Origin of the sequence: Streptomyces sp. NPDC050704, assembly GCF_040654355.1 — a bacterium.
In the GTDB taxonomy this organism is placed as follows: domain Bacteria; phylum Actinomycetota; class Actinomycetes; order Streptomycetales; family Streptomycetaceae; genus Streptomyces.
On record NZ_JBFAHW010000062.1, the window covers coordinates 1 to 57,126 of the forward strand.

General features: G+C 70.4%; 52 protein-coding genes, 1 tRNA gene, 2 pseudogenes and 1 riboswitch (1 of these 56 only partly in view). Of the genes and pseudogenes, 18 read left to right on the forward strand and 37 right to left on the reverse strand.

From position 1 onward, the window contains the following. From AB0I18_RS31065 to AB0I18_RS31105, 9 genes and pseudogenes are all read left to right on the forward strand, one after another. Positions 1–159, forward strand: a pseudogene (locus AB0I18_RS31065) (sugar ABC transporter ATP-binding protein); the annotation flags it as partial. A gap of 274 nt (positions 160–433) precedes the next feature. Further along, positions 434–1,291, forward strand: coding sequence for a sugar phosphate isomerase/epimerase (locus AB0I18_RS31070; RefSeq protein WP_363108953.1), 858 nt, complete (start codon positions 434–436; stop codon positions 1,289–1,291). Between the two features lie 128 nt (positions 1,292–1,419). After that, the gene (iolC, locus tag AB0I18_RS31075; protein WP_363108954.1) at positions 1,420–2,388 is read left to right on the forward strand and encodes a 5-dehydro-2-deoxygluconokinase; all 969 of its coding nucleotides are present in this window, start codon (positions 1,420–1,422) and stop codon (positions 2,386–2,388) included. A 4-nt stretch (positions 2,389–2,392) separates the two neighbouring features. Beyond that, complete coding sequence (locus AB0I18_RS31080) at positions 2,393–3,265, forward strand: aldolase (RefSeq protein WP_363108955.1); 873 nt, start codon at positions 2,393–2,395, stop codon at positions 3,263–3,265. A gap of 80 nt (positions 3,266–3,345) precedes the next feature. Then, positions 3,346–3,471: pseudogene (locus AB0I18_RS31085) on the forward strand (5-deoxy-glucuronate isomerase); the annotation flags it as partial. Beyond that, on the forward strand, positions 3,471–5,348 hold the full coding sequence (gene iolD / locus AB0I18_RS31090) for a 3D-(3,5/4)-trihydroxycyclohexane-1,2-dione acylhydrolase (decyclizing) (protein WP_363108956.1): 1,878 nt from the start codon (positions 3,471–3,473) through the stop codon (positions 5,346–5,348). The pseudogene AB0I18_RS31085 and the gene iolD, both read left to right, overlap by 1 nt. 29 nt (positions 5,349–5,377) lie before the next feature. After that, positions 5,378–6,874 (forward strand): CoA-acylating methylmalonate-semialdehyde dehydrogenase, encoded by a 1,497-nt coding sequence (locus AB0I18_RS31095; protein ID WP_363108957.1) that lies wholly within the window; start codon positions 5,378–5,380, stop codon positions 6,872–6,874. A gap of 103 nt (positions 6,875–6,977) precedes the next feature. Then, positions 6,978–8,174 carry a Gfo/Idh/MocA family oxidoreductase gene (locus tag AB0I18_RS31100; RefSeq protein ID WP_363108958.1) on the forward strand — a complete coding sequence of 399 codons (1,197 nt, stop codon included), beginning with the start codon at positions 6,978–6,980 and terminating at the stop codon, positions 8,172–8,174. 27 nt (positions 8,175–8,201) lie between these two features. Continuing rightward, positions 8,202–9,200 carry a sugar phosphate isomerase/epimerase gene (locus AB0I18_RS31105; protein WP_363108959.1) on the forward strand — a complete coding sequence of 333 codons (999 nt, stop codon included), beginning with the start codon at positions 8,202–8,204 and terminating at the stop codon, positions 9,198–9,200. 95 nt (positions 9,201–9,295) lie between these two features. On the opposite strand, the gene AB0I18_RS31110 is transcribed toward AB0I18_RS31105, so the two are convergent. Beyond that, positions 9,296–9,369: transfer RNA gene (locus tag AB0I18_RS31110), tRNA-Pro, on the reverse strand. 139 nt (positions 9,370–9,508) lie between these two features. Between AB0I18_RS31110 and AB0I18_RS31115 the strand changes: the two genes are divergently transcribed. Beyond that, positions 9,509–10,213 (forward strand): transketolase, encoded by a 705-nt coding sequence (locus tag AB0I18_RS31115; protein ID WP_363108960.1) that lies wholly within the window; start codon positions 9,509–9,511, stop codon positions 10,211–10,213. A gap of 41 nt (positions 10,214–10,254) precedes the next feature. Continuing rightward, a complete protein-coding gene (locus AB0I18_RS31120; RefSeq protein ID WP_363108961.1) occupies positions 10,255–11,166 on the forward strand; it encodes a transketolase in 912 nt (303 codons plus the stop codon). A gap of 248 nt (positions 11,167–11,414) precedes the next feature. On the opposite strand, the gene AB0I18_RS31125 is transcribed toward AB0I18_RS31120, so the two are convergent. From AB0I18_RS31125 to tdh, 6 genes are all read right to left on the reverse strand, one after another. Next, the gene (locus AB0I18_RS31125) at positions 11,415–11,774 is read right to left on the reverse strand and encodes an MmcQ/YjbR family DNA-binding protein (RefSeq protein WP_363108962.1); all 360 of its coding nucleotides are present in this window, start codon (positions 11,772–11,774) and stop codon (positions 11,415–11,417) included. Between the two features lie 30 nt (positions 11,775–11,804). Further along, positions 11,805–12,389 (reverse strand): GNAT family N-acetyltransferase, encoded by a 585-nt coding sequence (locus AB0I18_RS31130; RefSeq protein WP_363108963.1) that lies wholly within the window; start codon positions 12,387–12,389, stop codon positions 11,805–11,807. After that, a complete protein-coding gene (locus AB0I18_RS31135; RefSeq protein ID WP_363108964.1) occupies positions 12,386–12,982 on the reverse strand; it encodes an XRE family transcriptional regulator in 597 nt (198 codons plus the stop codon). Before AB0I18_RS31135 ends, AB0I18_RS31130 begins: the two co-directional genes overlap by 4 nt. 83 nt (positions 12,983–13,065) lie before the next feature. Continuing rightward, the gene (locus AB0I18_RS31140) at positions 13,066–13,971 is read right to left on the reverse strand and encodes a LysR family transcriptional regulator (protein WP_363108965.1); all 906 of its coding nucleotides are present in this window, start codon (positions 13,969–13,971) and stop codon (positions 13,066–13,068) included. Positions 13,972–14,032: 61 nt separating this feature from the next. Next, on the reverse strand, positions 14,033–15,226 hold the full coding sequence (locus tag AB0I18_RS31145) for a glycine C-acetyltransferase (RefSeq protein ID WP_363109007.1): 1,194 nt from the start codon (positions 15,224–15,226) through the stop codon (positions 14,033–14,035). 65 nt (positions 15,227–15,291) lie between these two features. Further along, positions 15,292–16,320 (reverse strand): L-threonine 3-dehydrogenase, encoded by a 1,029-nt coding sequence (gene tdh, locus AB0I18_RS31150; protein ID WP_363108966.1) that lies wholly within the window; start codon positions 16,318–16,320, stop codon positions 15,292–15,294. Positions 16,321–16,657: 337 nt separating this feature from the next. On the opposite strand from tdh, the gene AB0I18_RS31155 reads away from it, so the two are divergent. After that, on the forward strand, positions 16,658–18,541 hold the full coding sequence (locus tag AB0I18_RS31155; RefSeq protein ID WP_363108967.1) for a DUF2264 domain-containing protein: 1,884 nt from the start codon (positions 16,658–16,660) through the stop codon (positions 18,539–18,541). Positions 18,542–18,571: 30 nt separating this feature from the next. Here the strand turns inward: AB0I18_RS31155 and AB0I18_RS31160 are convergent, their stop codons facing one another. The 6 genes from AB0I18_RS31160 to AB0I18_RS31185 form a co-directional block, all read right to left on the reverse strand. Next, positions 18,572–19,165, reverse strand: a complete 594-nt coding sequence (locus tag AB0I18_RS31160) for a GAF domain-containing protein (RefSeq protein ID WP_363108968.1) — start codon at positions 19,163–19,165, stop codon at positions 18,572–18,574. Continuing rightward, complete coding sequence (locus AB0I18_RS31165) at positions 19,162–19,761, reverse strand: ATP/GTP-binding protein (protein ID WP_363108969.1); 600 nt, start codon at positions 19,759–19,761, stop codon at positions 19,162–19,164. Before AB0I18_RS31165 ends, AB0I18_RS31160 begins: the two co-directional genes overlap by 4 nt. Further along, positions 19,739–20,110 carry a DUF742 domain-containing protein gene (locus AB0I18_RS31170; RefSeq protein ID WP_363109008.1) on the reverse strand — a complete coding sequence of 124 codons (372 nt, stop codon included), beginning with the start codon at positions 20,108–20,110 and terminating at the stop codon, positions 19,739–19,741. Before AB0I18_RS31170 ends, AB0I18_RS31165 begins: the two co-directional genes overlap by 23 nt. 2 nt (positions 20,111–20,112) lie before the next feature. Then, complete coding sequence (locus AB0I18_RS31175) at positions 20,113–20,547, reverse strand: roadblock/LC7 domain-containing protein (protein ID WP_363108970.1); 435 nt, start codon at positions 20,545–20,547, stop codon at positions 20,113–20,115. A 71-nt stretch (positions 20,548–20,618) separates the two neighbouring features. Beyond that, entirely contained in the window at positions 20,619–22,802 is a 2,184-nt protein-coding gene (locus AB0I18_RS31180; RefSeq protein ID WP_363108971.1) for an ATP-binding protein, read from the reverse strand. 363 nt (positions 22,803–23,165) lie between these two features. Then, positions 23,166–24,374: an MBL fold metallo-hydrolase gene (locus AB0I18_RS31185; protein WP_363108972.1), complete on the reverse strand. Its 1,209-nt coding sequence runs from the start codon at positions 24,372–24,374 to the stop codon at positions 23,166–23,168. 250 nt (positions 24,375–24,624) lie between these two features. On the opposite strand from AB0I18_RS31185, the gene AB0I18_RS31190 reads away from it, so the two are divergent. After that, positions 24,625–25,803, forward strand: coding sequence for a Glu/Leu/Phe/Val dehydrogenase dimerization domain-containing protein (locus tag AB0I18_RS31190; protein ID WP_363108973.1), 1,179 nt, complete (start codon positions 24,625–24,627; stop codon positions 25,801–25,803). A 68-nt stretch (positions 25,804–25,871) separates the two neighbouring features. Continuing rightward, positions 25,872–26,492, forward strand: coding sequence for a TetR family transcriptional regulator C-terminal domain-containing protein (locus AB0I18_RS31195; protein WP_363108974.1), 621 nt, complete (start codon positions 25,872–25,874; stop codon positions 26,490–26,492). Positions 26,493–26,628: 136 nt separating this feature from the next. Here the strand turns inward: AB0I18_RS31195 and AB0I18_RS31200 are convergent, their stop codons facing one another. From AB0I18_RS31200 to AB0I18_RS31215, 4 genes are all read right to left on the reverse strand, one after another. Next, a complete protein-coding gene (locus tag AB0I18_RS31200) occupies positions 26,629–27,414 on the reverse strand; it encodes an SGNH/GDSL hydrolase family protein (RefSeq protein ID WP_363108975.1) in 786 nt (261 codons plus the stop codon). Between the two features lie 144 nt (positions 27,415–27,558). Beyond that, positions 27,559–28,275 carry a DUF6250 domain-containing protein gene (locus AB0I18_RS31205; RefSeq protein WP_363108976.1) on the reverse strand — a complete coding sequence of 239 codons (717 nt, stop codon included), beginning with the start codon at positions 28,273–28,275 and terminating at the stop codon, positions 27,559–27,561. A gap of 253 nt (positions 28,276–28,528) precedes the next feature. After that, entirely contained in the window at positions 28,529–29,473 is a 945-nt protein-coding gene (locus AB0I18_RS31210; RefSeq protein ID WP_363108977.1) for a LysM peptidoglycan-binding domain-containing M23 family metallopeptidase, read from the reverse strand. A gap of 3 nt (positions 29,474–29,476) precedes the next feature. Further along, positions 29,477–29,642, reverse strand: a riboswitch (cyclic di-AMP (ydaO/yuaA leader). Between the two features lie 295 nt (positions 29,643–29,937). Further along, positions 29,938–32,019: an alpha-galactosidase gene (locus tag AB0I18_RS31215; protein WP_363108978.1), complete on the reverse strand. Its 2,082-nt coding sequence runs from the start codon at positions 32,017–32,019 to the stop codon at positions 29,938–29,940. 168 nt (positions 32,020–32,187) lie between these two features. Between AB0I18_RS31215 and AB0I18_RS31220 the strand changes: the two genes are divergently transcribed. Next, on the forward strand, positions 32,188–32,985 hold the full coding sequence (locus AB0I18_RS31220; protein WP_363108979.1) for a tyrosine-protein phosphatase: 798 nt from the start codon (positions 32,188–32,190) through the stop codon (positions 32,983–32,985). 23 nt (positions 32,986–33,008) lie between these two features. Here the strand turns inward: AB0I18_RS31220 and AB0I18_RS31225 are convergent, their stop codons facing one another. The 20 genes from AB0I18_RS31225 to AB0I18_RS31320 form a co-directional block, all read right to left on the reverse strand. Next, a complete protein-coding gene (locus tag AB0I18_RS31225) occupies positions 33,009–33,134 on the reverse strand; it encodes a DUF6126 family protein (protein WP_363108980.1) in 126 nt (41 codons plus the stop codon). Beyond that, a complete protein-coding gene (locus AB0I18_RS31230) occupies positions 33,131–33,778 on the reverse strand; it encodes an XRE family transcriptional regulator (RefSeq protein ID WP_363108981.1) in 648 nt (215 codons plus the stop codon). The genes AB0I18_RS31225 and AB0I18_RS31230 overlap by 4 nt, the downstream gene beginning before the upstream one ends. A 110-nt stretch (positions 33,779–33,888) precedes the next feature. After that, positions 33,889–35,328 carry an aspartate aminotransferase family protein gene (locus AB0I18_RS31235; RefSeq protein ID WP_363108982.1) on the reverse strand — a complete coding sequence of 480 codons (1,440 nt, stop codon included), beginning with the start codon at positions 35,326–35,328 and terminating at the stop codon, positions 33,889–33,891. Next, a complete protein-coding gene (dxs, locus tag AB0I18_RS31240; RefSeq protein WP_363108983.1) occupies positions 35,325–37,313 on the reverse strand; it encodes a 1-deoxy-D-xylulose-5-phosphate synthase in 1,989 nt (662 codons plus the stop codon). Before dxs ends, AB0I18_RS31235 begins: the two co-directional genes overlap by 4 nt. A 30-nt stretch (positions 37,314–37,343) precedes the next feature. Continuing rightward, positions 37,344–38,525, reverse strand: coding sequence for a flavodoxin-dependent (E)-4-hydroxy-3-methylbut-2-enyl-diphosphate synthase (gene ispG / locus AB0I18_RS31245; protein WP_363108984.1), 1,182 nt, complete (start codon positions 38,523–38,525; stop codon positions 37,344–37,346). 4 nt (positions 38,526–38,529) lie between these two features. Further along, positions 38,530–39,552, reverse strand: a complete 1,023-nt coding sequence (hpnH, locus tag AB0I18_RS31250) for an adenosyl-hopene transferase HpnH (RefSeq protein ID WP_363108985.1) — start codon at positions 39,550–39,552, stop codon at positions 38,530–38,532. A gap of 5 nt (positions 39,553–39,557) precedes the next feature. After that, positions 39,558–40,199: a 1-hydroxy-2-methyl-2-butenyl 4-diphosphate reductase gene (locus tag AB0I18_RS31255; RefSeq protein ID WP_363108986.1), complete on the reverse strand. Its 642-nt coding sequence runs from the start codon at positions 40,197–40,199 to the stop codon at positions 39,558–39,560. Continuing rightward, the gene (shc, locus tag AB0I18_RS31260; RefSeq protein WP_363108987.1) at positions 40,199–42,223 is read right to left on the reverse strand and encodes a squalene--hopene cyclase; all 2,025 of its coding nucleotides are present in this window, start codon (positions 42,221–42,223) and stop codon (positions 40,199–40,201) included. Before shc ends, AB0I18_RS31255 begins: the two co-directional genes overlap by 1 nt. A 113-nt stretch (positions 42,224–42,336) precedes the next feature. Beyond that, a complete protein-coding gene (locus tag AB0I18_RS31265; RefSeq protein WP_363108988.1) occupies positions 42,337–43,404 on the reverse strand; it encodes a polyprenyl synthetase family protein in 1,068 nt (355 codons plus the stop codon). 59 nt (positions 43,405–43,463) lie between these two features. Next, entirely contained in the window at positions 43,464–44,900 is a 1,437-nt protein-coding gene (hpnE, locus tag AB0I18_RS31270; protein WP_363108989.1) for a hydroxysqualene dehydroxylase HpnE, read from the reverse strand. Beyond that, entirely contained in the window at positions 44,897–45,037 is a 141-nt protein-coding gene (locus AB0I18_RS31275; RefSeq protein WP_363108990.1) for a DUF6380 family protein, read from the reverse strand. Before AB0I18_RS31275 ends, hpnE begins: the two co-directional genes overlap by 4 nt. Continuing rightward, the gene (gene hpnD, locus AB0I18_RS31280; protein ID WP_363108991.1) at positions 45,037–45,987 is read right to left on the reverse strand and encodes a presqualene diphosphate synthase HpnD; all 951 of its coding nucleotides are present in this window, start codon (positions 45,985–45,987) and stop codon (positions 45,037–45,039) included. The genes AB0I18_RS31275 and hpnD overlap by 1 nt, the downstream gene beginning before the upstream one ends. Beyond that, the gene (gene hpnC / locus AB0I18_RS31285) at positions 45,984–46,886 is read right to left on the reverse strand and encodes a squalene synthase HpnC (protein WP_363108992.1); all 903 of its coding nucleotides are present in this window, start codon (positions 46,884–46,886) and stop codon (positions 45,984–45,986) included. Before hpnC ends, hpnD begins: the two co-directional genes overlap by 4 nt. Before the next feature lie 359 nt (positions 46,887–47,245). Beyond that, entirely contained in the window at positions 47,246–48,025 is a 780-nt protein-coding gene (locus AB0I18_RS31290) for an ABC transporter ATP-binding protein (RefSeq protein ID WP_363108993.1), read from the reverse strand. Beyond that, the gene (locus tag AB0I18_RS31295; protein WP_363108994.1) at positions 48,018–48,947 is read right to left on the reverse strand and encodes an ABC transporter permease; all 930 of its coding nucleotides are present in this window, start codon (positions 48,945–48,947) and stop codon (positions 48,018–48,020) included. The genes AB0I18_RS31290 and AB0I18_RS31295 overlap by 8 nt, the downstream gene beginning before the upstream one ends. A gap of 98 nt (positions 48,948–49,045) precedes the next feature. Continuing rightward, positions 49,046–49,930, reverse strand: coding sequence for a glycosyltransferase (locus AB0I18_RS31300; protein WP_363108995.1), 885 nt, complete (start codon positions 49,928–49,930; stop codon positions 49,046–49,048). Next, a complete protein-coding gene (locus AB0I18_RS31305) occupies positions 49,927–50,706 on the reverse strand; it encodes a CDP-alcohol phosphatidyltransferase family protein (protein ID WP_363108996.1) in 780 nt (259 codons plus the stop codon). The genes AB0I18_RS31300 and AB0I18_RS31305 overlap by 4 nt, the downstream gene beginning before the upstream one ends. Beyond that, on the reverse strand, positions 50,684–51,745 hold the full coding sequence (locus AB0I18_RS31310) for an iron-containing alcohol dehydrogenase family protein (RefSeq protein WP_363108997.1): 1,062 nt from the start codon (positions 51,743–51,745) through the stop codon (positions 50,684–50,686). Before AB0I18_RS31310 ends, AB0I18_RS31305 begins: the two co-directional genes overlap by 23 nt. After that, a complete protein-coding gene (locus tag AB0I18_RS31315) occupies positions 51,733–52,485 on the reverse strand; it encodes a phosphocholine cytidylyltransferase family protein (protein ID WP_210887711.1) in 753 nt (250 codons plus the stop codon). The genes AB0I18_RS31310 and AB0I18_RS31315 overlap by 13 nt, the downstream gene beginning before the upstream one ends. Continuing rightward, on the reverse strand, positions 52,482–54,281 hold the full coding sequence (locus AB0I18_RS31320) for a DUF5941 domain-containing protein (RefSeq protein ID WP_363109009.1): 1,800 nt from the start codon (positions 54,279–54,281) through the stop codon (positions 52,482–52,484). The genes AB0I18_RS31315 and AB0I18_RS31320 overlap by 4 nt, the downstream gene beginning before the upstream one ends. Before the next feature lie 292 nt (positions 54,282–54,573). Here AB0I18_RS31320 and galE point away from each other — a divergent pair, with 292 nt between their 5' ends. The 3 genes from galE to idi form a co-directional block, all read left to right on the forward strand. Then, the gene (gene galE, locus AB0I18_RS31325) at positions 54,574–55,545 is read left to right on the forward strand and encodes a UDP-glucose 4-epimerase GalE (RefSeq protein ID WP_363108998.1); all 972 of its coding nucleotides are present in this window, start codon (positions 54,574–54,576) and stop codon (positions 55,543–55,545) included. A 175-nt stretch (positions 55,546–55,720) separates the two neighbouring features. Beyond that, complete coding sequence (locus AB0I18_RS31330; RefSeq protein WP_363108999.1) at positions 55,721–56,659, forward strand: cation diffusion facilitator family transporter; 939 nt, start codon at positions 55,721–55,723, stop codon at positions 56,657–56,659. 350 nt (positions 56,660–57,009) lie between these two features. After that, on the forward strand, positions 57,010–57,126 hold the start of the coding sequence (gene idi, locus AB0I18_RS31335; RefSeq protein WP_363109000.1) for an isopentenyl-diphosphate Delta-isomerase. 477 nt of this gene lie beyond the right edge of the window; 117 of the gene's 594 nt are visible here — the first part of the coding sequence; it begins with the start codon at positions 57,010–57,012; its stop codon lies off the right edge, out of view.

Here is a 57,126-nt window from a genome sequence, read left to right on the forward strand (position 1 = left end):
GTCAGCCTCGAAGAACTCACCAACCACATGGCCGGCGGCGCCGAACTCGCCGCCCTCAAACACGAACTCGCCCAAGTCAGCGGCGTCGACGTGGAGAAACTCCCCGACAAGGAAGACCTCACCGCACCCGTGTTGGCCTCCCCCGACGGGAAGCCCTGACAACGGCGCATCGTCAGAAACGAGATCTCGTTCGGTCGCGTGCCATGCAACCCCGCACGAATATGGGCCGCCGCCCATCTTGATGGATCGGCGTCCGTGACGACAGACCGGACAGCCCGGCCCTCATCGAACCGCACCAACTGCCGGTTGGGGACATGCCGTGACGGCCGTCCCGATCCACAAGGATGGCCGGCTCGCCATGCCGAGGACCGCTGGACCGAGGCCGTCTTGGTCCAACGCTCCACCGTCTCTCACTCATCCGAAGGCATTCCCTATGAAGATCGCCCTCGACCCGTACATGATCCGCAACGTACCGCTGCTCGAACTACCCGGCGTGGTGGCCGAGTTGGGGTACGAATGGATCGAGCTGTCCCCGCGCGAGGACTTCGTCCCCTTCTTCCGCCACCCGCGCGTCGATGACGCCACCGTGCGGAAGTTCCGCACGGCGCTCGACGCGGCGGGCGTCCGCGTCTCATCGATGCTGCCCCTGTTCCGCTGGTCGGGACCCGACGAGGACGACCGGCAGGCCGCCGTGCGCTACTGGACACGATCCATCCAGATCGCCGCCGACCTCGGCGTGGACAGCATGATCTCCGAGTTCAACGGCCGCCCGGAGCAACCCGGGCGCAGCGAGGCCCAGTTCTGGAAGACGCTCGACGACCTCCTGCCGCTCTTCGAGCGTGAGGGCATTCGCCTGACCCTGGAGCCCCACCCGGACGACTTCATCGAGAACGGCTACGACGCGGTCAACCTGATCCGCGGCATCAACCACCCCAACGTCACGTTCCTGTACTGCGCCCCGCACACCTTCCACATCGGCAACGACGCCCCCGGCATCATCGAGTACGCGGGCGACCTGCTCACCCACGTCCACCTCGCCGACGCCTTCGACCACACCGCGTCCTCCGGCAACCGCTACATCCTCAACCCGCCCGGCACCCCGGCCCGCATCCACCAGCACCTCGACATCGGCCAGGGCGAGGTCGACTTCGACGAACTCTTCCGCGCCCTGCGGGCCAACGGCTTCGACGGCACCCTCACCGCGTGCGTCTTCGCCTGGGAGGAACGAGCCAGGGAATCGTCCGTCTTCATGCGGAAGAAGATCGACGAATACCTGGCCATCGGGTCCTGACAGGCCGCCCTCCAATCCCCCTATTGACATGACATTTCAGCGAAGGCATCGTTCTCCACCGAAGGTGCTTTTAAAGCGCTTTAAGTATGCCGTCCCCGGAGTCTCCGGAGCGAAGGGAAACCGCAGTTATGCCGTTGGAAGTGCTGACCATGGGCCGTGTGGGAGTGGACGTGTATCCGCTCCAGACGGGCGTGGGACTGGCGGAGGTCACGTCGTTCGGCAAGTACCTGGGCGGCAGCCCGACCAATGTCGCCGTCGCCGCCGCCCGCTACGGGCGCTCCTCGGCCGTGATCACCAAGACCGGCCGCGATCCGTTCGGGGACTTCGTCCGCACGGCCCTGGACGGCTATGGCGTCGGCACCCGCTTCGTCGGTACGTCGGACATCGCGCCGACCCCGGTGACCTTCTGCGAGATCTTCCCGCCGGACGACTTCCCGCTCTATTTCTACCGACTCCCCAAGGCCCCCGACCTGGACATCCGCCCCGACGAGCTCGACCTCGCGGCCATCCGCGACGCCCGGATCTTCTGGTTCACCGGGACCGGGCTGAGCGAGGAGCCGAGCCGCTCGGCCACCCTCGCCGCCCTGGCCCACCGGGCGAAGGCCGGGACGACGGTCTTCGACCTCGACTGGCGGCCCATGTTCTGGAAGGACCCCGCAGAGGCCCGTACGTACTACGCCGAGGCCCTGCGCCACACCACCGTCGCGGTCGGCAACCTCGACGAGTGCGAGGTCGCCACCGGTGAGCGCGAGCCGTACGCCGCCGCCAAGGCGCTGCTCGCCGCCGGTGTCGAACTGGCGGTGGTGAAGCTGGGCCCCAAAGGCGTGCTCGCCATGGACCGGGACGGCTCGGCCGTCGAGATCCCGCCGGTCCCGGTGGACGTGGTCAACGGTCTCGGTGCCGGTGACGCCTTCGGCGGTGCGCTCTGCCACGGCCTGCTGTCGGGCTGGGACACCCGCCGCACGGTCGCCTTCGGCAACGCCGCGGGCGCCATCGTCGCGGGCCGCCTGTCCTGCGCCGACGCGATGCCGACCGCGGCCGAGGTCGAGGCGAAGCTGCACGCGGCCACTCCCGCCCCCACCGAACGAAAGGCGTGACGACGTGCTGTCCGACAACGTGAGCCGGATTGTGGACGCCCGGGTCAACGACCCCGGCGCCATCGCGGCAGCGGCCGCGCGCCGCGTGAAGGCCACTTCGCCGCTCGGCGAGCACGGCAAGGCGATGATCATCGCGGCGGACCACCCCGCGCGAGGCGCCAACGGCGTCGGCGGCGACCCCACCGCCATGGCCGACCGCTTCGAACTGCTCGACCGGTTGTGTGCCGCCCTGGACCGGCCCGGCGTGACCGGAGTGATGGGCACCGCGGACATCCTGGAGGACCTGCTGCTGCTCGGTGTCCTGGACGGCAAGAGCGTCTTCGGCTCCATGAACCGTGCCGGGCTCGCGGGCTCCGCCTTCGAGATCGACGACCGCTTCACCGGCTACGACGCCGAGACGATCGCCGCGATGGGCTTCGACGGCGGCAAGACCCTCACCCGCATCGCGCTGGAGGACCCGGCGACCCCGTCCGTCCTGGAGAACACCGCCCGCGCGGTCAACGAACTCAATGACCGTCAACTCATCGCGATGGTCGAACCGTTCATCTCCGTATGGCGGGACGGCAGGATCCGCAACGACCTCTCTCCCGAGGCCGTCATGAAGTCGATCACCATCGCCTCGGGCCTGGGCCGCCGTACCGCCTACACCTGGCTGAAGCTGCCCGTCGTCGAGGACATGGAGCGCGTCCTGGCCTCCTCGACGATGCCGGCGCTGCTGCTGGGCGGCGAGGTCACCGACCCCGAGGCGGCCTTCACCTCCTGGGCCAAGACCCTCAAGCTCCCCACCGCACGGGGTCTGGTGGTGGGCCGCTCCCTGCTCTACCCCTCGGACGGCGACGTCGCCGGCGCGGTGGACCGGGCGGTGAGCCTGCTGTGACGGACACGGACAAGTACCACCTCCCCAAGGGGACTTCGGCCGACGACGGCCCGTACGACCTCCTGATCACACCCAAGTCGGCGGGCCCCGGACCGGACCGCGCCTGGCTGATCTGTGACAACCCGGCGCACGGGTCGGTGCGTACGACCTGGGACTCCCGGGCGACCGACCCCCGGCTGCCGTTCGGGGCCAAGGAGACCGAGTGATGGAAACGATCAGGCTCACCACCGCACAGGCCCTGGTCCGCTTCCTGGCGAATCAGTACAGCGAGCGCGACGGCCAGGAGCAGCGGCTGATCCCCGGGGTCTGGGGCATCTTCGGGCACGGCAACGTGGCCGGCATCGGGCAGGCGCTCCTCCAGGCCGCCGTCACTCAGGAGGCCGACCTCCCTTACTACCTGGCCCGTAACGAGCAGGGCATGGTGCACGCGTCGGTGGCGTACGCGAAAATGCGCGACCGGCTGGCGGCCTTCGCCTGCACGGCGTCGACCGGTCCCGGATCCACCAACATGATCACCGGAGCGGCACTCGCCACCACCAACCGCATCCCGGTCCTGCTGCTGCCCAGCGACATGTTCGCCACCCGCGCCGCCGACCCGGTGTTGCAGCAGTTGGAGGACGCCCGCGGCGGGGACGTCACCGTCAACGACGCCTTCCGCGCCGTGTCGAAGTACTTCGACCGCGTCTCCCGGCCCGAGCAGCTCGTCCCGGCCGCGCTGGCCGCGATGCGGGTGCTCACCGACCCGGTCGAGACGGGCGCCGTCACGCTCTCGTTGCCGCAGGACGTGCAGGCGGAAGCGTACGACTGGCCGGCCGCCTTCTTCCGGCGGCGCGTGTGGCACGTGGGCCGCCCGGTGCCGGAGCCCGCCGCCGTCGAGCGGGCCGCGCGCCTGCTGCGCACAGCGCGGAAGCCGCTGATCGTCGCGGGCGGCGGCGTCGTCTACTCGGGTGCCGAGACCCGGCTGCGGGCCTTCGCCGAGGCCACCGGCATCCCGGTCGCCGACACGCACGCCGGCAAGGGCGCGGTGCCCTGGGACCACCCCTGCGCGGTCGGCGGCATCGGTTCCACCGGCTCGTACGCGGCGAACGAACTGGCCGAGGAGGCCGACGTCGTGCTCGGCATCGGCACCCGGTACTCCGACTTCACCACCGCCAGTCACACCGTCTTCGGCAACCCGGACGTCACGTTCGTCAACCTCAACGTGGCCCGCCTGGACGCCGTGAAGCACTCGGCCGAGCCGCTCGTCGCGGACGCCCGACTCGGCGTCCAGGCGCTCGCGGGAGCACTGGTGGACTGGGAGGTCGACCCGGAGTACCGCAACCGCACCCGCCAACTCATCGCCCGGACACGGGAGATCGAGGAGGAGTGCTTCAACCGGGGCCACGGACCGCTGCCCGCCCAGACCGAGATCCTCGGCGCCCTCAACGATGTCCTCGACGATCGCGCCGTAGTCATCAACGCGGCCGGTTCCATGCCCGGAGACCTGCAACAACTGTGGCGAGCCCGGGATCCGAAGGCCTACCACGTCGAGTACGCGTACTCCTGCATGGGCTACGAGGTCGCCGCCGGAGTCGGTGCCAAGATGGCCGACCCGTCGCGCGAGGTCGTCGTCCTCGTCGGCGACGGCTCCTATCTGATGATGGCTCAGGAGATCGTGACCATGGTCTCCGAGGGCCTGAAGGTCATCATCGTCCTCGTCCAGAACCACGGCTTCGCCTCCATCGGCGCCCTGTCCGAGTCACTCGGCTCGCAGCGGTTCGGCACCAAGTACCGCTTCCGCAACGGTGATTCGGGGCTGCTCGACGGCGACCCACTCCCCGTCGACCTCGCCGCCAACGCCTCCTCGCTCGGCGCGGACGTCCTGCACGCCACCTCCGTCGACGGATTCCGTACGGCGATGGAGAAGGCCAAGGCCGCGAGCCGCACCACCGTCGTGCACGTCGAGACCGACCTCTACGGGCCCAACCCGCCCGCGCACGGCTGGTGGGACGTCCCCGTCAGCCAGACCTCCGACCTCGACTCCACCCGTGACGCGTACGACACGTACGCCGCCCGCAAGAAGGCGCAGCGCCACTACCTGTAAGTCCCGTCCCCGCAAAGGAAACCCGCACCGTGACAACCATCGAGCACTGGATCAACGGCTCCCCCGCCGCCGGGACCAGCCTGGAGACGGCACCCGTGTTCAACCCGGCCACCGGCCAGGAGCAGGCCCGGGTCGCCCTGGCCTCGGCCGCCGACGTGGACACGGCCGTCATGGCCGCCACCGCCGCCTTCGAGACCTGGTCCGAGTCGTCGCTCACCCGGCGCACCCAGGTGATGTTCGCCTTCCGGCAACTCCTCGTCGAGCACGAGGGGGAGCTGGGCCGGATCATCTCCGCGGAACACGGCAAGACCGTCGACGACGCACGCGGCGAGATCACCCGCGGCCGGGAGGTGGTGGAGTTCGCCTGCGGGCTCGGCGACGTACTGAAGGGGTCCTTCTCCGATCAGGTCTCGCGCGGCGTCGACGTACACAACTTCCGCCAGCCGCTGGGTGTCGTCGCGGGGATCACGCCCTTCAACTTCCCCGCCATGGTGCCTCTTTGGATGCACCCGATCGCCATCGCCACCGGCAACACCTTCCTTCTCAAGCCCAGCGAACGCGACCCCTCCGCCGCCAACTTCGTCGCCGAGCTGTACCGGAAGGCCGGGTTGCCCGACGGCGTGTTCAACGTCGTGCACGGCGGCAAGGAGGCCGTCGACGCGATCCTCACCCACCCCGGCATCGAGGCGGTCTCCTTCGTCGGCTCCACGCCGATCGCCAAGTACGTGCATGAGACCGCCACCGCGCACGGCAAGCGCGTCCAGGCGCTCGGCGGTGCCAAGAACCACGCCGTCGTCCTGCCCGACGCCGACCTGGAGTTCGCCGCCGGCCACATCACCGCCGGCGCCTACGGCTCGGCCGGCGAGCGCTGCATGGCCGTGTCCGTCGCGGTCGCCGTCGGCGCCGCGGCCGACGCCCTCGTCGAGGTGCTGGAACGCAAGGCCCGCGAGGTGCGGGTCGGCCCCGGCGACGCGCCCGGTGTGGACATGGGACCGCTGGTCACCAGGGCCGCCCGGGAGCGCGTCGAGAACGCCGTCGGCACCGCCGCCGCGCAGGGCGCCACAGTCGTCGTCGACGGCCGCGGACTGAAGATCGACGGACACGGGGACGGCTTCTTCACCGGCCCGTCCCTCCTCGACCACGTCACGGCCGAGATGGACGCCTACCGGGAGGAGCTGTTCGGCCCGGTCCTCGCCGTCGTCCGTGTCGACACCCTCGACCAGGCCATCGACCTCATCAACGCCAACCCCTACGGCAACGGCACCGCCCTGTTCACCGGCTCCGGGGAGGCCGCCCGGCGATTCCAGCGCCAGGTCAAGGTCGGCATGATCGGCGTCAACGTGCCGGTGCCCGTGCCGATGTCGTACTACTCCTTCGGCGGCTGGAAGGACTCCCTCATCGGCGACTCCCCCATCCACGGCCACGACGGCATCCGCTTCTACACCCGCCCCAAGGTCGTCACCACGCGCTGGCCGCAGCCCACACAGCAGGTCGCCGCCGGCTTCGACTTCCCCACCTCCAGCTGACATCCGCGTCCCCGCGGCAACACGACTCCCCACATCACCCCCGGGTCCCGCTGATCCTTCGGGTGACCGGTTCGAACCACGATCAAGAAAGCAGGGCACCCCGATGACCACGTCCGCCGAATCCCTCTCCGTCGCTGTGATCGGAGCCGGTATGGCCGGCCGCAGTCACGCCGCCGGTTACCGCAACGTCAACACGGTCTTCGGCGCCGGCCTGCCGCCGGTCCGCCTGGCCGCGATCGCCGACGCCAACGTCGGACTCGGCGAGGACGCCGCCCGCCGCTACGGTTTCGAGAAAGCGCTCCCGAACTGGGAGGCCGTCGTCGAGGACCCGACGATCGACGCCGTCAGCATCGTCGTCGGGAACGCCCTGCACCGGCCGATCGCGGAGGCGCTGGTCGCCGCCGGCAAGCACGTGCTGTGCGAGAAGCCGCTGGCCGGGTCGTTGGAGGACGCCCGCGCGATGGCCGAGTTGGAGCGCACCGCCGATGTCGTCACCGCCGTCGGGTACACCTTCCGGCGCTCCCCCGGCATCGCGGCGATCCGCGAGCACGTCCGGCGCGGTGAGCTGGGCGATCTCTCACTGTTCGGCGGCCGGTACTGGTGCGACTACGCGACCGACCCGAACGGCCCGCTGACCTGGCGGTTCAAGGGCGGCCCCGGCTCCGGCGCGCTCGGAGACGTCGGCTCGCACATCATCGACGTGGCCGAGTACGTCGCCGGCCCCATCACCGCGGTCTCCGGTGCCACGCTGTCGACGCAGATCCCCAAGCGTCCCCTGCCGCTGGGCGCGGTCGTCGGACACAAGGCGGCCCCCGTCTCCGACGAGATGGGCGAGGTCGAGAACGAGGACACCGCGTCCTTCACCGCCCGCTTCGAGTCCGGTCTCGTCGGGACCTTCTCGGTGACGCGCACCGGCTTCGGCCTGCCCAACGGGCTCGCCTTCGACGTCCTGGGCCTCGGCGGCCGGGCCGCGTTCGACCAGCACCGGCCCGCCGAGTACCTCTTCGACGACGCCCAGCCCGAAGCCCGTACCCGCGGCGCCCGGCAGATCATCGCCGGCCCGCACATGCCGTACTTCGCGGGCGGGGTCCCGATGGAGGCGCCGGGTGTCGGCGCCAGCAACGCCGACAACTTCACGTACCAGGCCCGCGCCTTCCTCGACCAGATCGCGGGCGTCACCGATCCGCAGCCGGTCTGCGCCACGTTCGCCGACGCGCTGCGGACCATGGAAATCATCCAGGCCGTCGTCGGCTCCTCCCGCACCGACGGCGCCGCCGTCACGGTTCCGCCCGCCGCCTGACCCCTCCCGCACAGAAGGAACGGACACATGGCTCTCAAGCTCGGCGCCTACACCGCCTGTCTGCACGACCGCACCCTCACCGAAGCCCTCGACATCCTCAAGGAGAACGGTCTGACCTCCGTCGAGGTCAACACCGGCGGCTTCATCCCCTCCCCGCACTGCCCGGTCGACCTCCTGCTGTCCTCGTCCACCGCACGCGAGGAATACCTGGCGGCCTTCACCGAGCGCGGGATGGAACTGACCGGGCTGAACTGCAACGGCAACCCCCTCAACCCGCTCCCCGGGGTCGGCCCGAAGCACGCCGACGACCTGCGCCGCACCATCCGGCTCGCGGGCCTGCTCGGGGTGAAGCACGTCGTGACCATGTCCGGCACGCCAGGCTCCGACCCCGACGCCAGGTACCCCTCCTGGGTCGTGAACCCGTGGGACGGCGTCTACATGGATGTCCTGGACTACCAGTGGGGCGTGGCCGTCGAGTTCTGGAGGGAGATCGACGCGCTGGCCCGGGAGAACGACGTCCGGGTCGCCATCGAGATGCACCCGCACAACCTGGTGTTCTCCCCGGTCACCCTCAAGCGGCTCGTCGACGAGGGCGGCACCACCAACATCGGCGCCGAGATGGACCCCTCCCACCTGATGTGGCAGGGCATGGACATCGTCGCCTCCATCAAGTGGCTGGGCCCGCTGGTCTTCCACGCCGCCGCGAAGGACGCGACGCTCTGCCCCGGCGCCGACATCCGCGGCGTACTGGACACGTCATTCACCCGTGTGCCCGCCGACGCGCCCGGCAAAGTGCCCACCGGCTACGGATTCTGGTGCAACGCCTGGCCCGAGAACCCGGCGTGGAAGTTCGTCGCCGTCGGCATCGGAAACGACGTCCCCTACTGGACCGAGTTCCTGCGCGCCCTCGCCGAGATCGACCCGGACATGGCCGTGAACATCGAGCACGAGGACGCCGCCTACTCCCAGACCGAAGGACTCGCCCTGGCCGCCAAGAACCTGCACAGCGCCGCGGCCGCACTGTGACCCACCGCGCTGCAGCGCCCTGTGCCCGAAGACCGGAAACGACCCACACGAAAAGGGCCCCCGCAGACTCTCGCCTGCGAAGACCCTTCACACAGTCGGGACGACAGGATTTGAACCTGCGACCCCTTGACCCCCAGTCAAGTGCGCTACCAAGCTGCGCCACGTCCCGATGCCCGTTGTGACCTGGGGTTTCCCCCGGCTGAACGTGCAACGAAACAATACCGCACTCGGGTCGGTGGTCGCGCACTCCTTTTGTCCGCAGACCGCCGCTTGACCTCAAGCATGATTGAGGTTGCACGATCGCCAGTATGACGACGACAACGGCGAAACGCCTGTACGGGTATGCGGACCTGCCCGGCCTGATGGGTCTGATGAGCGGCGACGAGAAGCACGGACCGGCGGCGACATCCACGCTGGACGCACTTTGGGTTCTCTACGACCGGGTGCTGCGCGTCACGCCGGATCGGGCGGACGATCCGGAGCGGGACCGGTTCCTGTTGTCCAAGGGACACGGGCCGATGGCGTACTACGCGGTGCTCGCCGCGAAGGGCTTCGTACCGGTGGACTGGCTGCCGGGTTTCGGCTCGTACGACTCGCCGCTCGGCCACCATCCGGACCGTGTGCTCGTCCCGGGCGCGGAGATCGGCAGCGGCTCGCTCGGGCACGGGCTGCCGATCGCGGTCGGGACGGCGCTGGGCCTGCGGGCCCAGGGGATGCACGACCCGCGCGTGTGGGTGCTGGTCGGGGACGCCGAGCTGGACGAGGGCAGCAACCACGAGGCGATCGCGTACGCCGGCCCGACCGGGCTCGACCGGCTGCACACCGTCGTGATCGACAACTCGTCCGCCAGTCACGCCCTGCCGGGCGGGATCTCCGCGCGATTCGAGGCCGCGGGCTGGTCCGCCGAAACCGTCGACGGGCGGGACCACGAGGCCTTGTACGCCGCGTTCACCGCACCTCACCCGGGGCGCCCGCGCGTGGTCGTCGCACGGGTCGAACCGAAGTCCGCCTGAAGCGCGCCACAGTCCGTCTCACTCCTGAAGGGTTTCCCCACATGGACACCATGCGTGACCGATTCGCCCCTGTCGTCTCGCGACTGCTCGATGAGGATCCGCGGGTCGCGGTCGTCCTCGCCGAGATCGGACGGGACGGTTTCGAGGAGGCTCAGCACCGGCACCCGGACCGGGTGATCAACGTCGGCATCCGCGAGCAGTTACTGATCGGGGCCGGCGCGGGTCTGGCACTGACCGGGCTGCGGCCCGTGGTGCACACCTTCGCCAGTTTCCTGGTCGAGCGGCCCTTCGAGCAGGTCAAGCTGGACCTCGGGCACCAGGACGTGGGCGCGGTGCTGGTCAGCGCCGCCGCGTCCTTCGACTGGCCCTCGGGCGGCTACACCCACATGGCACCCGGCGATGTCGCCCTGCTCGACACACTCGACGGCTGGACCGTGCACGTCCCGGGCCATCCCGACGAGGCGGAGACACTGCTGCGGCACGCCGTCGCGGCGGGTGACGACAAGGTGTACGTGCGACTGTCCGTCCAGTCGAACGCGGAGCCCCTGGCGGTCGACGGCGCACGGTTCCGCACCGTCCGGGAAGGGCGGGCCGGTGTCGTCGTGGCGGTCGGGCCGATGCTCGACGCCGTGCTCGACGCCACCGAAGAGCTCGACATCACCGTGCTGTACGCGACGACCGTGCGCCCCTTCGACTCGGGCGCGCTGCGCCGCGCCACGGAGACGGCCGGCACCGATGTCGTGCTCGTCGAGCCGTACCTGGCCGGCACGTCGACCTCCGCCGCGAACGACGCACTCGCGGACCTGCCGCACCGCGTGCTCGGCCTCGGCGTCGGGCGTCGCGAACTGCGCCGCTACGGCGAGATCGAGGAGCACATGGCCGCACACGGGCTGGACGCCGGGGCGCTGCGGAAGCGGATCACTGGGTTCCTCGGGACGCGGGTGAGGGGCTGAGGGGGTGGGGTGGGGCGAGAAAGTGCGGTGGTCAGCAGCGCCACGCCGCCAGACCGGCGTCGGCGGGCTGGGCGGGCCGACGGTCTCGCGGTCTGGCAGCCCGTCGGGCCGGGAAAGCACAGGCACACTGCTCGACGCGGATCCGCTCGCGAAACAGCGCGGTGCCGCGCGTCCCCGCTGCACTACACCAGTTCCGCTCGCCCGCTATCGCTCAGCCACCACCCCACCGACGCCGACGGCACCGTTCCTCAGTCAACAGCCGGAAGCCCCAACTCCGGGTAGGACTCCAGCAGTCGGGTCGGAGCCGCCTGTCGCCAGGAGTCCGCGAGGATGTCGTGCAACTCGTCCGTGCCCTCCAGCGCCGCAAGCCGTACCCGAACCCACGCGAAACCCGCCTCATGGTCGGCGATCCAGAACTTCCCGGGCTCCGCCAGGACCAGTTCGTCGCGCTCGACCTTCGGGCAGCGCACGGCGATGGAGGTCTCGTCCTCGGGCAGCGTGGCGAACATCTTCCCCGCGACCCGGAAGGTGGGCATGCTCCAGGCCATCTTCTCCGTCGTGTCCGGCAGAGAGAGGGCGGTTCGGCGTACGTCTTCGGCTTCGACCATGGAACGCACCGTAGCCAATCGCACTGACAATCACCTGCTGAGAGTGGTTTGCGAAGCCTGGTCCGACGCCTCGACCGACGCCTCCGTCGACACCTCATACCGCCCTACGTACTTGTAGAAGATCGTCGTCGGATGCAGCACTCCCGATGGCGTCCTCGCGTAGTCGGGAATGACGCCCGCCCGAGTCCAACCCGCCGACCGGTAGAGGGACTCGGCAGGGCTGTCCGTCTCGGTGTCCAGGTTGAGCAGGGTCGCACCCGCCTCGGCGGCCGCGCGCTCGGCCGTGGCGAGCAGCGCACGCCCGACTCCCTGTCCACGCACCTCCTGATGCACCATCAGCTTCACCACCTCGGCACGGTGACGACTGTTGGGCTTGTCCGGAAAGGCCAGGCTGACGGTGCCCACGACCCGCCCCTCGGCGTACGCGGCCCACACCGCCAGGATGCCTTCCGACACCGCGGCCGCCCGCCCCCGCCACCAGTCGACGGCCGCACCGTGGTCCAGCGGTGCGAGGAATCCGATCGACGCGCCCCCGTTGACGGTGTCGGTCAGAAGGTCGGCCAACTCACCGAGGGAGTCGAGAAGTTGATCAGGCGTCAGGCGTACGACGGTCATGGCAGGACCACCGCCAGCACGTAGCGCGCGTCCTCCGGTCCAGGGCTCCGGAACCTGGTCGGCCCCCACACCCGCAACCGCAGACAGTCCCCCGCGTCGAGCCGGTGCTCGGTGTCCTGGGCCGTGACCTCCAGCCGTCCGTCGAGCACCCAGATGTGCTGTTCGAGGCCGGGCACGGGAGGCCGGTCGTACGCGATGTCGGCGCCGGCCGCCAGCCGCCCCTCGACGAGTTCGCCGCGCAGCCCGGCGTGCGGCGGGGACACCGACCGGCGTACGAAACCGGAGGCCCGGTCCTCCCAGACAGGTTGTTCGGCGGCCCGTACCACCTGGGCGGGTTCCGCCTCGACCTCGCTGAGCAGCTGCGACATGGTACGGCCGTAGACGGCGCACAGGCGGTTCAGGAGCGAGGCCGTGGGGCTGATCTCCGCGCGTTCGGCCCGCGACAGGGTCGACCGGCTCACCCCGCTGTGCTCCGCCAACTCCCCCAGGGACCAGCCGCGTTCGGCCCGCAGCTCGGCCAGCCGGACACCCAGCCGGGCATCGACGGGATCCAGTTCCCTCTCGCCCGCGTCGACCGTTCCTTCGCTTCTCATATTCGGGATGCTATCCCACATGTGAAACGAATGAGGCTCGGGCACTCCACCGGCCGAGCCGGGCCGACCCGGGCTTGGAGGCGTCACCCCATCGGCGCGACCTCCCCCAGCGCCTCCAGCACCGGCCGGATCAGCGGATGCCCCTCAGCCCCGCGTCGTACCGCCGCGAAGACCCGGCGGGTGGGCGCGGCGCCGTCGACGGGGCGGACGACCACACCCGCGAGATCCATGCCGCGCAGGGCCGAGCGCGGCACCAGAGCGACCCCCGCGTCGGCCGAGGCGAGTGCGACGACCGCGCGGAAGTCGTCCGAGGAGTGCTCCAGACGAGGTTGGAAGCCGGCCTGCTCGCAGGCCAGGACCACCACGTCGTGGCAGGGGTTTCCGGGGTACGGGCCGATCCACGGGTCCTTGGCCAGCTCGGCGAGCGGCACCTCCGTGCGGTCGGCCAGGCGATGGGTCACCGGGACGACCGCGTCGAACGGTTCGGCGTACAGCGGGATGTGGGTGAGGCGGGGGTCGTCCGCGTCCGGGGCGCCCCGGTACTCGACGGCGACCGCCACGTCGACCTGCCGGTCGAGCACCATGGGCAGGCTGGCGTCGCCCTCGGCGTCCTGGACGCGGATGCGGATGCCGGGCGCCGTCCGCGCGAGCCGGGCCAGGGCGGGCGCGACGACCAGGCCGATGCCGGTCGCGAAGGCGGCGACGGTGACCGTGCCGGCCGAGCCCGAGCTGTACGCGGCCAGCTCGGCCTCCGCCCGCTCCAGCTGGGCGAGGACCGCGTTGGTGTGGCCGAGCAGGATCTCGCCCGCGGGAGTCAGCCGTACGCCCCGGGCGCCCCGCTCGACCAGGCGGTGGCCCGTTTCCTGCTCCAGGGCCGCCAGCTGCTGGGAGACCGCGGAGGGGGTGAGGTAGAGCGCGGCGGCAGCGGCCGTCACCGTACGGTGGTCGGCCACCGCACGGAGGATGTGGAGCCGTCGCGCTTCGATCATGTGACCGATTCTCTCAAACGTTCACTTTTGCCCTGCTCGCAAAGGTCCGCCTTCGACCCACTCAGGCCGCCAGCTCCGCCCGGGCCGCCACGAACGCGTCCACGGCGCGGTTCACGTCCTCCGTCGAGTGCGCGGCGGACAGCTGTACGCGGATACGGGCCCGGCCCTGCGGGACCACCGGGTACGAGAAGCCGATCACGTACACACCGCGCTCCAGGAGCAGCTCCGCCAGGCGTCCGGCGACGGTCGCGTCGCCGATCATGACCGGCGCGATGGCGTGGTCGCCGGGGAGGATGTCGAAGCCCTCCTCCGTCATCCGGGAGCGGAACAGCGCGGTGTTCGCGGCGAGCCGCTCGCGCAGGTCGCCCGCCGACTCCAGCAGGTCGAGGACCTTGAGCGAGGCCGCGGCGATCACCGGGGCGAGGGTGTTCGAGAAGAGGTACGGGCGCGAGCGCTGGCGGAGCAGGGCCACGATCTCGGCGCGGGCGGCGACGTATCCGCCGGAGGCGCCGCCGAGGGCCTTGCCGAGGGTGCCCGTGATGATGTCGACGCGGTCCATGACGCCGTGCAGTTCGGGGGTGCCCCGGCCGCCGGGCCCGACGAAGCCGACGGCGTGCGAGTCGTCGACCATGACCATCGCGTCGTGGCGGTCGGCGAGGTCGCAGATCTCCTTCAACGGCGCCACATAGCCGTCCATCGAGAAGACGCCGTCCGTGACGACCAGCCGGCGACGCGCCCCCGCGGCTTCCTTCAACTGCCGCTCCAGATCGGCGAGATCACGGTTGGCGTAGCGCAGGCGGCGGGCCTTCGACAGCCGGATGCCGTCGATGATCGACGCGTGGTTGAGGGCGTCGGAGATCACCGCGTCCTCCTCACCGAGGAGGGTCTCGAAGACTCCGCCGTTGGCGTCGAAGCAGGACGAGTAGAGGATCGTGTCCTCCTGGCCCAGGAAGGCGGACAGGCGCTGTTCCAGCTCCTTGTGCACCTCCTGCGTACCGCAGATGAAGCGCACGGACGCCATGCCGTAGCCCCAGCGGTCGAGGGCGTCGTGGGCGGCGGCGATCACCTCGGGGTGGTCGGCGAGGCCGAGGTAGTTGTTGGCGCAGAAGTTGAGGACCTCACCGGGGCGGCCGCCGGCGGTGACGTTCACGGTCGCGGACTGCGGGGTGCCGATGACCCGCTCGGGCTTGTGCAGTCCGGCGGCACGGATCTCGTCGAGGGTGGTGCGCAGGTCGTCGCGTACGGAGTCGAACATCATCAGTTCCTTAGGGAGTCCGGAGAGTTCGGGGGGGGCCGGAGGGTCCGGAGAGTCCGGGTTCCTTACGAAGCCCAGTCGAGGATGACCTTGCCGCCTCGGCCGCTCGCCGCGTCGGCGAAGGCGGACTCGAAGTCGCGGTGGTCGTAGCGGCCGGTGATCACGGGGGCGAGGTCGAGGCCGCCTTCGAGGAGGACCGACATCGCGTACCAGGTCTCGAACATCTCGCGGCCGTAGACGCCCTTGATGGTGATCATGGAGGTGACGATCCGGGACCAGTCGACGGCGAACTCGTCGGACGGCAGCCCGAGCATGGCGATCCTGCCGCCGTGGGTCATGTTGGCGAGCATGTCGCGCATCGCGACGGGGCTGCCCGACATCTCCAGGCCGACGTCGAAGCCCTCGCGCAGTCCGAGGGCCCGCTGTCCGTCCGCGATGGTCGATTCGGCGACGTTGAGCGCGAGGCTGACGCCGACCTTGCGGGCCAGTTCCAGGCGGTCCTCGCTGACATCGGTGACGACGACGTGCCGGGCGCCGGCGTGTCTGGCGACCGCGGCGGCCATCAGGCCGATCGGGCCCGCACCCGTGATCAGTACGTCCTCGCCGACCAGGGGGAAGGACAGCGCGGTGTGCACGGCGTTGCCGAACGGGTCGAAGATCGCGGCAACGTCGAGGTCGACGGGGACGCGGTGCACCCACACGTTGGACGCGGGCAGCGCGACGTACTCGGCGAACGCGCCGTCACGGCCGACGCCGAGGCCCACCGTGGCACGGCACAGATGGCGCCGCCCGGCCTGGCAGTTGCGGCACTTCCCGCACACCAGGTGGCCCTCACCGCTGACCCGGTCGCCCACGGCGATGTCCCCGATGTCACGGCCCGTCTCGACGACCTCGCCGACGAACTCGTGGCCGACCACGAGCGGAGTCCTGATCGCCTGCCGCGCCCAGCCGTCCCAGTTGCGGATGTGCAGGTCGGTGCCGCAGATCCCGGTCCTGAGAACCTTGATCAGTACGTCGCCGGGGCCGACGGCCGGCTCCGGGACGTCCATGAGCCGCAGACCCGGCTCGGCCTTCTCCTTGACCAGTGCCTTCAACGCGGCTCCTGAATACGAGGGCCCGGAGCGAAGGCATGCCGAAGGAAGCCCGCACCGGGAAGAGGAGTGGAATCGCGTAGCAATCTGCCGTACGGCGGCGCCCCGGGTCCATCGAGGTTTTCTTAAGCACCGCCGCAGCTTTGCTTCACGCCCCACCTCACGCGCTACCTCACGCCCCATCTCATTCCCGCAGAACCGTCAGCGGCTCCGCCCCCCTCTCGAAAAGTCCCGCGGCGTGTGAATCGGCGTCAATTGATCTATCTGAGGCAACCAGCCGTATCCCTCCTCAGAGAAGACCTGGAAGCTCACCCGGCAACCGAGGAGTCGGAATCCCGTCATGCCCGCACCCCACCTGGCCCTGCCGCCCACCGATCACGTCCTGTCGCCGCGCACCGGCTGGACGCGGGCCCACTGGGAGGCGCTCGCCGACCGGCAGTTGGCGGCGCTGGTCCCGTACGCGACGCCGGGCCTGGCGCAGTACCGGCTGCCGGGCCGGACCTCCTCGTCGGGTGTGGTGTCGGACGGCCTCGAGGGGTTCGCGCGGTCATTTCTGCTGGCCTCCTTCCGGATCGCCGGGGCGGACGGCGAGGTCGATCCCCGTCTCGTAGAACGCTACGCGCGAGGACTGACAACGGGCACCGACCGCGACAGCGGCGAAGCCTGGCCCGAACTCACCGACTGCTCCCAGCAGATGGCCGAGGCGGCCTCGATCGCCGTCGCACTGCACGAGACACGCCCCTGGATCTGGGACCGCCTGGACACCGAGGCGCGGGAGCGGATCGTGGACTGGCTGTGGGGCTTCGTGGGCCGCCGCACCCTGGACAACCACGGGCGCCTCCACCAGGTGGTGGCGGAGCAGTTCCTGGCCTCGGTCGGCGCTCCGTACCGGCAGGACGACATCGACGCCGGCCTCGACCGCATCGAGGACTGGTACGTCGGCGACGGCTGGTACAGCGACGGCGACGGCCGGAACTTCGACTACTACAACGGCTGGGCGATGCACCTGTACCCGTTGCTGTGGAGCCGGATCACCGGCGGCGGGGGCGGCGGGCGCGGCCAGGTCTACCGGGAGCGGCTCGCCCGGTTCCTGGCCGACTACCCGCGGTTCTTCGGCGCGGACGGCGCACCCGTGCACCACGGCCGCTCCCTGACGTACCGTTTCGCCACCACCGCCCCGGTGTGGCTGGGCGCCCTCGCGGGCGGTACGCCGCTGGCCCCGGGCCTCACCCGGCGGCTGGCCTCCGGAACGGTGCGGCACTTCGTGGAGCGCGGGGTGCCCGACGAGCGGGGACTGCTGCCGCTCGGCTGGTACGAAACGTTCCTGCCGATGACCCAGCCGTACTCGGGGCCCGCGTCACCGTACTGGGCGAGCATGGGCTTCCTGGGCCTGCTGCTGCCTCCGGAGCACCCGGTGTGGACGGCACGCGAACTGCCGCTCCCCGTCGAGGAGTCCGACCAGTACACGGCCCTCCCCGCCCCGGGCTGGCTGCTGCACGGCACGAAGCACGACGGCATCGTCCGCCTGGTCAATCACGGAAGCGCCCACCAGTCCCCGGCGGAACCGGCCGAGGACGATCCGCACTACGCGAAGTTCGGCTACTCGACGGCGACCGCGCCCGATGCGGGTGCACATGCCTGGGAGCGGACCGTCGACGGGCACATCGCGCTGGTGACACCGGACGGCACGGCCTCGCGCCGGCGCACGATCGTTCCGCTGAGCTGCTCCGGGCGAACGGCGGCCTCGCGTCATGTCGCCCGACTGCCCGGCAGCGACGAGGAGTTCCCCATCGAGACGACAAGTGTGCTGCGCGGTCCGTGGGAGATCCGGGTGCATCGAGTCCACTCCCCTTCCGGCGTGACGGTCCGGGAGGGCGGTTACGCGGTCGCGGCCGGCACCCGGCCCACCGCCGAGCGGGGCCACGGCTGGGCGCTGGCCCGCACCGAGAACGGGCTGACCAGCGTGGTCGTCGCGCTGCACGGCTGGGACGACGACACGGGCATCGCGCGCGAGGTCGAGGCCAACGCCTTCGGCCCGCACTCGGCGACGCCGTACCTGCGGTGCGCGGCCGGCCGGCCGGGCGGCAGCGGTGTGTACGTCACGCTGCTGGCGCTGACACGGGACGCCGTGCACCCCCAGGTGTTGCGGGAGTCGATGTCCTGCGAGGTCGAGGGAGACGAGGTCCGGATCACCTTCCCGGAAGGGGACAGCGTCTCTGTATGACGACCATCTGGATGAGGACCATGAGGGCCATCAGAACCCGCCCTCCCGCAGCTCGATCTGCTCGACCAGTTCCGCCGCCATCGACTTGATGGTGTCCAGGCCCGCCCTCCCCCACGGCCGGGGTTCGACGTCGGCGACGGCCACCGTGCCGAGCCCGATGCCCGTGCGGTCGATGAGCGGCGCGCCCAGATAGGAGCGGATGCCGAACTCGTCGACGACCGGGTTGCCTGCGAAGCGGGGGTAGTCGCGGACGTCCTCCAGGACCAGTGCCTTGCGCCGGACCACCACATGGGGGCAGAAGCCGTGGTCGCGGGCCATATAGCGGCCGATCCGATGTTCGGTGCCGTCCCCCTGGTCCGTACGCACCACGGTCGGCAGGTCGGCCGGGACACCGCCGTACGGGGTGTGCAGGCCCGCGAAGAACTGCCGGTCCTCGTCGATGAAGTTGACCATCGCGTACGGCACTCCGGCGAGCTCGGCGAGCCGGTCCGCGAAGGCGTCGAGGGCCGGCTCCGCGCACTCGCCGAGACCGAGCCCGCGCAGCCGTCGCGTCCGGGCGGGAGCGTCCCTGTCCTCGGGGGTGAGCAGCAGCCGACCTGCCGGGTGCGGCGGGTCGTACCTCATGTGTGGGCTCCATGGCTGGGGGCGTGCGACGGCGCGTGGGCGAGCAGGTGGCGGACGAGGGTCAGCAGGGTCTGCACTCCTGAGCTGGAGATCCGGGCGTCGCAGCACACGACGGGGATGTCCGGGTCGAGGTCGATGGCCGACCGCACCTCGTCCGGGTCGTAGCGGTAGGCGCCGTCGAACTCGTTGACGGCGACGATGAACTGCAGGCCGCGCTGCTCGAAGAAGTCGACGGCGGCGAAGCAGTCCTCCAGGCGGCGGGTGTCGGCGAGGATGACCGCGCCGAGCGCGCCCTCGGAGAGCTCGTCCCACATGAACCAGAACCGTTCCTGCCCGGGGGTGCCGAACAGGTACAGCACGTGTTCCGGGTCGAGGGTGATACGCCCGAAGTCCATCGCGACGGTCGTCTCGACCTTGTTCTCGATGCCGTCGAGGTTGTCGGTCGCGGCGCTGACCGTGGTGAGAAGTTCTTCCGTGCTGAGCGGCGCGATCTCGCTCACCGCGCCGACGAAGGTGGTCTTGCCCGCCCCGAAACCTCCCGCCACCAGGATCTTCAGTGCGGTGGGGAAGGGGTCAGAGCTGTCGTCGTAGTCCATCGAGCACTGCCTCCAGAAGAGACCGGTCAGTGGGGTTGTGGTGGAACGTCGGGGGCTTCGTGGAGAGCGCCCCGCAGTCGACGAGGTCGGACAGCAGCACCTTGGTCACCGCTGCCGGCAGCTTCAGATGCGCGGCGACCTCGGCGACCGAGACGGGGTCCCGGCACAGTTCGAGTGCCTGGCTGTGCTCGGGGCCGAGGTAGCCGAGGGGGGTGGCTCCGGTGGCCATCACCTGGGACAGCAGGTCGAGCGCGGTGCTCGGCCGGGTCCGGCCGTTGCTGACCTGGTAGGGACGCACCAGCCGCCCGGCCGCGTCGTCGAGCCAGGGCCCGTCGCCGGCCGCGGCCACGCTCAAGGCCTCATCGCAGACGGTTCTACGGCGGACTGCCTAGGCGCGGTCATCAGGTACGGGCGGACGCTCTTGACCAGCATCGCCATCTCGTAGCCGAGCACGGCCGCGTCGGCCTCCCGGCCGGCGAGCACGGCCAGGCAGGTGCCGGAGCCGGCGGTGGACACGAACAGCAGTGTGGAGTCCAGTTCGACGACGACCTGGCGCACCTCTCCGCCGTCCCCGAAGCGGACGCCCGCGCTGCGTCCCAGGGAGTAGAGCCCGGAGGCCAGGGCCGCCATGTGGTCGGCGCTGTCGGGATCGAGGCCGTGCACGGACTTCACGAGGCCGTCGCAGGAGAGCAGTACCGCGCTTCTGGTGTGCGGTACGCGCTGCACCAGGCCGCTCATCAGCCAGTCGAGATCGGATGCATGGCCGGTCGGCACATCGCTCGCCATGGGGGATCGACTCCTTGAAGTACGAAGGTCTGCGGGAGCGGAGGGGGGTGTCGGGATGGGGGTGGCGTGGTTCATCCGGCCGGCGTGCTCCCGTCGTGCCGGGCGATGAGATCGTGACCGGGCGCGGGCGCCGTCTCGCGCCCGGCGTGCGCCTCGGACGCTTCCTGCGCTGTGTGCGCTGTGTGCGTTTCGCCTATGGGCGTGCCGTCCATGTGGGCCGCCTCCGTGGGCACCGGGTCCGGGTATCCCGTGTCCCGGTACTGGGCCTCGGCGAACTGGGCTTCGGCGAGCCCGATGCCGCGCTGGAACGCCGCCATCAGGCCGGGGTCGTGACCGACGTGGATCTCGGAGTCCTGGCGCGGGGCCGGTCCGCCGCGCAGTTCGGGCACGATGTGCTCCTGGGCCCGCCGTTTGGGCAGTTGGGGCTTGCCCATGGTGCCGCGCACCGTGCCGCTGCGCGGAGCGGGCGGCGTGGCCAGGTTCTCCATGACGATCCGCCGGTCGTCAGGGTGGATGCCGGGCACGGCCTCCGCCGGATTGGACCGCGTCCCGGCCCCGCGCATCGGAAGTGGGGCCGGACCAGCGTTGCCGTTCACGGCCGACGACCCGATGGGTACGCCGTGCGACGGCGTCGCTTCGGCCCCCTGCCACGGCAGACGCGGTACGTCGACGGCGGCGCTCCGCACAACTCCCTGCGCGGGGACCGGTGTCCCGTGAGCCGGTGTCCCGTGCCCCCGAGAGCCATGGGCCGGCATGTCATGGCCCGGAGTGCCGTGCAGGGAGGTGTCGTATGCCGACATGGTGTGTGGGGACGTGCTGTGTGTGGACGTGCTGTGTGCTGACATGCCATGAGACACCCCAGTGCCCTGTGTCGAAGGACCATGGCCGGTGGCACCAGGGGCCGAAGCGCCATGGGCCAAGGTCCCCCGGGTCACCGCCCCGCGGGCCGGAGCACCCGGTACCGGAACGCCCTGGACCGGCGCCCCTTGCGCCGAAGCACCCTCCTGCGGCACCCGGCGCAGCTGTCCCGCCCTCGCCTGCTGCTCCTCCTCGGCGCCGAGCAGCGCCTGCGGCACGACGAGCACGGCCTGGACGCCGCCGTAGATGTTGGTCTGCAGCCGGACGGCGATGCCGTGCCGTCGCGCGAGCTGCGAGACCACGAACAGCCCGATGCGGCCGTCCTGCAACAGGCTCGCGACGTTCACCTGGTCCGGGTCGGCGAGCAGGGCGTTCATCTTGTGCTGCTCGGTCAGGGGCATGCCGAGCCCGCGGTCCTCGACCTCGACGGCGAGCCCCGAGGTGACGACGTTGGCCCGCAGCAGAACCTGGGTGTGCGGGGCCGAGAACACCGTGGCGTTCTCGACGAGTTCGGCCAGCAGATGGATGACGTCGGCGACGGCGTGGCCCCGCACGGTGCCGTCGATCGGCGGTACGAGTTTGACCCGCGAGTACTGTTCGACCTCGGCGATGGCGGAGCGCAGTACCTCGGTCATGGAGACCGGGTTGCTCCACTGCCGCCGTGAGACGGCGCCGCCGAGCACGGCGAGGTTCTCGGCGTGGCGCCGGATGCGGGTGGCGAGGTGGTCGACGTGGAAGAGGCCCTTGAGCAGGTCCGGGTCCTCGATCTCGTTCTCCAGCTCGTCGAGGATCGAGATCTCGCGGTGCACGAGGGACTGCAGCCGCCGGGCCAGGTTGACGAAGACCTCGACCTTCTGCTCGTTGCCCGTGTGGCTGGAGAGCTGGGAGGCCTGGACGACCGCGCCGACGGCGCCGTCGTGGGCGCGTGCCAGGTCGTCGGCGAGCAGGTCGAAGTCGTCGGCGTCCGGGGTGGGTTGGCTGCGCGGACGGCGTGCGGGCGGTCCGTCACCGCGGCGCAGCGCCTCGACGAGGGTGAGCAGGTCGGCCTGGCCGCGGGCGCTGGTGCGGCGCAGGGCGCCGATGCGGTCGCTGATCGACTTGGCGGCGCGGTCGGCGGCCACGGAGGCGATCACGATGCCCGCGAGGGCCACCCCGACGGCCCCGCCGAGGACGATCCAGAAGGTGGGGCCCAGCGGGACGGCGGTCGTGCGGACGGCGAAGAGCAGGGCGGCGCTGGCGCTGAGGGCCACCGCGACGGGCGGCAGGAGCGCGAGTCGGAGGAGCTGGGGTCGTATGTGGGTCTCGGGCAGCGAGGGGGCGGCACGGGCGACCGGTCGCCCGTGCCGCCCGCCCTCGCGGCGGTCTGCGCGTGCGGCCGGTGCGCGAAGGTGAGACATCGACGTCCTCGTACTGGGGTATCGGGGCCGTGGGGGCTCCCGCGGTCTGCGACTCGGACATGCGCCGTCGCTGCGCCGGTCGAGAGAGCCGACGATCCGGCCCTGCGTCGCCCTACGGACACTCACAGTAGTCGCGTGCGTCTCACGCGTGGTGGGCAGTTCACAAAGTCCGGCGGTCGACGTCCCGCTCTGGTATGAGCGTTCGTACGACAGACCGATAAGTCGCTCGCACTCGTGTTCCTACGGGCCGTCGAGCCGATCAGACCTGGTCAGAAGCGGTCAGCAAAAAACGGCGAGGGCCGAGGAGCAGGCTGCTCCTCGGCCCTCGCCGAACACCTTCGCGCGCCTTCAGGGGGCTTCGAATCACCCCGCCGGGACGGTCTGCGGGTCTCCGCTGTCCTCCGTGCTGTCACCCGGTGCGTCACGCACTGTCTCCACGGCGGCCGGTACGGGCCAGCCACCGGCCGGCTCGACGGCCACACCGCGCCACCAGGGCTCGGACGGGACGGTCTCGGCCGTGGGCTCGAAGGGCTCGCCGGGCCGGGGCAGCGCGACCCGCGCGCCGACCGCGTGGGCGGCGGCGACGGTCCCCTCGCCGGGCTCGGCCCACGGGTGCGTCGCCAGGTTGAACGTCGCCCAGTGGATCGGCAGCATCACACCGCTGGGCCGGCCGCCCTGGAGGCCCAGGTGGGCGCGCATGCCCTCCTCGGGCGTCATGTGGATGTCGGGCCAGAACTCGCTGTACGCGCCGATCTGGATCATCGTGGCGTCGAAGGGGCCGTGCTCGGCGCCGATGTCCTTGAAACCCTCGAAGTAGCCGGTGTCGCCACTGTGGTAGATCCGGTGCTCGTCACCTGCCACCGCCCAGGACGCCCAGAGCGTGTGCTGCGTGTTGCGCAGTCCGCGGCCGCAGAAGTGGCGGGCCGGGGTGGCGGTCAGGGAGATTCCGCCGACCTTCGTCGTCTCGTGCCAGTCCAGCTCGCGCAGCCGGTCCGCCGAGACGCCCCAGTGCTCCAGGTGGGCGCCGACGCCGAGAGGCACCGCGAACACCGTGTCCGTACCGGCCAGGGCCTTGATCGTGGGCAGGTCCAGGTGGTCGTAGTGGTCGTGCGAGATGACGACCACGTCGACCGGGCCGAGCGCCTCCAGAGGCAGGGGCACCGGGTGCAGCCGCTTGGGACCGGCGAAGGCGACCGGGGAACAGCGCTCACCCCAGACGGGATCGAAGAGCACGCGGTGCCCGTCGATCTCGGCGAGCACACTGGAGTGCCCCATCCATGTCAGCCGCAGCCCGTGGGCCGGGGGCTTGGCGAGGTCGGCGAGCGTCGTGGCGTGCACCGGGATCGGGCCGGCCGGGGCGCGCAGGACGCGCTCTTCCTTCCGGAAGAAGCCTTTCGCGAAGTCGCGCATGGCGCCCTCGGGCCGGGGGGTGCCCGGCGGATTCTGGAAGACGCCGCCCGCGAAGTTCGGTGATCTGCGGATACGCTCCATGCGCTCACCGGTGGGATCGGCGCCGAAGGCAGCGGGCTGCAGCGCGCGGAGCCCGGAGCTCAGAGAACGGGAACCGGTCACGGCACCTCCAGTGGATTCGTTCGGTCATCCCATTATGGGTGTCGCCTCTGACAGCGTTGGGTCGGGTGTATGACAACGCGGTGTCCGCGCCGGAACCACCGGGTCCACCGTGGACGGACCGGGCTCCGCCGAGGATTCGTTCAGTGATCCGTTGAGTGATCTGTTCAGTGATCCGTCAGCGCGTTGACAGAGTCTCCACCAGCTCCCAATACTGACTGATCATTCAGTAACTCTCGCTTGTGGAGACCTCATGACCGCCCCCCTGATGACGCTCACCTGGACCGATCACGTCACCGGCCGCCAGGGGCACCTGGTCGTCGACCGGCTGGTGCGCGGTGTGTCCAGCGGCGGGCTGCGGATGCGGGCGGGCTGCACGCTGGACGAGGTCGCCGGGCTCGCGCGCGGTATGACCATGAAAGAGGCGCTGCACTACAACCCCGAGGGCCGCTACATCCCGCTCGGCGGCGCGAAGGGCGGCATCGACTGCGACCCCCGGGACCCGGCGGCGTACGGCCTTCTCGTGCGCTATCTGCGCGCCATGCGCCCGTACATCGAGGCGTTCTGGACCACCGGCGAGGATCTCGGCCTCACCCAGGACCTCGTGGACCGGGCCGCGGCCGAGGCGGGGCTCGTCTCGTCCATCCAGGCCGTGTATCCGCTGCTCGACGACGAGACGGCGGCCCGGCGGCGGCTGGCGGACGCGTTCGCGGTCGACGTGGATGGCATCGGACTCGACGAGCTGGTCGGCGGCTGCGGGGTCGCCGAATCGGTGCTCGCCGCCCTGGACCGGGCCGGGGTGGCATACGCGGGAACGCGGGTCGCCGTGCAGGGTCTGGGCACCATGGGCGGGGCCACGGCCAGGTTCCTCTCGCGCGCGGGGCTCACCGTGGTGGCCGTCGCCGACGTGAAGGGCACCATCGCCGCCCCCGGAGGACTCGACGTCGACGCGCTGCTCGCGGCCCGGGACGCGTACGGGACGGTCGACCGCGCGGCGCTGCGCCCGGCCGACCGCGAACTGCCCGGCGACGCCTGGCTCGCCACCGAGGCGGAGGTGCTGGTGCCGGCGGCGGTCTCGTACGCGATCGACACCGCCAACCAGGACCGGATCACGGCCCGCTGGATCGTCGAGGCCGCCAACATGCCCGTACTTCCCGAGGCGGAGGAGCTGCTCGCCGCGCGCGGAGTCACCGTCCTGCCGGACGTCGTGGTCAACTCCGGGACCAACGCCTGGTGGTGGTGGACGCTGTTCGGCGACATCGGGGCCGACGCGGACGAGGCGTTCGCGTACACACGGCGCTCGATGCGCGCCCTGATCGACCGGATGCTCACGCGCGCGGAGGCCGACGGGACGACCCCGCGGGCCGCCGCCCACGCGATCGTCGCGGACCGGCTGCCGGTGATCGCCGAGCGGTTCGGATGGTATCGGTGACAGACCTCGACGGAGGGGAAAGCGGCCCTCCGCCGGTGTCACCCACGGCGACACCATAGGGTTGCCCGGTGGCGAGAGTGCGGTTGAGCGTGGCGGAGCGGCGCGAGGAGTTGCTGCGGTCCGCCATCGAACAGATCCAGCAGCGCGGTGTGTCCGCGGTGCGGATCGCCGATGTGGCGGCCGCCCTCGGGGTGAGCAACGCGCTGGTGCTCTACCACTTCTCGACGAAGGAGAAACTGGTCGCCGCCGCGTTCACGTACGCGGCCGAGGACGACCTCGCCCATCTGCGCAAGCTGCTCGGGCGCCGGACGACGGCACTGCGCCGGCTGCGGGCGGCCGTCCGCTGGTACGCGCCGACCGGGCAGGCCAAGGGCTGGCGGCTGTGGATCGAGGGCTGGGCGGCGGCTCTGCGCGAGCCGACGCTGCACGAGGTCACCCGTGACCTCGACCGCGAGTGGAAGGCCGCGATCATCGAGGTCATCGCGGAGGGCGTCGCCGCGGGTGAGTTCCACTGCCCCGACCCCACCGGCAGCGCGCTGCGCCTCACCGCCCTGCTGGACGGGCTCGCCGTCCAGATGACGGCGTACCCGGGCGCGGTGTCGCGCGCCCGGACCCAGGAGTGGGTGGACGAGGCGCTCGCCCGCGAACTGGGGCTGGAGCGCGAAGCGTTGACGACCCCGGGCACGTGACGACACCTCGCACTCGATGCGAGGTACCGCGACCTCACAGGTGAAGGGCGACCGGGCAGGGCTCGACGCCATCGGTCGAGCCCTGCCCGGCCATCCCTCAGACCTTCAAGCGGCCGGCTTTCAGGCCCTCGGCCTCTCAGGCCACCCAGTCGATCCGCATCTTGATGTCGTCGGGCGACAGGCTCCCCTTCGCCACCACACGGTCCCCGGACGACTCCCCGCGCAGCCGCCGCCCGATCCACGGCACCAGATACTCGCGCGCCCAGTGGATGTCGTCCCGCCGCACCTCGAGGGTGCCGCGGGGCGGCAGCGGAGGCCACGGCTGGTCCGGGTCCGCCGGCACCTCCAGGCCGATGACCTGGCCCGCGCGCAGGGCGACCCGGGTATGCCCTTCGGGCGACAGGTGGAGCCGGTCGCCGTCCCAGGCCCGCCGGTCCTGGATGGTCCTGAGGGACCACAGGTCGAGGACGGGACAGCCGTACCGGTCGGCGATGGCCCGTACATGCCCGTTGTACGTGGCGATCTTGCCGCGCAGGTGCTTGAGCACGGGGATGCCACGGGTGTCGAAGCCGGTGGTCACGAGCACCGTGCCGACGGCCGACGTGAGCTCCACGACGGCACGTTCGAAGCGCTCCGCGACCTCGTCGGGGTCGGTGCCCGGCCGGAGGATGTCGTTGCCGCCCGCGCAGAAGGAGACCAGATCCGGCGAGAGCTCCTTGGCCCGCCGCAGTTGGTCCTCGACGATCTGGTCGAGCAGTTTCCCGCGGACGGCGAGGTTGGTGTAGCCGAAGTCGCCCTCGGGCCGCCGGTCCGCGAGAAGCACCGCGAACCGGTCCGCCCAGCCGACCAGCGCCCCGTCGGGGCCGGGGTCGCCGACGCCTTCGGTGAAGCTGTCCCCCACCGCTACGTACGACCCGATCACTGATGTGTTGTCATACTTCGAATCGTCTGCCACATCGGCCCATGATTCCCCTTCGGTTGTGAGCTACGCGACCGTAGGAAAGGGTTGACGCGCGGTGAGATAAGCCACTCGTCAAGTGTTGGTCAACCCCGGAATAAGGCCTCATCAGGAGTCGTTGCCCCGCCACACCCGGAAGTCCGTGATCCTGAAATGGCTCCAGACGGTCCGGAACGCGAAGTGCCCGCTCGTGTAGGGCTCCGGGTCCACGTAGTCGAAGACGAGCCTGCCGTTGTTCCACCACTGGACCGTCGAACCGTTCGAGACGATCCGGACGCGATGGGGCTCGTTGGCCGTGAGCAGCGGCTCCGTGTAGTCGAGGACCAGCGGTCGCACGCCCGCCTCGCCCACGTAACGGCGCAGCCGCGTGGTCGTGTTGTAGTTCGCGCCGTACCCGGAGTAGTACGTCTTGAGGTAGTCGTACTCGGGGAGCGCCCCGCCGCGTTCCGTCGCGAACAGGTCGCCGGGGGAACGCACGTCGGTGGCGTTCCAGAAGTTGTTGAGGTCGGACACCCGGTCGTTCGCCCCGCCCGCGGAGACCGGCGTGGCGGTGTACTCGATGACGTACGGCCCCCGCAGCCGGCGCTTGAACCAGACCGTCGCCCCGCTGGGCACGTCGATCTCCAGGACGCCCCGGGAGGCGGTGACGCTGCCGCCGTCCTGCAGTTCGGTCGCCCACTGGCCGAGGCCGTGCCGGAAGTCGTCACGGGCGATGAGCCACCCCCGGCCGTGGCGGGCCGCCGCGCTCGCCCCTTGGGCGGGGGCGAGTGCCACGAGGGCGGCACCGGCCGCCAGGGCTCCGAATGCTCTGCGTGTGGTCGTCATGAAGCGGCTCCTCCGAAGACCCATAGAAAGCGCTTGCGGAGATCACTCTGTCCCCACTGCCCCGCTCCTGTCGAGACCTCGCGCCGCCACGCCACACGCCCGCAATACGTCGATCGCGGTTCAGCTCGGCCGCCCGCGGCACGCCCGCGTCCCGATCGTTCCCGCGAACGCCGGAGGCCGGACCCCGGGGATCGTGGGGTCCGGCCTTCGGAGACGAGCCGGTTGGTCCGGCCCGCGCGTGGCGAGCGGGGCGTCAGACGGAGACGCCCTTCGAGCGGAGGTACGCCATCGGGTCCACGTCCGAGCCGTAGTCCGGCGTGGTGCGGATCTCGAAGTGCAGGTGCGGTCCCGTGACGTTGCCGGTCGCGCCCGAGAGGCCGACCTGCTGGCCCCCGGTCACGGTCTGCCCGGCCGACACGGAGAGGGAGGACAGGTGGGCGTACTGGGCGTAGAAGCCGTCGTTGAGCTTGATGACGACCTGGTTGCCGTACGCACCGCCCCAGCCGGCCGAGACGACCGTGCCGGCGCCCACGGACTTGAGCGAGGTGCCGGTCGGGACGGAGAAGTCGACACCGGTGTGGTAGCCGCTGGACCACATGCTGCCGGACATCTTGTACGGGGTCCCGACGGACGCACCCGCGACCGGCAGGGCGAACCCGGAGGCACTGGCGGTGTCCGCGGCCTTGGTGGTCGTGGTCGGCTTCTTCGCGGACGGCTGGGGGGCCTTGGCAGAGCCGGAGCCGGAATCGGCACGGGAACCGGAGCTGGTGTCAGCCGCGGCCTTCCCGCCGATCGTCAGCTTCAGGCCCGGGTGGATGAGTCCCGGGTCGCCGCCGATCGTCGTGCGGTTGTCCTCGTACAGCTTCTTCCAGCCGCCGTTGACATCCTGCTCGTCGGCGATCTTCGAGAGGTAGTCACCCGCCCGGACCGCATACGTCTTGGTCGTCGCCTTCTTCTCGGCGGCCTTCTTCTCGGCGGCGATCGGCGCGGCTTCGGCGGCCTTGTCCGAAACAGTGGACCGGCTCAGGACATTCGAGGTATTCGCAACGGAGTCGGCGGCGGACTGCGAAGTCGCGGCGTTCGCACCGGTCGCCCCCAGCAGCGGCAGGGCGAGTGCGGCGCCACCGGTTCCGGCGACGGCGATGGAGCGGGTGAAACGCTGGGACTTGGGACGGCGGTGCTTACCCTTCGCGGGCATGACGAATTTCCTCTCCGGCGCCTGCGGGGTGAGCTGTCGGGTGCGAGCTGGAGATGCCCGGCCGCGCTTTCGCACGGCTTAACCCCTAGCCGTTCCGGAGACCGGAACAGGCGTCTTACCTGTGGGTCCCCCGCTCCTGCCGTTTCGGGTGGGTGAGCGGATTCCGGGCGGCGGCAGGATTGGGCGTCCGTCCGGATTGGTGGCGAACGTAAGCGACCCGTGGAGGCAGGGACAACCTTTGGTGTTTCCTGTGCGCACCGTTCTCTTGATCCATGCCCGAAATGTCAGTCACCCTGCGTAAATGGCAGATCGCGACCATTTCTTAAATCCCTGGAAACACGGGTGAATTACGTGAACATGGCGACAGCGGACCGTCATCAATATGACGCTGCTCACGCGCCGCAACCCCAGGAGCCTTCGTTCCAGAGCGAGTTGGAACGAAGGCTCCAATAAGGACACAACAGTCACATACGGCGCAGGCGGATGACTACCGCATCAAGGTCCCCGCGCAGCCCGGTCCGCAGCCCGTGATGCAACAGCACCGAACCCCGGTGGACTTCACCCGTTTCGAGGCATTCGTACTCCGCCGCCGGGTCGAGGCCCCGCAGTCGCACCGGCGCGACCGGCTCACCGTAGTGCTGGGCCTGGAGCCAGGCGAGGACGACGGCCTCGCCGCCGAGGACGTACTGCACGGCGCTGAGCCCGCCCTCGGGCGCCCGCAGCCGGTGGAGGTCACCGCGCTGCACGACGGGCCGGATCTCCTTGTAGAGCTCCACCCACGTCCGTGCCTCGGCCAGCTCCTCGTCGCTCCACTCGGTCAGGTCGCCGCCCACCCCGAGCACTCCGGCCATCGCACTCACGAAGCGGAAGCGCAGCGAGCTGACGCGCCCGTTGAGCTGGACGTTGGGACTGTCGGTGACCCAGGCGGCCATGACCCGGGCCGGGTGCACCTGGCTGAAACCGTACTGGATGGCGAGCCGGTCGAGCGGGTCGGTGTTGTCGGAGGTCCACACCTGGTCCGTACGCGCCATGACGCCGAGGTCGATCCGGCCGCCACCGCCCGAGCAGGACTCGAAGGCCACTCCAGGATGGGCCGCCCGCAGCCGGTCCAACAGGCCGTACAAGGCGTCCACGTGGTCAACCCAGAGCTTCTGCGGGTACGGCTCGCCCGGCCATCCGGCGTCCGTGAAGCAGCGGTTGAAGTCCCACTTCACGTAGTCGATGGGTGCACTGGAGAGCAGCGTGTCGAGCTGCTTCCACAGGTACTCCTGGACATCTTCGCGAGCGAGGTTCAGGACGAGCTGATTGCGCAGCTCCGTCCTCTTTCGTCCCGGCTGGAACTGCACCCAGTCGGGATGCGCGCGGTACAGCTCGCTGTCCGGGTTGACCATCTCGGGCTCGACCCAGATGCCGAACCGCATCCCCAGGGCGTGTACGTCGTCGGCGAGCGGCTTGAGCCCGGCCGGGAAGCGGTCCGGGTTGGGCGTCCAGTCGCCTAGTCCGGCCCGGTCGCTGGTCCGCGCCCCGAACCAGCCGTCGTCGACGACGAACAGCTCCACTCCCATCGCGGCGGCCCGCCGCGCGAGCGCCCGCTGCTGCTCCTCGGAGATGTCGAACTCGGTGGCCTCCCAGGAGTTGTAGAGCACGGGCCGGTCCTGGTCGGCGTCCGGGATCACGTACGCGCGCTGGTACGCGTGCCAGGCTCGGCTCGCCCCGCCGAAGCCGCCGTCGCTCCACAGTCCCGCGAAGACGGGCGTGACGAAGCTCTCCCCCGGCTCCAGCCGCAGCAGCCCCGAGTCGTCGTATCCGGCCCCGCCGGTGATCTGCACGCGCGCGTCCGGGAGGTGGGCCACGGCGATGCGCCAGGACCCGGACCAGGCGAGGGCGCAGCCGTAGACCTCGCCGTGCTCCTCGGTCGCCGCGCCCTCGACGTCCAGCGCGACCCACGGCAGGTGCTGGTGCCCGGTGTGACCGCGCCTGCTGCCGATGAGCTTCTCACCGTAGGTGAGGTCGGAGCGCACGAGCCGGGACTCCGCCGCCCACCGCCCGTGCAGCTGGGAGAGCCGCCAGTTGTCGCGGTGCGGCAGCGTCCAGGTCGCGGAGTCGGCGCGCAGGACCTCCAGGGCGGGCCCTTCGTTGGAGAGCGTCACCCACCGCTCGACGACATCGCTCGCGGCCCGCATCCGGTAGTGCAGCGTGATGCCGAGCCCGGAGTCGGAGAACCGCAGCCGCAGCTCGTCGCCCTCGGCCTCGTACGCCTCGAAGCGCCACTCCGTGCCGCGCCGCTCCTCCGTACGGACGGACAGCGCGGGCCGCACGAAACGCGGGCCGCCCTCGACGGGGTACTCCTCGTGGCCGTCGAGCGGCGACTCGAAGGGCCAGTACTCCGGCCCGGGGCGCGCCGCGAGTGCCTCGGCGTCGGCAAGGGCGATCCTCGGACCCCAGTGCAGATGCAGCAGCTCGTCGTCCGCGCCGAGCCGCAGGGCGTAACTACTCGTGGGTCCCGAAAGAAGCCACGTACGACCGTCTGCGCCGATCTCCACCATCAAGCCCTCACATATCCGAACAGGCACGCTCAAGTACGAACACCATCATGACCTACGTCCCTCGTGGGCACCGCCTGTGGACAACTCAATGGCCTACGAACCCATGTCGTATCGTCGAGAGCGCACCTCGCCGACGAGCCGCGTCGGCGGTCGAACTGGAGGAGCCCCGTGACGCAGCAGGTCCCGTCGACCGAGCCCGAACTGGCTGGAGTGCGCAACTTCCGAGATGTGGGCGGCCTGCCGACGGTGGACGGCCGACGGGTGGCGTACGGGCGGCTGTTCCGCAGCGGCCACCTCGCGCACGCGACGGAGGAGGACGCCGCGTTCCTCACCTCCCTCGGTCTGCACACGATCTTCGACTTCCGCAATGCCGCGGACCAGAAGCTGGAGGGGCCCGACGTCGAGCTGCCGGGCGTGCGGAACGTGAATCTGCCGCTGACCGACCCGGCGCACGGCGCCGAGTTCTGGACCATGGTCCGCGACGGCGACCTGGACCAGTTGCGCTCGATCCTCGCGAACGGCAAGGGCGCCGACCGGATGATCACTTCCTACCGCTCGATCATCAAGGAGCGCACCGCCGAGCACTCCCAGGTGCTGCACTCGCTGGCCGAGGACAGTGCCCCGGCGCTGATGCACTGTGCCGCGGGCAAGGACCGCGCCGGCCTCTCCATAGCCGTGACGCTCCTCGCCCTCGGCGTCGAGCGCGAGGCCATCGAGGCGGACTACCTGGAGTCGAACGCGGCGCACCGCCGCTACAAGGTCCACCGCAGCAGCTCCTCGGCCGCCGCGTACTCGCCGGAGGTGATGGAGCTGCTCAGCCCGCTCTTCGACGCGCGCGCCGAGTACCTGGCGGCGGCCTTCGACACGATCGAGGAGACCTGGGGCGGCGTCGACGCGTACCTGGAGCAGGCCCTCGGTGTGACCGCCGAGACCCGGGAGCGGCTGCGGGAGCGCTTCCTGGACTGACCGGGCCGGCACCCGAGGCCCGCCTACTGCCCCTGGGCTCCGAGCGAGAACAACAGGTAGACGAAGGCCGCGAAGATGTGTCCGACGGCCACATAGACGATGAGCCGTACCCACAGGCCGCGCGGGAACTTCTCTTCCATGTCTCTCATGGGGTCCCTCCGGGGGTCGGGCCGAGGCACAGCGCGGCCGTGGGGCTCTGCAGCAGGGTGTGTACGAAGAGGAGCTCGGCCCCGGCCCGGTCCGCGGCGGCGATCCGGTGCGGGGTCAATGAGTCGAAGTGCGCGCTGTCACCGGGTGCTAGGACGTGTGCGGTGTCCCCGAGGCGCAGTCGCAGCCGCCCCTCAAGGACGTACAGCCACTCCTCCCCGGGGTGGACCCGCACAATGTCGCCCTGCGCGCCGTACGGCACGTGCACGCGCAGGGACTGCATGCCACGCCCTGCCGCGCCGGCCTGCCAGTACGTCCAGCCGCCGGCCTGCGTGGGCTCCATGTCGGCGGCGCGTACGACGGCGTCCCGGTCGGCGACGGTCTCGCCGAGCAGCTCCGAGACCGTCGTGCCGTAGATCCGGGCCAGCGCGAGCAGCATCGGCAGCGACGGCTGGCGCTGCCCGGTCTCCAGGCGGGAGAGGTGCGCGGCCGAGAGCCCGGCGGCGCCGGCCGCGGCCTCCAGGGTGAGGGAGGCACGGCGGCGCAGGGCGCGCAGTTGGGGTGCGACCGCGGGCAGCGCGTCGACCACCCCGGGCTCGGAAGGGCTCGTACCCCCTGAAGGGCTCGTACCCTTGGAAGGGTTCATGCCTTCGATTCAGCCAGAGGTTTGCCTGAGCGGCAAACTTCTTGCCTCTCAGGCAAAAACTCCCTGGCCCCCGGTATCCCGGTGCCTCTGGTCTCCGGTCTCCGGTGACGTCAGCGGTTGGCCACCGCCTGCTTCACCAGCGTCTTGCCGAAGTCCCACATCAGCCCGCTCCCGCTGTGCGCGTCGTCCATCACGGCGGTGAAGGCGTCCACGAACCGGTCCACGTCCCGCTCGCCGATGATCAGCGGCGGGATCAGCTTGATCACCTCCAGATGATCACCGGAGACCTGGGTGAGGATCCGGTGCCGCTGCAACAGCGGCACGACCACCATCTGCGCGAACAGCCCCTTGCGCGCGGCCTGCAGCATCGTCCAACGGCTGCGCAGCTTCAGCGACTTGGGCCGCCCGAACTCGATGCCGATCATCAACCCCCGGCCGCGCACGTCGCTGAGCAGCTCGTACTTGTCCACGAGCAGCGCGAGCCGGGACCGCAACTGCTCCCCCATCACCCGGGCGTTGGCCACGACCTGCTCGTTCTCCAGGACCGACAGCACGGCGAGGCCGGCCGCCATGGCCTGCGCGTTGGACCCGAAGCTCGCCGAGTGGACCAGGACACGGTCCATGGACGAGTAGACCTTCTTGAAGATCCAGTCCTTGCCGAGGGTGGCGCCCACGGGTACGTAGCCGCCGGACAGCGCCTTCGCCACGCACACCAGGTCCGGCTCGACGCCGTCCTCGTGCTGATAGGCGTAGAAATCACCGGTCCGGCCGAGCCCGGTCTGCACCTCGTCGGCGATGAGCAGCGCCTTGTGCCGGTGCAGCAACTCCTGCGCGGCACGCAGATATCCGGGCGGGGCCTCGTGCACGCCCTTGCCCTGGATCGGTTCGACGATCAGCGCGGCGACGTCGCCCTTCTTCAACTCCCTTGCCAGCACGTCGAGATCACCGAGAGGGACCGCGGTGTCGGGCAGCAGCGGGGCGAAGCCGTCCCGGAAGCCGTCCTCGCCGTTCACGGACAGCGACCCGGTGGTCAGGCCGTGGAAGGCGTGCGAGCAGTAGAGGATCCGTGGTCTGCCAGTGGCGTACCGGGCGAACTTGAGCGCTGTCTCGACGGCCTCCGTACCGCTGCTGCCGAAGAACACCCGGTCCAGGTGCGGGCTGTGGGCGAGCAGCTTCTCCGCCAGCAGTCCGGGCAGCGGCTGGCAGTCGAAGCGGGTGAGGTCGGCGAGCGAGGCGTCGAGAACGTCGTGCAGCGCCTTGCGGACGACGGGGTGATGGCGGCCCAGGCCCATCACCCCGAACCCCGCGAGCATGTCCAGGTACTCGTTGCCGTCCGCGTCCCAGAAGTGCGCGCCCTCGGCCCGCTCGTAGACCTTGTCGAAGCCGATGGTGTGCAGCATGCGCGGCAGCTGGTGGTTCAGGTGCTTCGCATGCAGCTCGTAGCGCTCGGCTCCGCGCGCGGCGAGGAGGCTGCCGAGGTCGAACTCCTGGGATCCGGCCCCCTCGGGCTGGATCCCCTCGGGCTGGGCCCCCTTGGGCTGGGTGGTCATTCCTGTTTCTCCTTGGACGCGTGCTCCGTGGCGGCCTGCTCCTCTGCGGCATGCTCCGTGACCGTGAACTCCGCCTCGGTGACCGCGAGTTCGGCCTCCGTGACGGTCAGGTTCGCCTCCTGGACCGCCAGGCCGGCGCTGATCCGCCCCGCGATCTCGACGGGCGTGAGGCCTATGTCGGCCAGCACCTCGCCGCGCTTGGCGTGCGCGAGGAACTGCTCGGGAATCCCGAACCGCCGTACGGGCACGTCGACTTCGGCGTCACCGAGCGCGAGAGCGACCGCCGCACCCACGCCGGACGCCCGGCTGTTGTCCTCGACGACCGCGACCATGCGGTGCCCGGCGGCCAGTCCCGGCAGCGCCGGATCGACGGGCTTGACCCAACGCGGGTCCACGACCGTGCAGTTGATGCCCCGTGCCTCCAGCAGCTCGGCCGCCTGGAGGCACACCGGCGCCATCACGCCGACGGCGACCAGGAGCACCTCGGGCCGCTCCGCACGGTGCAGTACGTCCACGCCCCCCACCCGGTCGACCGCCGGGAGGGCCGGTCCCACCGATTCCTTCGGGAAGCGGATGACCGTCGGCGCATCGTCCACCGCGACCGCCTCGCGCAGCTGGGCCCGCAGCTGGTCGGCGTCGCGCGGCGCGGCGATCCTCAGTCCGGGCACGACCTGGAGGATGGACATGTCCCACATGCCGTTGTGTGACGCCCCGTCGGCTCCGGTCACCCCGGCGCGGTCGAGCACGAAGGTCACTCCGCAGCGGTGCAGCGCGACATCCATGAGGAGCTGGTCGAAGGCCCGGTTGAGGAAGGTCGCGTACACCGCGACGACGGGATGCAGTCCGCCCGTCGCGAGCCCGGCCGCGGACACCGCGGCGTGCTGCTCGGCGATGCCGACGTCCCACACCCGCGCCGGGAACCTCTCCGCGAACTTCGCCAGGCCCACCGGATGCAGCATGGCCGCCGTGATGGCCACGACGTCCTCGCGCTCCTCGCCGATCCGCACGATCTCGTCGCCGAACACCGAGGTCCAGGAAGGGCCGTTGGAGGGCGCGAGGGGCTCGCAGGTGAGCGGGTCCATCACACCGACCGTGTGGAAGTGGTCCTCGTCGTGGGCGAGCGCGGGCTCGTATCCGCGCCCCTTCTCCGTCAGACAGTGGATGAGCACGGGCCCGTGGAAACGTTTCGCACGCCGCAGCGCCGACTCCACCGCACCCGTGTCGTGCCCGTCGATCGGTCCGACGTACTTCAGTCCCAGGTCCTCGAACATGCCCTGCGGCGCGAACGCGTCCTTGAACCCCTTCTTCGCGCCGTGCAGGGACTCGTAGACGGTGTTCCCGATGACCGGCGTACGCAGCAGTACGTCCTTGCCCCAGGCCAGCACCCGCTCGTAGCTGTCGGTGGTCCGCAGGGTCGCCAGGTGGTTCGCCAGACCGCCGATGGTCGGCGAGTACGAGCGTTCGTTGTCGTTGACGACGATGATCAGGGGCCGGTCCTTGGCGGCCGCGATGTTGTTCAGCGCCTCCCACGCCATGCCGCCGGTCAGGGCGCCGTCGCCGATGACCGCGACGACGTGCCCCTTCTCGCCCTGTACCTGACGGGCCTTGGCGAGCCCGTCGGCCCAGCCGAGCGCGGTGGACGCGTGGCTGTTCTCGATGATGTCGTGCTCGGACTCCTCGCGCGACGGGTAGCCGGACAGACCGCCCTTGCCGCGCAGCTTGGAGAAGTCCTGACGCCCCGTCAGGAGCTTGTGTACGTAGCTCTGGTGGCCGGTGTCCCACAGGATGCGGTCGACCGGTGACTCGAAGACCCGGTGGAGCGCGATGGAGAGTTCCACCACCCCCAGATTGGGCCCCAGATGCCCGCCGGTCCTGGCGACCGCGTGCACCAGGAACTCCCTGATCTCATCGGCCAGTTGACCGATCTCCACCTCGGACAGCGCCTTCAGGTCACGTGGTCCCCGGATGGTCTCCAGAATCGTCACGCCCAGGCCCCCTCTCGGTCCGTGCTGTTGTCAACTCACAGTGACGGTGGGTTTCCCCGGCACTGTGACCTCCGGCTCGCCCGACGCGACGCCGTCCGCCTCCATCTGCTCGGCGATCTTCATCGCCTCGTCGATGAGGGTCTCCACGATCTTCGACTCGGGCACCGTCTTGATGACCTCGCCCTTGACGAAGATCTGCCCCTTGCCGTTGCCGGAGGCGACCCCCAGGTCCGCCTCCCGGGCCTCTCCGGGACCGTTGACGACGCAGCCCATGACCGCGACGCGCAACGGCACCTCCATGCCCTCCAGGCCGGCCGTGACCTCGTCGGCCAGCTTGTACACGTCGACCTGGGCCCGCCCGCAGGACGGGCAGGACACGATCTCCAGGCGCCGCTCGCGCAGACCGAGCGACTCCAGGATCTGCATGCCGACCTTGCACTCCTCGGCGGGCGGCGCGCTCAGGGAGACCCGGATGGTGTCCCCGATGCCCTCGCTGAGCAGCGCCCCGAAGGCCACCGCGGACTTGATGGTCCCCTGGAAGGCGGGTCCTGCCTCGGTCACGCCCAGGTGCAGCGGGTAGTCGCACTGGGCCGCCAGCTGCCGGTACGCGTTGACCATGACCACCGGGTCGTTGTGCTTGACCGAGATCTTGATGTCCCGGAACCCGTGCTCCTCGAAGAGGGACGCCTCCCACAGCGCCGACTCCACCAGCGCCTCGGGCGTGGCTTTGCCGTACTTCTGGAGCAGCCGCCTGTCGAGCGAGCCCGCGTTCACGCCGATCCGGATCGGCGTGCCGTGGTCCTTGGCGGCGCGCGCGATCTCCTTCACCTTGTCGTCGAACTGCTTGATGTTGCCGGGGTTCACCCGCACCGCCGCACAGCCCGCCTCGATCGCGGCGAACACGTACTTCGGCTGGAAGTGGATGTCCGCGATCACCGGGATCTGCGACTTGCGCGCGATGGTCGCCAAGGCGTCCGCGTCGTCCTGCGTGGGGCAGGCGACGCGGACGATCTGGCAACCGGACGCGGTGAGTTCGGCGATCTGCTGCAACGTGGCGCCGATGTCCGACGTACGTGTCGTCGTCATCGACTGCACCGACACGGGCGCCCCGCCCCCGACCGCCACCGGTCCGACCTGGATCCGCCGCGACAGGCGGCGTTCCGCGATCGGTCGGACCGGTACCTCGGGGAGGCCGAGGGAAACGGCGGTCATGACGTCACCCGCGGTTCTGGGCGACGGTCTCGCGGGCGGCCCGCAGGGACTCCTTGAGGGAGCCCATGGTGGCCAGGACCGCCGTCGGCTCGTAGCCGCAGTGCGCCATGCAGTTGGCGCAGCGCGGGTCCTTTCCGCGGCCGTACGCGTCCCAGTCGGTGTCCTCGATGAGTTCCCGGTACGTCGTGACGTACCCGTCGCTCATCAGATAGCAGGGCTTCTGCCAGCCGAAGAGCGAGTAGTTGGGGATCGCCCACGCCGTGCACGGGAAGTCGACCTTGCCCTCCAGGAAGTCCAGGAAGAGCGGGGAGTGGTTGAGCCGCCACTTGCGCCGGTTGCCGCCCGCGAAGGCCTTCTTGAACAGCTCGCGGGTCTGCTCGACGCCCAGGAAGTGCTCCTGGTCGGGCGCCTTCTCGTAGGCGTAGGCGGGCGAGATCATCATCTCGTCGACCTTCAGGTCGTCGTTGAGGTAGTTGAGCACCTCGATGATCGTCTGCGGGGTGTCCGTGTTGAAGAAGGTCGAGTTGGTGGTCACCCGGAAGCCGCGCTTCTTGGCCTCCTTGATCGCCGCCACGGCCTCGTCGAACACCCCCTCCTTCGCCACGGACTCGTCGTGCCGCTCGCGCAGACCGTCGATGTGCACGGCGAACGCGAAGTACGGCGAGGGCGTGAACTTGTCCATCTTCTTGCGCAGCAGCATGGCGTTGGTGCACAGGAAGACGTACTTCTTCCGGTCCACCAGCTGCCGCACGATCTCGTCGATCTTCGGGTGCATCAGGGGCTCGCCGCCGGCGATGGACACCATCGGCGCACCGGACTCCAGCACCGCCCCGACGGCCTGGGCCACCGGCATGCGCTGCTTGAGCACTCCGGCCGGGTGCTGGATCTTGCCGCAGCCCTCACACGCGAGATTGCAGGCGTAGAGGGGTTCAAGCTCGACGATCAGCGGAAACTTGTCCCGCTTGCGGATCTTCTGTTCCATGAGATACGTCGCGACCTTGATGGTCTGGCGGAGCGGCATGGCCATCTGGCTCACCTCCGGGGGAGCAGCAAAGAACGGTGCCATTCGAAATATGCGGGAAGGACGGCACGAAGAACACGGAAGGCTGATATTCCACCGCGTACCGTGCCGATCCGGACCAGTTCATGTTCTGGAGCGTCCACGACCACCCGTACGGCCGCAACGGGGCGCGAGCCCGCGCGGACGGCGCTGTGAAGCGTGGCCGCCGACTCCATGTCGACGGCGATTGCGCCGGTCGCGAGCAGATCGGACCGCTCGTGACCGCGGACGACGTGATCGGAGCCGATGAGCGGCCCCGTGTGGACGGTGCGCCCGGGCACGGCACGCACCAGTTCCTTGACGAGCAGGTCGGTACCCACGCACGGGGTGACCCCGCGTGGGTCCCGGGTCTCCTCGGCGACGACGAGGTCTCCCGGGTGCATACCGGGGGCGAGCCCGGCACAGAAGCCCGTGGCCAGGACGGCCGCCCCGCTCAGCGCGGGGCCGGCCAGGGCCCGGGTGACCGCCCGTTCGGCGGCCTTGGGCCCCATGCCGGTACGCAGCACGGTGACCGGTCCGTCGGAACCGCGTCGGTCGCCGGTGCGCAGGGCGAGGTGCTCGATGCCGAGCGCGCAGGCGATCAGCAGCGGGGCGGCGGCCGGGCTCGTGCTCATCAGCGACCCTTCGCCCGGTGACCGTTCGCCCGGTGGCCGGCGAACGGTTCGCCGTTGACGTACCGGCCGAGCGCGGTGAGTGGGAACACCTGTCGGTAGAGGTGGTAGTTGATCGAGAAGTCCCACGGGAACCCGGTACCGGTGAAGTACGGCTCGTCCCAGGAACCGTCCGCCAGCTGGGTCTCCGCGAGCCAGGTGACCGCGCGCTCCACGGCCTTGGAGTCGCGCTCCCCCGCGGCGAGCAGCGCCAGCAGCGCCCAGCCGGTCTGCGAGGCGGTCGAGGCACCGCGCCCGCTCCACTCGGCGGCGTCGTGATAGGAGCGCAGATCCTCGCCCCAGCCGCCGTCGTCGTTCTGCACGGTCTCCAGCCAGGCCACGGCACGGCGGATCGCGGGATGCGATCCGGGCAGTCCGGCGGCGACCAGCGCGGGCACCACCGACCCTGTTCCGTATACGTAGTTGACGCCCCAGCGGCCGAACCAGGAGCCGTTCGCCTCCTGTTCGGCGAGCAGCCACTCGACACCCCGGCGGGTGCGCGGGTCATGGGACAGTCCCTCGACCGCGAGCATCTCCACGACGTGCGCGGTGACATCGGCCGACGGCGGGTCGATGACCTCCCCGAAGTCGCAGAACGGCAGCCGGTTCGGGAAGGGGCTGGTGTTGTCGACGTCGAAGGCGCCCCATCCGCCGTTCTTGGACTGCATGCCGAGGTTCCAGCGCACCCCGCGCCCGATCGCCTTCTCCAGGCGCTCCGGGTCGTGGTGCCCGACCCGGCGCAGCGCGAGGACCACCTCGGCGGTGTCGTCGATGTCCGGGTAGTTGTCGTTGTGGAACTCGAACGCCCAGCCTCCCGGCGGGAGTTGGGGCCGTTTGACCGCCCAGTCACCGGGGCGGACGATCTCCTCTCCGAGCATCCAGTCCGCGGCCTTGACGAGCTGCGGATGGTCGGCGGGCACGCCCGCGTCGGCGAGCGCGATGGTCGCCAGGCAGGTGTCCCACACCGGCGACTGGCAGGCCTCGATCATCCGGGCGCCGTCCTCGCGCCACACCGTGAAGCGGTCCAGCGACGCCAGTCCCTCGCGCATCACCGGGTGTTCGAGGTCGTAGCCGAGCAGGTGCAGCGCGATGACCGAGTAGACGGCGGGCGGCTGGATGCCTCCCCAGCAGCCGTCGTTCTCCTGCCGTTCGATGATCCAGCGGGCGGCGGTGTTCATCGCGGCCCTGCGCAGCATGCGTGGCGCGACTTTGCGGTAGGTGTGCAGTGCCTTGTCGAGACGCTGAAAGACTCCGTCCCAACTCGCCACCGGGGCAAGGGGTTTGACCGGGTTGGGGTCGCGGGGGTCGGTGTGCAGTTCGTCGAGCGGGAACGGCGCGGGCCGCACCGGACGCTTCGCGGAGACGATGGTGAGGGGCACTATGGTCTGCCGGGCCCAGCAGCCGAAGTCGTAGATGTTGAGCGGGGCCCACTTCGGGAAGTAGATGAGTTCCGGCGGGAGTTCGGGCAGGTCGTCCCACTTCCACCAGCCGAACAGGGCCAGCCAGATCCGGGTGAAGACGCGGGCCGCGGCGATGCCGCCCCGCTCGCGGATCCAGCCGGACGCCTTCGCCATGTGCGGCTCGTCCGGCGCGTCACCGGCCAGCCGCAGGGCGACGTACGCCTCGATGGTGGTGGAGAGTTCACCCGGTCCGCCGTAGAACGTGGCCCAGGTGCCGTCCTCGCGCTGCTCGCCGCGGATGAACAGGGCGGCGGCGTGGGTGGTCGACTCGTCGCGGATGCCCAGGAACTGACGGAGCAGCAGGTCTTCGGCGTCCATCGTGACGTTGGTCTCGAGGTCGCCCTTCCACCAGCCCTGGGCGTCCTGGGTGGAGAGCAGGAAGTCGGTGGCACGCCGTATCGCGCGCGCGGCGGCGTCTCGGGCATCGGCTGTCCCGGCCGCCACGGGAGTCGACTTGTCGGTTGTTTCGCTGGCCGAGGCAGCGCGGGGCGGCAGGGCCCCGGTGCTTCCGTCGGTCGTCGCTGTCATGGCTTCCCCTAACGTGCAGTGGCATATCTCTGCTGTGGGTCCGCCGTCGGCCGGTGCGCGTTCTCCCGCGGCACCGGCCGGCGACTACGCGAGGCTTATTCGACCGATAGTGATCATCTCTTTCGTACGACGACGAAGTCGGCGAGCTCCACGAACTGGGCCCGCACCTGTTCCGGCATGTGGATCGTGTCGAGCGCCTCGATGGCGATGGTGTGCTGGCGGCGCGCCTCCTGGGCGGTCCACTCGCGGCCGCCCGCCTCCTCGATGAGCGCGGCACGCGCGGCGAACTCCTCCTCGGAGAAGTTCTCGAAGTCGCTGCTCTTGGCGTCCTCGGCGAGCAGCTCGCCGAGCCGTTCGGAGGCCGGGCCGCCCGCCGCGAGCGCGGCCACGACCGGCAGGGACTTCTTGCGCTGGCGCAGGTCGCTCCAGGTCTGCTTTCCGGTGGCCTCCGGGTCGCCCCAGATGCCGAGGAGGTCGTCGACGGCCTGGAACGCCAGGCCGAGGTGGTAGCCGTACTTCTCCAGCGTGTCGGCGGTGCGGTCGTCGGCGCCGCCGAGGACCGCACCGATGGAGCAGGCGCAGGCGAGCAGGGCGCCCGTCTTGTTGCCCTCCATGTCCAGGCACTCCTCGACGGTGACCCGCTCGCGGTGCTCGTAGGAGATGTCCTGCGCCTGGCCGTCGATCAGCGCGCGCGTGGCGGCGGTCAGGCGGCGGGTGGCGCGGCCCGCCTCGACGGTGCCGAGCTCCAGCAGGATCTCGTTGGCCAGCGCGAACAGGGCGTCGCCGACGAGGATCGCCTGGGCGGGGCCGTGCACCTTCCAGACGGTGTCGCGGTGCCGGCGCTGCTCGTCGCCGTCCATCAGGTCGTCGTGCAGGAGTGAGAAGTTGTGGACCAGCTCAACGGCGACCGCACCCGGCACGCCCACCTCGGGGGCGGCACCGGCGGCCTGCGCCGACAGAATGGCGAGGGCGGGGCGTACGGCCTTGCCGCCGTCGCCGTCGGCGGGGTTGCCCTCGGCGTCGATCCAGCCGAAGTGGTAGGCGGCGACGGTGTCCATAGGAGATGCGAGGCGGTCGATGGCCGCCTTCAGTACCGGAGTGGCCAGGGTGCGGCCGCGCTCCAGGAGTGCGGTCACGTCCACCGCGTCGGCAGCCGTCGATGCCGGGGGCACAGTGGGCACAGTCTCTCCTCTGGTTGCGATACGGGGGTTGCGGGCGCCTGCCGCGCTCAGACCGAGCGTCACGCCGCCTCCTCGAAGAGTTCGAAGAGGTGATCGCGGGGCCGGCCCAGGGCGCTGAGCGCGGCGTCGGCCGCGCTCACACCGCTGCGGACCGCGCTCTCCATGGTCGCGGGCCACCCGGTGGCGGTCCACGCTCCGGCCAGGTAGAGGCCGGACGCCTTGGTGCGGGCCCCGGGCCGCAGCCGTCCGACACCGGGGGTCGGCGCGAACGTCGCCGTACGCTCCCGGGTCACGAAGAAGTCCCTGACCTCGGCGCCCCGCGTGCCCGGCAGCAGCCGCTCCAGTTCCGGCAGGTATCGCTCCCGCAGCGAGGACACGGGTTCGTCGATCTCGTCGTGCGCGGCCGACTGGGACAGCGCGAGGTACTGGCCCTCCGGCAGTCCGGACGCCTCGGTCCGGTCGAAGACCCACTGCACCGGGGAGCCGAGCGCCGCGAAGAACGGCCGCGTGAGCACCTTCCGGTCGTACACGACATGGATGTTGAGGATCGGCGCGGTGCCGATCTCCAGGAGCCGCTCGGGGGCGTCGAGCGCGCCCTCGGGCAGCAGATCGTGTGCCTCCCGGTGCGGTACGGCGAGGACGACCGCGTCGGCCTCGATCGCTTCGCCGGGAACCTGAACGCTCCAACGTCCGTTCCCGTTAGGGGAGATGGAGGTGACGCGTGTTCGGAGTTCGGTACGCACGCCCGCGGAGTCGAGCGCCTTGCGGGCCAGAGTGTCGTGCAGTTCGCCCAGCGGGACGCGCGCCCAGCCGATGTCGGCCGCGCCCGGGTCGGACAGCAGACCGGTCTTGAACACCATCGCGGCGAGCCCGAGCGAGGAATCTCCGGCCACCGCGTTGAGGGTGGCGACCCCCACCAGGTCCCACAGTGCCTCGACGGCACGCTCCGACTGACCGTGCGCGGTCAGCCAGCTGCCGAAGTTCTGCGCGTCGAGCGCCGGATCGGCGAGGTCGAGCCCTTTGAGTGCCAGTGCGGCACGGCCGACCTTGGCACGCTCGGCGAGCGACAGATGCGGATACGTCGCGAGGCTGCGCGCCAGATGCAGCGGCACGGGCAGTGCGGTGCGGCCGATTCTGCCGAGCCGCCGCCCGGGTTTGGCCTCGGCGTCGAGTACGGGCACGTCGAGACGATCCTGCAGGGGCGCGAGCCCGGCTCCGTCGACGCGGTCGAGGAACCAGCGGTACGCGGTGCAGCAGCGCAGATACACATGCTGGCCGTTGTCCACGGTGAGCCCGTCGCGCTGGAAGGAGAAGGCCAGCCCACCCAGGCGCGGCCGGCCTTCGAGGAGCGTGACGCGCACTCCCGCGTCGGCGAGCGCGAGCGCGGCGGTGATCCCGGCGAGCCCTCCGCCGACCACGACGGCCGCCCGCTCCGGGCGGCCGGAGCCGTCCGCGTCGAGCCCCTCGGCCCCCTCGGCCTGTGTGGTGTCGTTCATCGTGCTTCCTCCCCCGCGGCCGCGCCGTGCTGATTGAACAGTGCACGGCAGGCCGTTGAAGTCAGGGACGCCGTCCCCGACCGGAGGGTTGCGCGCCGTTTCTCTGGACTTGCGTCATCTTGGCCCAAAGTGTCCATCAAGTGCGCCTCCTGATGGTCCGACGCGCGACGTGCCGGGCGTCGAGACCGGAAAGGCCCCGCACGGCGACGTACGCCTTCTCGCGTCCGGGCAGTGAGACGCGGCCGCGCAGGACGGCCTCCGGCTCGCGCTCGATGCGGTCGAGGAGACGGCGGTAGATGCCCGCCATCGCGGCGACGCAGGCGCCGCTGCGCCGGTCCAGCATCGGCAGCAGCCGGTAGCCCTCGGCGAAAAGCGCGCGGGCCCGTCGCACTTCGAAGTGCACGAGGCCCGCGAAATCGGATCCCTCGGGTGGTTTCGGCCCGCTGAATCCGGCCGAACAGCCGAACTTCGCGAGGTCGTCCGCGGGCAGATAGGTCCGCCCGCCCTCGGCGTCCTCGCGAACGTCCCTGAGGATGTTGGTGAGTTGGAGCGCCAGCCCGAGCGTGTCGGCATACTCCGGCGCTCGCTCGGCGCCGCGCGCCCCCGGTTCCGTACCGAAGACGCCGAGCGAGAGCCGTCCGATGGCCCCGGCCACGCAGCGGCAGTAGACCTTCAGGTCGTCCCAGGTCTCGTAGGTCTCGCCGCGGACGTCCATCAGGACGCCGTCGATGAGTTCGTCGAGGCCTTCGAGCGGGACCGGGAAGTGGTCCGCCGTATGGCGCAGGGCGACCGCGACCGGGTCGGTGTCGTCCTCGTCCACCGAGCGGTCGCGGACCCGGGCGAGCAGCGCCCGGGTCTCCGCCAGCCGCACGGCCTTGACGTCGGGCGCGAGCTCGCCGTCGCCGATGTCGTCGACACGCCGTGAGAACGCGTACAGCGCCGACATGGCGCGGCGCTTGGGCGTCGGCAGCAGTCTGATGCCGTACGCGAAGTTGCGGGCCTGCTGCCCGGTGATCGCCTCGCAGTAGCTGTAAGCGGCGAGTACCGGTGCGGGCATGTGTTGGTCCGACTCCACGGTCCGGATCACCCCTCTCCTCGCAGAGTCACTCCCACCTCGCGCAGCAACTGGATCTTGCCGGGCTTGGGCGGGCCGGGAAGTACGTCGTATTCGGCGGCGGCGATCGCATGGATCGCCGCCCTTCCTCCCGCCACGAAGCCCGCGAGCAGCAGCTTCAGCCTGCCGTGGACGCTACCCACCAGCGGGGTGCCTTCATTCAGGAGGTTCCGGGCGCGTTCTGCTTCGTATGCAACCAGTGCGCGCACCGATGCGCCTGCCGTGGTCGTGGCGAGATCCGCCTCCTGGACATGAAAGCGCTTCATGTCCTGGGCGGGCAGGTAGACGCGGTCGCGGCCGAGATCCTCGGCCACGTCCTGCAGGTGTTCGACGATCTGCAGTGCTGTACAGACGGCGTCCGAGCGGCGGACGCGTTCGGGGGTCGAGGTGCCGGTGACCGAGAGAACCAGCCGGCCGACCGGGTTTGCGGACAGCTCGCAGTAGGCGAGCAGGTCGTCGTAGGTCTCGTACCGCTTGACGAGCTGGTCCTGGCGGTTCGCCGCGATCAAGCCGAGGAACGGCTCGGGAGAGAGGCCGGTCCGGCGGACCGTCGGCTGAAGGCGGCGCAGGAGCGGGTGGCTCGGGGTCGCGTCGAAGACCTTGCGGAGGTCGGCCTCGAAGGCGTCGAGGAGGACCAGCCGGTCCTCGGCCTCTTCGGGGGCCACGCCCAGGAGGCGGGCGTCGGCACCGCCGGGGGCCAGGTCGCCGTCGCCGATGTCGTCGACGAGACGGGCGAAGCCGTAGACGGCCATGAGGTCGGCGCGCCAGGCCCTGGGCAGGAAGAACGGTGCCACCGGGAAGTTCTCACCCGCGGCCTTGTCGAGGGTGGAGCGCTCCGGGTCGCCGGCGCGCGTCGTCCCGGCCGGCGTCACCGCTCGCTGCCCGGTGCGAGGACGGCACACGCACAGCGCAGCTGGAGAGTTTCCGTAGCCATTGCCGTCACATCTCCCGTTCTACACTGCCGACCCAATAGTGACTATTTCGGACACGCCGCCCGGCCGTCCGCGCAGCGGACCCGATGCCGGGTGTCGCGCATTATCGCCCTACTTGCCGCGAATCAGCACCGGTACAGCTTACGTTGTACAACCCGAGGTGACTCGTCGGGGTGTCCTGCACATCACAACAACACACCGATTGATGTCAAGATTCCTAAGGGCGCCCAGAGTTGGCGTTTCCTTTGCAGACGCAGGGCCCCGCCGAACCGTTCCGACGGGGCCCCGGGCGTATCCGGCTACTTGCCGGTGAACTTCTCGTACTCCTTGAGGACCTCGTCGGTCGGGCCGTCCAGGCGCAGCTCGCCGCGTTCCAGCCACAGGACGCGGTCGCAGGTGTCGCGGATCGACTTGTTGTTGTGGCTGACGAGGAACACCGTGCCCGCGCTCTTGCGCAGCTCGCGGATGCGAGCCTCGGAACGCTTCTGGAAGGAGCGGTCGCCGGTCGCCAGGGCCTCGTCGATCATGAGGACGTCGTGGTCCTTGGCGGCCGCGATGGAGAAACGCAGGCGGGCGGCCATGCCCGAGGAGTAGGTGCGCATCGGGAGGGTGATGAAGTCGCCCTTCTCGTTGATCCCCGAGAAGTCGACGATGTCCTGGTACCGCTCCCGGATCTGCTCGCGGGACATGCCCATCGCCAGGCCGCCCAGGATGACGTTCCGTTCACCCGTGAGGTCGTTCATCAGGGCCGCGTTGACGCCGAGGAGCGAGGGCTGACCGTCGGTGTAGACGTGACCCTCCTCGGCGGGGAGCAGGCCCGCGATGGCGCGCAGGAGGGTGGACTTGCCGGAGCCGTTGGAGCCGATCAGGCCGATGGCCTCGCCCCGGTAGGCGATGAAGGAGACGCCTCGGACGGCGTGCACCTTGCGCACGCCGCGCTCCTCGCCGCGCTTGACTATGCGGCTGAGGGCCGCGGTGGCGCTGCCCTTGCCGGTCTTGGCGCCGTTGACGCGGTAGACGATGTGCAGCTCGTCCGCGATGACGGTGGGGATCTTGTCCTCGGTGTTCTGCTCAGCCACGGCCGTACCGCTCCTCAGCCTTCCAGAAGTACACGAACCCGCCGACGGCGACGAGAAGGGCCCAGCCGCCCGCGACCGCCCAGACGTGCGGGGGCAGGTTCTCGGAGCCGTATCCGTCGATGAGCCCGAAGCGCATCAGGTCCATGTAGATGGCGGCCGGGTTCCACTGGAGGATGTCGGCGATCCAGGCGGGGTGCTCCTCCAGCATCACCGGGATCGAGAACATCACGCCGGACGCGTACATCCACGTACGCATCACGAACGGCATGAGCTGCGCGAGGTCGGGGGTCTTGGAGCCCATCCTGGCCATGATCATCGCAAGGCCGGTGTTGAAGAGGAACTGCAGCACCAGGACCGGGACGATCAGCAGCCAGGACAGCCGCGGGTAGCTGCCGAAGGCGACCGTGACGACGAACAGCACGATCATCGAGAAGAGCAGCTGCTGGAGCTGCTGCAGCGAGAACGAGATCGGCAGCGCGGCGCGCGGGAAGTGCAGCGCCCGGACGAGGCCGAGGTTGCCGGAGATCGCGCGGACGCCGGCCATCACCGAGCTCTGGGTGAAGGTGAAGACGAAGACACCGGTCACCAGGAACGGGATGTAGACCTCACGGGACATGCCGCGGTCGGCCTTCAGGATCAGGCCGAAGATCAGGAAGTACACGGCCGCGTTCAGCAGCGGTGTGGCCACCTGCCACAGCTGGCCGAGCTTGGCCTGGCTGTACTGGGCGGTGAGTTTCGCCTGGGAGAAGGCAAGGATGAAATGACGCCGTCCCCAGAGCTGGCGGACGTACTCGACGAGTCCGGGCCGGGCGCCGCTCACGGCAAGCCCGTACTTGGCGGCGAGGTCCGCCGCGGAGAGCCCTTCATCGGGGGACGGAGGGGCGCTCACCGCGACACCGCCGTCATGCGTTGTCTCACTCACAAGTGGAAACTTTCGTCCTCAAGATAAGCAGCCTGGTCGGGCGTAGGCCAAAGCCAGGGACCGGGGTACGGCCCGAATGCTCTCAGATATCGAGCTTGTCAGATGACGGGCGGTCGGCCCAGTCTGGTCAGGCGCCATACCGTACGCCACTTCATGGGGCGCCGGGGGCCACAGGGACTGGTCCAGCCCTCCCGGAAGCCGCCGAACCACGCCTTGAGGGCGGGACGGGAGGGGCGGCGGGCAAGGGTGAGCAGCATCCACACGCCGAGGTATACGGGAACCAGCGGCGCGGGCAGGTTGCGGCGGGCCAGCCAGACCCGGTTGCGGGCGACCATCCGGTGGTAGATCGCGTGGCGCGAGGGGGCGGTCGTGGGGTGGTACAGCACCATGTCGGAGCGGTAGTCGATCATCCAGCCCGCGTCGAGGGCGCGCCAGGCGAGGTCGGTCTCCTCGTGGGCGTAGAAGAACTCGTCGGGCAGGCCGCCCACCTCGGCGAACACCTTCGTACGGACGGCGTTGGCGCCGCCGAGGAAGGTGGTGACGCGCGAGTTGCGCATCGGGTCGGCGGCGCGCAGGCGCGGCACGTGGCGGCGCTGGGTGATCCCGGTCTCCGGGTCGGCGATGCGGAAGCTGATGATGCCGAGCTCCGGGTCGGCCTCGAAGGCCTGGCGGCACAGTTCGGCGGTGTCGTGGGTGGCGAGGAGGCCGTCGTCGTCCAGGAAGAGGAGGACGTCCACCTCGGTTCCGCCGGGGCCGAACGCCTCTATGCCGATGTTGCGGCCGCCGGGGATGCCGAGGTTCTCGGGCAGCTCGACGGTCCGTACGCCTTCGGGGACGTCCGGGACGGGCGAGCCGTTGCCGACCACGACCACCTCGACCGGGTCGCCGTCCTGCTTGGCGACCGAGTCGAGGAGGGCGCGGAGTTCGTCGGGGCGGTTGCCCATGGTGATGATCACCGCGCCGACCCTCATGGACGTGGTCACTTCAGCCTGCTCGACGCGAGGATGGACACCAGGTGCAGCAGGGTCTGCAGCAGCGCGATGCCCGCCAGCACCGCGACGCCGAGCCGCGAGAAGAACAGGTCGTCCCTGACCGTGTCCAGGACCGCGAGGACCAGGATGAGCAGGGAGGCCTCGATGCCGAGGACAAGCCGGTGGAACTTGAGCGCGGCGGCGGCCTTGCGGGCCAACGCCATGCCGGAGGAGCGCGGTTCGGACGCCGACTCCTGGACCGGTGCCTTGCCGGTCTGGTGGCGGGCGACACCGACGAGGTCGGTCTCGGACTTGATCAGGACGGCGCCCAGGGCGCCGAGGGTGCCGAGGAAGGCCCACAGCCAGTCGATCCGCCCGGTGCCCCACACGTCGGCGGCGCGCAGGCCGAAGCCGACCAGGACCGCGGCGTCGCACAGATAGGCGGCGACGCGGTCGACGTACACCCCGGTCATCGAGTACTGCTTGCGCCAGCGGGCGATCTCGCCGTCCACGCAGTCGAACAGCAGGTACAGCTGGACCATCAGCACGCCGAGCAGGGCGCCCGGGATGCCCGGCACCAGCAGGGCCGGGGCGGCGAGGACGCCGAAGACGGTCATCAGGTAGGTCACCTGGTTGGGCGTGACCTTGGTGTTCACCAGGTGGCGGTCGATGCGCAGCGAGAGTTCGCGCATGTAGAGCCGGCCGGCCCAGTGCTCGCCGCTCCGTCGGTCCTTCACACCCGGGGGGTGGACGACCGGGCGGAGCTCAGCTACCGATGGCTTTTGCATAGTCGGCGTATGCGTCCCTGATCTGGTCGGTGGAGAGGTCGAGGTGTTCGAGGATCGTGTAGCGGCCCGGCCGGGTCGACGGAGCGAACTCCACGACCTGGACGAACTCGTCCACGGTGAAGCCGATCTCGTCCGGGAGGACGGGGAGGCCGTGGCGGCGCAGCACCTCGGCCATGTACGCGGACTCCTCCCGGGCACCGCGCAGGTGCATCGCGAAGGCCGCGCCCAGGCCGCACTGCTCGCCGTGGCTGGCCGCGCGCTTGGGGAAGAGCAGGTCGAAGGCGTGGTTGATCTCGTGGCAGGCACCGGAGGCGGGGCGGGAGTCGCCCGCGACCGACATCGAGATGCCGGTGAGGACCAGGCCCTCGGCGAGCACCTGGAGGAAGGCGTCCTCGCCGACGCCGCCGGGGTGCCGCAGCACGGCCTCGCCGGCCTGGCGGGCCATCGCGGCGGCGAGGCCGTCGATCTGCTCGCCCTTCTCGCGGTTGGCCAGTTCCCAGTCCCGGACCGCCGAGATGTTGGACAGGGCGTCGCCGATACCGGAGCGTACGAAGCGGACCGGGGCCTCGCGGATCACGTCGAGGTCGATGACGACCGCGATCGGGTTCGGTACGCCGTAGGAACCGCGGCCCGCGTCGTTGTCGAGGGTCGCGACGGGCGAGCAGAGACCGTCGTGCGAGAGGTTCGTGGCGACGGCGACCAGCGGGAGGCCGATGCGGGCCGCGGCGAACTTCGCGCAGTCGATGATCTTGCCGCCGCCGAGGCCCACGACCGCGTCGTAGTGCCCCTTCTTCATGGCGTCGGCGAGCTTGATCGCGTCGTCGAGGGTGCCGCCGCCGACCTCGAACCAGGTCGCGCCCGGCATCGCCGGGACCAGCCGGTCGCGCAGCTTGGCGCCGGAGCCGCCGCTGATCGCGACGGCCAGCTTGCCGGAGTGCGAGATGCGCTGGTCGGCGAGGACCGCCGCCAGGTCGTCCAGGGCGCCCGGACGGATGTCTACGACGACCGGCGAGGGGATGAGCCTCGTCAGTACTGGCACGCGATCACGCGTCCCTTGGCGAGGTCCTCGTGGTTGTCGATCTCGACCCACTTGACGTCACCGATGGGGGCGACGTCGATACGGAAGCCGCGGTTCACGAGCTCCTGGTAGCCGTGCTCGTAGAACTGCTGCGGGTCCGTCTCGAAGACCGTCTTCAGCGCGTCGGCGAGCTCGTCGGCGGCGTCGCCCTCGATGAGGGTGACGCCGATGTACTCACCGGTCGCCTCGGCCGGGTCCATCAGCTTGGTGATCTTCGTCATGCCGCCCTCGGGGCCGACGACGACCTTCATCTCCTCGTCGGCAAGGGACTTCACCGTGTCGAGGGCGAGGATGATCTTCTTGCCGTCGCCGCGGGCGGCGAGCAGCGTCTTCTCGACGGAGACCGGGTGCACGGTGTCGCCGTTGGCGAGGATCACCGAGTGCTTGATGGCGTCACGGCCGCACCACAGGGAGTAGGCGTTGTTCCACTCCTCGGCCTTGTCGTTGTCGATCAGGGTGATCTTGACGCCGTACTTCTGCTCCAGCGCCTCACGGCGCTCGTAGACGGCTTCCTTGCGGTACCCGACGATGATCGCGACCTCGGTCAGGCCGATCTCGGCGAAGTTGCCGAGGGTGAGGTCGAGCACGGTGATGCTGTCCTCGTCGCCTTCGGGTCCCACCGGCACCAGTGCCTTGGGCAGGGTGTCGGTGTAGGGGCGCAGACGCCGTCCGGCGCCGGCCGCCAGCACGAGGCCGATCATGCGGGTTCTCCTTCATCGTGTACGGCGGGTGCGCCGAGTTTGTGTGCGGTCACCCAGAAGCGGATGCTCTCGACGAGCACCACCAGTGCCACGGCCACGGCGAGAGCCGTGAGCGCGAGCTTGAAATCTGTGGCGGCGAGCAGCGCGGCCAGCACGGTGACCAGCAGCGTCCTGCCTTCGTGCCCGCCGATCGTCCGCACCAGCCAGTGCGGCGGCGCGCCGGCGTTGCCGCGGATGCGGTACACCGTGTCGTAGTGATGGTAGGCGACCGCGCCCACCAGCCCGAAAGCCGCGGGAAGGGCTCCGTTCACGTCCGCTTTGGCGGCCAGTACCAGAACGGTGCCGTATTCGGCCGCCCTGAACAGGGGCGGAACCAGCCAGTCCAGGGCTCCCTTGAGGGGCCGCCGGAGGGCGACGGGCGACAGGAGTACGTACACGCCGGCACCCAGGACGGGCCACCAACTGCCGTACGGGGAAAGCCAGGCGGCCGCGACAAGCAGGGCTGCGGCGACGAGGGCGACGAGTTGGGCGGGGGCGCGGCCTGTGATGCCGCGCGTGACGCCGGCCAGGGACTCGGCGAGCGGGCCCGAGTCGGTGAGGTCGGCGAGCGCCTGGGCGGCGCGGTCGGTGCGCTGGGCCTTGCGGGTCAGCGACCTGAGCACGCGGCCCGCGGTGGTGTACGTCGCCGCGAGGGCGCAGCCGACGAGCAGCGCGTAGAAGGTGATGCGCGGGGTCGTCAGCGCGGTGAGGACCGCGATCATCGCCCAGCGTTCGCCGATGGGCAGGACGATCATCCGGCGCACCCAGACCGTCCAGCCGACGCTGTCGAGCTTGTCGGAGAGGGCGGCGGTCGGGCTGGTGTTGGCGGTGGCGTCGTGGTTCGCCTCATTGAAGGAGAAGTCGACGACGTGCCGGCAGGTCTGCAGGACCATCGCGCCGAGGGCCAGCGCCCATACGTCGTCACCGCCGCGGGCCGCGCCGAGGGCGAGGCCCGCGTAGTAGGCGTACTCCTTGGCGCGGTCGAAGGTCGCGTCGAGCCAGGCGCCGAGCGTCGAGTACTGCAGCGAGTAGCGGGCGAGCTGTCCGTCCGTGCAGTCCAGGACGAAGGAGAAGAGGAGGAGCAGCCCGGCGGCGACGTAGCCGGCCCGGGTGCCGGTCGCCGCGCAGCCCGCCGCGATCAGTGCCGTGATCAGCGAGGCCGTGGTGACCTGGTTCGGGGTGAAGCCGCGGCGGGCGCACCAGCGGGCGAGGTAGCGGGAGTACGGGCTGATGCAGTACGTGGTGAAGAAGCCGTCGCGGGACTTCACGGCCGTCCGCAGCCGGATCGCCTCGTCGTCCACCGTGGAGACGGCCTGCCGGGCCTCGTTGCGGGCCTGCGGGTCCCTCGGGACCTCGGCGACGAGGTCGCCGAGCTCGGGACGGTGCAGGTCGGTGTCGAGCACCTCCGCGACGCGGTCGGCGAGGATGCCGACCACCACGGAGCCGTTCGAGGCGTCGTCGGAGGTGGTGCGCAGCGCGCGGGCCAGCGCCTGGCGGGCCGTGGGCCGGGCGGTGACGGCGCCGGGGATCGCGGCGGCGTCGAACCGGGGGTCGGTCAGGCCGAGCCGCAGTGCGTGGACGTGGCCCACGAAGCGGGCGTCGACGACGGCTACCCGCTGGTCGGCGGGCACGGCGGCGAGGAGCGTCTCGGCGTCGGACGCGTCGGACGCGATCCGCACGTCGAAGCCGAGCGACCGCAGATCGCCCTCGAGCGACGACCCGGGGACCGGCTGACCGGTGAGGATGGCGGTCGACAGACGAACTCACTCCTCTGGGTTCCGGCGTGCACGACGCCGGGCATGTGCGTGGTGGGGGGCGCCCCAAGGCCGGTGACGGCCGGGCGGCGTGTCGGCAGAGGCTATCGGATGATGGGAAGCGGCCGTTCACCGGCCGTTAACGGCCCGATCAACACGGTGTGCGTGCCGCCTCCGCCGCGATCATCATCGTGGATCGGGGCCCTGCCCCACAAACCGCGGTCTATTACGGAGCATTAACCGCATACCTCCCATGCCTCCGTGAACGCACCGGACCGGCATAGGGTGAACGCCCATGACATGGCTGATCACAGGTGGGGCTGGATACATCGGGGCACACGTGGCGCGGGCCATGGCCGAAGCCGGGGAGCGTGTGGTCGCGCTCGACGACCTCTCGGCCGGGGTTCCCTCGCGACTGCCCGACGACATTCCGCTGGTCCAGGGCTCGTCCCTGGACGGGGAGTTGCTGAAGCGGGTCCTGGCCGAGCACGCGGTGACGGGTGTGGTGCACCTGGCCGCGCGCAAGCAGGTCGGCGAGTCCGTCACCCAGCCCACGCGCTACTACCAGGAGAACGTCGGAGGTCTCGCCACGCTGCTCGAAGCGGTCGCCGGGGCGGGCATCGAGCGCTTCCTCTTCTCCTCGTCCGCCGCCGTGTACGGCAACCCGGATGTGGACCTCATCACGGAGGACACGCCCTGCGCCCCGGTGAACCCGTACGGCGAGACGAAGCTCGCCGGTGAGTGGCTGGTGCGGGCGGCGGGACGCGCGCACGGCATCGCGACCGGGTGTCTGCGCTACTTCAACGTGGCGGGCGCCGCCGCGCCCGAACTGGCGGACACCGGCGTCTTCAACGTGGTGCCGATGGTCTTCGACCGGCTCACGCGCGACGAGGCCCCGCGGATCTTCGGCGACGACTATCCGACGCCGGACGGCACCTGCGTACGCGACTACATCCACGTCGCCGACCTCGCGGACGCGCATCTCGCGGCGGCTCGGCGGCTGGCCTCGACAGGCACCTCCGGCGACCTGACGGTGAACATCGGCCGCGGCGAAGGTGTTTCCGTACGCGAACTCGTGACGCTCATCGGCGAGGTCACCGGCGACACCCGTCCCGCCCTCGTGGAGCCGCGCCGCCCGGGCGACGCCCCGCGCGCCGTGGCCTCGGCCGCGCTGGCCGCCGAGGAACTGGGCTGGAGTGCGCGGCGCGGGGTACGCGAGATGGTCGAGTCGGCCTGGCAGGGCTGGCGCCTCCACCGCTCCGGTTGATCTCGTCGGCTTGATCCTGTCGGCTTGATCTTGTCTGAGCTCTGACCTGCGGTTCGTTTTCGCAGGTCAGAGCACATGACAACGGTGTTCAGTACCGCGTTGCACATACCCCCCACCCGTAGTTCACTGGGGACCGCCGACGGGGCTTCGGGGTCGATTTCGGAGGGTGGTTCTCATGGGGGCCGGGCACGGTCACGGACATGCGCACGGCGCCGCCGGTGCGGGCACCGCGGCAGCGGCGTACCGCGGGAGGCTCGGTGTCGCACTGTCGATCACGCTCACCGTCATGGTGGTCGAGATCGTCGGTGGGATCGTCGCGGATTCGCTCGCGCTCATCGCCGACGCGGCGCACATGGCGACGGACGCCCTCGGCCTCGGCATGGCACTGCTCGCGATCCACTTCGCGGCCCGCCCGCCGAGCGCGAGCCGCACCTTCGGGTACGCGCGCGCCGAGATCCTCGCGGCGCTCGCCAACTGTCTGCTACTGCTCGGGGTCGGCGGATACGTCCTGTACGAGGCGGTCCAGCGCTTCGTGACACCGGCGGAGACCGAGGGCGGACCGACGGTCGTGTTCGGTCTGATCGGCCTGTTCGCGAATGTGATCTCGCTCTCGCTGCTGATGCGGGGCCGGCGGGACAGCCTGAACGTGCGCGGCGCCTTCCTGGAGGTCCTCGCCGACGCGCTGGGCTCGCTGGCGGTGCTGGTTTCCGCCGTTCTCATCCTGACCACCGGCTGGCAGGCCGCCGACCCGATCGCCTCGATCGTCATCGGCCTGATGATCGTGCCGCGTACGTGGCAGCTCCTGCGGGAGACGCTGAACGTGCTTCTGGAGGCGGCGCCCAGGGACGTCGACACAGCGAAGGTACGGTCGCACATACGTGCCCTGCCGGGTGTGGAGGGCGTCCACGATCTGCATGCCTGGACGATCACTTCAGGACTTCCGGTCCTCTCCGCGCACGTGGTCGTCGGCTCCGAGGCGCTGAACGCCCTCGGCCACGAGAAGCTGCTGCACGAGCTGCGGACCTGCCTGGGCGACCACTTCGACGTGGAGCACTGCACCTTCCAGCTGGAGCCGGGCGGGCACGCGGAGCACGAGGCGAGGCTCTGCCATTGACGCGCCGTCCGGGGCTCCACCAGGGGCGGGCCCGGGCTACGCGCGGTGGTGGAGGCGCCCAGCGCGGGTGCGGAGCGGTCGGAAAACCCGGCGCGCCCACTTCGGGCTACGGCATCCGGCCCGGTTTCCCGGCACGGGACGAGACGGGCCCGGCGCCCGCTCCGGACGGTTCCCCGACGGCAGGGGCGGGCACGCTCAGGTATCCGGCCGTGTTCGGTGTCCGACCGGTGTCGGCCGCCGCGCCCGGTTCGGCCGCGTGACGGAACCGGACATGCGGGCCCCGCGTGGTGCCGGGAGTGCCGGTTTCGTACGGCAGACTTGGGGTTTGAAGACCGATGCGAAGGATGGGTATGCCGATCACACCTGCCACCGCGACGCACAGCTCGTCGAACGGCACCGCCGAAGCCATCTTGCTTGAACTGGTCGATGAGGACGGCACCACGATCGGCACGGCCGAGAAGCTCACC

Coding starts and splice junctions, on each gene's coding strand:
- AB0I18_RS31070 (WP_363108953.1), top strand. CDS start 434: ATGAAGATCGCCCTCGACCCGTACATGATCCGCAACGTACCGCTGCTC.
- iolC (WP_363108954.1), top strand. CDS start 1,420: ATGCCGTTGGAAGTGCTGACCATGGGCCGTGTGGGAGTGGACGTGTAT.
- iolD (WP_363108956.1), top strand. CDS start 3,471: ATGGAAACGATCAGGCTCACCACCGCACAGGCCCTGGTCCGCTTCCTG.
- AB0I18_RS31100 (WP_363108958.1), top strand. CDS start 6,978: ATGACCACGTCCGCCGAATCCCTCTCCGTCGCTGTGATCGGAGCCGGT.
- AB0I18_RS31105 (WP_363108959.1), top strand. CDS start 8,202: ATGGCTCTCAAGCTCGGCGCCTACACCGCCTGTCTGCACGACCGCACC.
- AB0I18_RS31115 (WP_363108960.1), top strand. CDS start 9,509: ATGACGACGACAACGGCGAAACGCCTGTACGGGTATGCGGACCTGCCC.
- AB0I18_RS31120 (WP_363108961.1), top strand. CDS start 10,255: ATGGACACCATGCGTGACCGATTCGCCCCTGTCGTCTCGCGACTGCTC.
- AB0I18_RS31125 (WP_363108962.1), bottom strand. CDS start 11,774: ATGGTCGAAGCCGAAGACGTACGCCGAACCGCCCTCTCTCTGCCGGAC.
- AB0I18_RS31130 (WP_363108963.1), bottom strand. CDS start 12,389: ATGACCGTCGTACGCCTGACGCCTGATCAACTTCTCGACTCCCTCGGT.
- AB0I18_RS31135 (WP_363108964.1), bottom strand. CDS start 12,982: ATGAGAAGCGAAGGAACGGTCGACGCGGGCGAGAGGGAACTGGATCCC.
- AB0I18_RS31140 (WP_363108965.1), bottom strand. CDS start 13,971: ATGATCGAAGCGCGACGGCTCCACATCCTCCGTGCGGTGGCCGACCAC.
- AB0I18_RS31145 (WP_363109007.1), bottom strand. CDS start 15,226: ATGTTCGACTCCGTACGCGACGACCTGCGCACCACCCTCGACGAGATC.
- AB0I18_RS31155 (WP_363108967.1), top strand. CDS start 16,658: ATGCCCGCACCCCACCTGGCCCTGCCGCCCACCGATCACGTCCTGTCG.
- AB0I18_RS31160 (WP_363108968.1), bottom strand. CDS start 19,165: ATGAGGTACGACCCGCCGCACCCGGCAGGTCGGCTGCTGCTCACCCCC.
- AB0I18_RS31165 (WP_363108969.1), bottom strand. CDS start 19,761: ATGGACTACGACGACAGCTCTGACCCCTTCCCCACCGCACTGAAGATC.
- AB0I18_RS31175 (WP_363108970.1), bottom strand. CDS start 20,547: ATGGCGAGCGATGTGCCGACCGGCCATGCATCCGATCTCGACTGGCTG.
- AB0I18_RS31180 (WP_363108971.1), bottom strand. CDS start 22,802: ATGTCTCACCTTCGCGCACCGGCCGCACGCGCAGACCGCCGCGAGGGC.
- AB0I18_RS31190 (WP_363108973.1), top strand. CDS start 24,625: ATGACCGCCCCCCTGATGACGCTCACCTGGACCGATCACGTCACCGGC.
- AB0I18_RS31205 (WP_363108976.1), bottom strand. CDS start 28,275: ATGACGACCACACGCAGAGCATTCGGAGCCCTGGCGGCCGGTGCCGCC.
- AB0I18_RS31210 (WP_363108977.1), bottom strand. CDS start 29,473: ATGCCCGCGAAGGGTAAGCACCGCCGTCCCAAGTCCCAGCGTTTCACC.
- AB0I18_RS31215 (WP_363108978.1), bottom strand. CDS start 32,019: ATGGTGGAGATCGGCGCAGACGGTCGTACGTGGCTTCTTTCGGGACCC.
- AB0I18_RS31225 (WP_363108980.1), bottom strand. CDS start 33,134: ATGAGAGACATGGAAGAGAAGTTCCCGCGCGGCCTGTGGGTACGGCTC.
- AB0I18_RS31230 (WP_363108981.1), bottom strand. CDS start 33,778: ATGAACCCTTCCAAGGGTACGAGCCCTTCAGGGGGTACGAGCCCTTCC.
- AB0I18_RS31235 (WP_363108982.1), bottom strand. CDS start 35,328: ATGACCACCCAGCCCAAGGGGGCCCAGCCCGAGGGGATCCAGCCCGAG.
- ispG (WP_363108984.1), bottom strand. CDS start 38,525: ATGACCGCCGTTTCCCTCGGCCTCCCCGAGGTACCGGTCCGACCGATC.
- hpnH (WP_363108985.1), bottom strand. CDS start 39,552: ATGGCCATGCCGCTCCGCCAGACCATCAAGGTCGCGACGTATCTCATG.
- AB0I18_RS31255 (WP_363108986.1), bottom strand. CDS start 40,199: ATGAGCACGAGCCCGGCCGCCGCCCCGCTGCTGATCGCCTGCGCGCTC.
- shc (WP_363108987.1), bottom strand. CDS start 42,223: ATGACAGCGACGACCGACGGAAGCACCGGGGCCCTGCCGCCCCGCGCT.
- hpnE (WP_363108989.1), bottom strand. CDS start 44,900: ATGAACGACACCACACAGGCCGAGGGGGCCGAGGGGCTCGACGCGGAC.
- AB0I18_RS31275 (WP_363108990.1), bottom strand. CDS start 45,037: ATGGACACTTTGGGCCAAGATGACGCAAGTCCAGAGAAACGGCGCGCA.
- AB0I18_RS31305 (WP_363108996.1), bottom strand. CDS start 50,706: ATGCAAAAGCCATCGGTAGCTGAGCTCCGCCCGGTCGTCCACCCCCCG.
- AB0I18_RS31315 (WP_210887711.1), bottom strand. CDS start 52,485: ATGATCGGCCTCGTGCTGGCGGCCGGCGCCGGACGGCGTCTGCGCCCC.
- galE (WP_363108998.1), top strand. CDS start 54,574: ATGACATGGCTGATCACAGGTGGGGCTGGATACATCGGGGCACACGTG.
- AB0I18_RS31330 (WP_363108999.1), top strand. CDS start 55,721: ATGGGGGCCGGGCACGGTCACGGACATGCGCACGGCGCCGCCGGTGCG.